The organism is Pseudomonas sp. NBRC 111119 (genome assembly GCF_001320125.1).
GTDB classification, from domain to species: Bacteria; Pseudomonadota; Gammaproteobacteria; order Pseudomonadales; family Pseudomonadaceae; genus Aquipseudomonas; species Aquipseudomonas parafulva.
In genome coordinates, this window is the sequence record NZ_BCAV01000053.1 from 1 (window position 1) to 54,323 (window position 54,323).

57 protein-coding genes are annotated in these 54,323 nt (G+C 63.9%); 28 read left to right on the top strand and 29 right to left on the bottom strand.

Features of this window, described 5'->3' with window-relative positions; all coding sequences use genetic code 11:
- Positions 1-244 (bottom strand): neutral zinc metallopeptidase (locus tag APH25_RS19140; protein ID WP_177331207.1); only part of this gene is annotated, 244 nt, incomplete at its 3' end.
- Positions 245-442: 198 nt separating this feature from the next.
- On the opposite strand from APH25_RS19140, the gene pcaH reads away from it, so the two are divergent.
- Entirely contained in the window at positions 443-1,162 is a 720-nt protein-coding gene (pcaH, locus tag APH25_RS19145; protein ID WP_024087742.1) for a protocatechuate 3,4-dioxygenase subunit beta, read from the top strand.
- Positions 1,163-1,172: 10 nt separating this feature from the next.
- On the top strand, positions 1,173-1,778 hold the full coding sequence (pcaG, locus tag APH25_RS19150) for a protocatechuate 3,4-dioxygenase subunit alpha (RefSeq protein ID WP_060483026.1): 606 nt from the start codon (positions 1,173-1,175) through the stop codon (positions 1,776-1,778).
- Positions 1,779-1,849: 71 nt separating this feature from the next.
- Here the strand turns inward: pcaG and APH25_RS19155 are convergent, their stop codons facing one another.
- From APH25_RS19155 to APH25_RS19175, 5 genes are all read right to left on the bottom strand, one after another.
- Positions 1,850-2,284: a cupin domain-containing protein gene (locus APH25_RS19155; protein ID WP_060483027.1), complete on the bottom strand. Its 435-nt coding sequence runs from the start codon at positions 2,282-2,284 to the stop codon at positions 1,850-1,852.
- A 102-nt stretch (positions 2,285-2,386) separates the two neighbouring features.
- Positions 2,387-3,292 (bottom strand): LysR family transcriptional regulator, encoded by a 906-nt coding sequence (locus APH25_RS19160; RefSeq protein ID WP_060483028.1) that lies wholly within the window; start codon positions 3,290-3,292, stop codon positions 2,387-2,389.
- Positions 3,293-3,347: 55 nt separating this feature from the next.
- Positions 3,348-4,433, bottom strand: a complete 1,086-nt coding sequence (gene trmA / locus APH25_RS19165; protein WP_060483029.1) for a tRNA (uridine(54)-C5)-methyltransferase TrmA — start codon at positions 4,431-4,433, stop codon at positions 3,348-3,350.
- Positions 4,430-5,725 (bottom strand): NCS2 family permease, encoded by a 1,296-nt coding sequence (locus APH25_RS19170; RefSeq protein ID WP_060483030.1) that lies wholly within the window; start codon positions 5,723-5,725, stop codon positions 4,430-4,432. Before APH25_RS19170 ends, trmA begins: the two co-directional genes overlap by 4 nt.
- 200 nt (positions 5,726-5,925) lie before the next feature.
- Positions 5,926-7,146 (bottom strand): MFS transporter, encoded by a 1,221-nt coding sequence (locus tag APH25_RS19175; RefSeq protein WP_060483031.1) that lies wholly within the window; start codon positions 7,144-7,146, stop codon positions 5,926-5,928.
- Positions 7,147-7,502: 356 nt separating this feature from the next.
- Here APH25_RS19175 and APH25_RS19180 point away from each other — a divergent pair, with 356 nt between their 5' ends.
- The 3 genes from APH25_RS19180 to APH25_RS19190 are packed head-to-tail and all read left to right on the top strand — an operon-like array spanning position 7,503 to position 10,114.
- Positions 7,503-8,939 carry a cytochrome ubiquinol oxidase subunit I gene (locus APH25_RS19180; protein ID WP_060483032.1) on the top strand — a complete coding sequence of 479 codons (1,437 nt, stop codon included), beginning with the start codon at positions 7,503-7,505 and terminating at the stop codon, positions 8,937-8,939.
- 3 nt (positions 8,940-8,942) lie between these two features.
- Entirely contained in the window at positions 8,943-9,950 is a 1,008-nt protein-coding gene (gene cydB / locus APH25_RS19185) for a cytochrome d ubiquinol oxidase subunit II (RefSeq protein WP_060483033.1), read from the top strand.
- Between the two features lie 11 nt (positions 9,951-9,961).
- Positions 9,962-10,114, top strand: coding sequence for a DUF2474 domain-containing protein (locus APH25_RS19190; RefSeq protein WP_033727993.1), 153 nt, complete (start codon positions 9,962-9,964; stop codon positions 10,112-10,114).
- Between the two features lie 34 nt (positions 10,115-10,148).
- Here the strand turns inward: APH25_RS19190 and APH25_RS19195 are convergent, their stop codons facing one another.
- Together APH25_RS19195 and APH25_RS19200 are read right to left on the bottom strand one after the other, a co-directional pair.
- Positions 10,149-11,273 (bottom strand): methyltransferase, encoded by a 1,125-nt coding sequence (locus APH25_RS19195; protein ID WP_060483034.1) that lies wholly within the window; start codon positions 11,271-11,273, stop codon positions 10,149-10,151.
- Positions 11,274-11,369: 96 nt separating this feature from the next.
- The gene (locus APH25_RS19200) at positions 11,370-12,077 is read right to left on the bottom strand and encodes an autoinducer binding domain-containing protein (protein ID WP_028633322.1); all 708 of its coding nucleotides are present in this window, start codon (positions 12,075-12,077) and stop codon (positions 11,370-11,372) included.
- Positions 12,078-12,289: 212 nt separating this feature from the next.
- Between APH25_RS19200 and APH25_RS19205 the strand changes: the two genes are divergently transcribed.
- Complete coding sequence (locus APH25_RS19205; protein ID WP_060483035.1) at positions 12,290-13,066, top strand: ferredoxin--NADP reductase; 777 nt, start codon at positions 12,290-12,292, stop codon at positions 13,064-13,066.
- Positions 13,067-13,108: 42 nt separating this feature from the next.
- Here APH25_RS19205 and mscL read toward each other — a convergent pair whose 3' ends face one another.
- Positions 13,109-13,513, bottom strand: coding sequence for a large-conductance mechanosensitive channel protein MscL (gene mscL / locus APH25_RS19210; RefSeq protein ID WP_060483036.1), 405 nt, complete (start codon positions 13,511-13,513; stop codon positions 13,109-13,111).
- A gap of 179 nt (positions 13,514-13,692) precedes the next feature.
- On the opposite strand from mscL, the gene radA reads away from it, so the two are divergent.
- On the top strand, positions 13,693-15,063 hold the full coding sequence (radA, locus tag APH25_RS19215) for a DNA repair protein RadA (protein WP_028633319.1): 1,371 nt from the start codon (positions 13,693-13,695) through the stop codon (positions 15,061-15,063).
- 21 nt (positions 15,064-15,084) lie between these two features.
- Here the strand turns inward: radA and APH25_RS19220 are convergent, their stop codons facing one another.
- On the bottom strand, positions 15,085-16,602 hold the full coding sequence (locus APH25_RS19220; RefSeq protein ID WP_060483037.1) for a nucleobase:cation symporter-2 family protein: 1,518 nt from the start codon (positions 16,600-16,602) through the stop codon (positions 15,085-15,087).
- 262 nt (positions 16,603-16,864) lie between these two features.
- The gene (locus APH25_RS19225; RefSeq protein ID WP_060483064.1) at positions 16,865-17,227 is read right to left on the bottom strand and encodes a PilZ domain-containing protein; all 363 of its coding nucleotides are present in this window, start codon (positions 17,225-17,227) and stop codon (positions 16,865-16,867) included.
- A 165-nt stretch (positions 17,228-17,392) separates the two neighbouring features.
- Here APH25_RS19225 and APH25_RS19230 point away from each other — a divergent pair, with 165 nt between their 5' ends.
- From APH25_RS19230 to yjiA, 3 genes are all read left to right on the top strand, one after another.
- Complete coding sequence (locus tag APH25_RS19230) at positions 17,393-19,459, top strand: carbon starvation CstA family protein (protein ID WP_028633316.1); 2,067 nt, start codon at positions 17,393-17,395, stop codon at positions 19,457-19,459.
- Between the two features lie 13 nt (positions 19,460-19,472).
- On the top strand, positions 19,473-19,670 hold the full coding sequence (locus APH25_RS19235) for a YbdD/YjiX family protein (RefSeq protein ID WP_003251633.1): 198 nt from the start codon (positions 19,473-19,475) through the stop codon (positions 19,668-19,670).
- A gap of 84 nt (positions 19,671-19,754) precedes the next feature.
- A complete protein-coding gene (gene yjiA / locus APH25_RS19240; RefSeq protein ID WP_028633315.1) occupies positions 19,755-20,732 on the top strand; it encodes a GTPase in 978 nt (325 codons plus the stop codon).
- Here the strand turns inward: yjiA and APH25_RS19245 are convergent.
- A complete protein-coding gene (locus APH25_RS19245) occupies positions 20,692-22,176 on the bottom strand; it encodes a methylenetetrahydrofolate reductase C-terminal domain-containing protein (protein ID WP_060483065.1) in 1,485 nt (494 codons plus the stop codon). The genes yjiA and APH25_RS19245 overlap by 41 nt on opposite strands.
- A gap of 247 nt (positions 22,177-22,423) precedes the next feature.
- Between APH25_RS19245 and APH25_RS19250 the strand changes: the two genes are divergently transcribed.
- Positions 22,424-23,257 (top strand): 5-methyltetrahydropteroyltriglutamate--homocysteine methyltransferase, encoded by an 834-nt coding sequence (locus tag APH25_RS19250; RefSeq protein WP_060483038.1) that lies wholly within the window; start codon positions 22,424-22,426, stop codon positions 23,255-23,257.
- 3 nt (positions 23,258-23,260) lie between these two features.
- Here the strand turns inward: APH25_RS19250 and APH25_RS19255 are convergent, their stop codons facing one another.
- A complete protein-coding gene (locus APH25_RS19255) occupies positions 23,261-24,442 on the bottom strand; it encodes an acetyl-CoA C-acetyltransferase (protein WP_060483039.1) in 1,182 nt (393 codons plus the stop codon).
- Positions 24,443-24,728: 286 nt separating this feature from the next.
- Here APH25_RS19255 and fabV point away from each other — a divergent pair, with 286 nt between their 5' ends.
- Complete coding sequence (fabV, locus tag APH25_RS19260; RefSeq protein WP_028633311.1) at positions 24,729-25,940, top strand: enoyl-ACP reductase FabV; 1,212 nt, start codon at positions 24,729-24,731, stop codon at positions 25,938-25,940.
- A 71-nt stretch (positions 25,941-26,011) separates the two neighbouring features.
- Here fabV and APH25_RS19265 read toward each other — a convergent pair whose 3' ends face one another.
- The 5 genes from APH25_RS19265 to APH25_RS19285 all read right to left on the bottom strand — a co-directional run bounded on the left by APH25_RS19265 (position 26,012) and on the right by APH25_RS19285 (position 28,783).
- Complete coding sequence (locus APH25_RS19265) at positions 26,012-26,353, bottom strand: HopJ type III effector protein (RefSeq protein ID WP_060483040.1); 342 nt, start codon at positions 26,351-26,353, stop codon at positions 26,012-26,014.
- Positions 26,346-26,642, bottom strand: a complete 297-nt coding sequence (locus APH25_RS19270) for a DUF1244 domain-containing protein (RefSeq protein WP_028633309.1) — start codon at positions 26,640-26,642, stop codon at positions 26,346-26,348. Before APH25_RS19270 ends, APH25_RS19265 begins: the two co-directional genes overlap by 8 nt.
- 10 nt (positions 26,643-26,652) lie before the next feature.
- Positions 26,653-27,390, bottom strand: a complete 738-nt coding sequence (gene folM, locus APH25_RS19275; RefSeq protein ID WP_060483041.1) for a dihydromonapterin reductase — start codon at positions 27,388-27,390, stop codon at positions 26,653-26,655.
- A 33-nt stretch (positions 27,391-27,423) separates the two neighbouring features.
- Positions 27,424-27,996 (bottom strand): antibiotic biosynthesis monooxygenase, encoded by a 573-nt coding sequence (locus tag APH25_RS19280; RefSeq protein ID WP_060483042.1) that lies wholly within the window; start codon positions 27,994-27,996, stop codon positions 27,424-27,426.
- Positions 27,997-28,165: 169 nt separating this feature from the next.
- Entirely contained in the window at positions 28,166-28,783 is a 618-nt protein-coding gene (locus tag APH25_RS19285; RefSeq protein WP_060483043.1) for a PilZ domain-containing protein, read from the bottom strand.
- 225 nt (positions 28,784-29,008) lie between these two features.
- On the opposite strand from APH25_RS19285, the gene APH25_RS19290 reads away from it, so the two are divergent.
- The gene (locus APH25_RS19290) at positions 29,009-29,464 is read left to right on the top strand and encodes a flavodoxin (RefSeq protein ID WP_060483044.1); all 456 of its coding nucleotides are present in this window, start codon (positions 29,009-29,011) and stop codon (positions 29,462-29,464) included.
- 16 nt (positions 29,465-29,480) lie between these two features.
- Here APH25_RS19290 and APH25_RS19295 read toward each other — a convergent pair whose 3' ends face one another.
- Entirely contained in the window at positions 29,481-30,380 is a 900-nt protein-coding gene (locus APH25_RS19295; protein WP_060483045.1) for a LysR family transcriptional regulator, read from the bottom strand.
- Positions 30,381-30,479: 99 nt separating this feature from the next.
- On the opposite strand from APH25_RS19295, the gene APH25_RS19300 reads away from it, so the two are divergent.
- The 3 genes from APH25_RS19300 to APH25_RS19310 all read left to right on the top strand — a co-directional run bounded on the left by APH25_RS19300 (position 30,480) and on the right by APH25_RS19310 (position 32,617).
- Complete coding sequence (locus APH25_RS19300) at positions 30,480-30,866, top strand: CidA/LrgA family protein (protein WP_060483046.1); 387 nt, start codon at positions 30,480-30,482, stop codon at positions 30,864-30,866.
- Entirely contained in the window at positions 30,856-31,542 is a 687-nt protein-coding gene (locus tag APH25_RS19305; RefSeq protein WP_060483047.1) for an LrgB family protein, read from the top strand. Before APH25_RS19300 ends, APH25_RS19305 begins: the two co-directional genes overlap by 11 nt.
- A gap of 169 nt (positions 31,543-31,711) precedes the next feature.
- A complete protein-coding gene (locus tag APH25_RS19310) occupies positions 31,712-32,617 on the top strand; it encodes an alpha/beta fold hydrolase (RefSeq protein WP_060483048.1) in 906 nt (301 codons plus the stop codon).
- 236 nt (positions 32,618-32,853) lie between these two features.
- Here the strand turns inward: APH25_RS19310 and APH25_RS19315 are convergent, their stop codons facing one another.
- Positions 32,854-33,636: an IclR family transcriptional regulator gene (locus APH25_RS19315; RefSeq protein ID WP_060483049.1), complete on the bottom strand. Its 783-nt coding sequence runs from the start codon at positions 33,634-33,636 to the stop codon at positions 32,854-32,856.
- A 172-nt stretch (positions 33,637-33,808) separates the two neighbouring features.
- On the opposite strand from APH25_RS19315, the gene hmgA reads away from it, so the two are divergent.
- The 3 genes from hmgA to maiA are packed head-to-tail and all read left to right on the top strand — an operon-like array spanning position 33,809 to position 37,046.
- On the top strand, positions 33,809-35,110 hold the full coding sequence (gene hmgA / locus APH25_RS19320; protein ID WP_060483050.1) for a homogentisate 1,2-dioxygenase: 1,302 nt from the start codon (positions 33,809-33,811) through the stop codon (positions 35,108-35,110).
- Positions 35,111-35,112: 2 nt separating this feature from the next.
- The gene (gene fahA, locus APH25_RS19325; RefSeq protein ID WP_060483051.1) at positions 35,113-36,405 is read left to right on the top strand and encodes a fumarylacetoacetase; all 1,293 of its coding nucleotides are present in this window, start codon (positions 35,113-35,115) and stop codon (positions 36,403-36,405) included.
- An 11-nt stretch (positions 36,406-36,416) separates the two neighbouring features.
- Positions 36,417-37,046, top strand: coding sequence for a maleylacetoacetate isomerase (gene maiA, locus APH25_RS19330; protein ID WP_028633297.1), 630 nt, complete (start codon positions 36,417-36,419; stop codon positions 37,044-37,046).
- Here the strand turns inward: maiA and APH25_RS19335 are convergent.
- The gene (locus tag APH25_RS19335; RefSeq protein WP_028633296.1) at positions 37,043-37,849 is read right to left on the bottom strand and encodes a transglutaminase family protein; all 807 of its coding nucleotides are present in this window, start codon (positions 37,847-37,849) and stop codon (positions 37,043-37,045) included. The genes maiA and APH25_RS19335 overlap by 4 nt on opposite strands.
- A 121-nt stretch (positions 37,850-37,970) precedes the next feature.
- Here APH25_RS19335 and APH25_RS19340 point away from each other — a divergent pair, with 121 nt between their 5' ends.
- A complete protein-coding gene (locus APH25_RS19340) occupies positions 37,971-38,990 on the top strand; it encodes a Glu/Leu/Phe/Val dehydrogenase dimerization domain-containing protein (RefSeq protein WP_060483052.1) in 1,020 nt (339 codons plus the stop codon).
- A gap of 42 nt (positions 38,991-39,032) precedes the next feature.
- Here APH25_RS19340 and APH25_RS19345 read toward each other — a convergent pair whose 3' ends face one another.
- Positions 39,033-39,296, bottom strand: a complete 264-nt coding sequence (locus APH25_RS19345) for a YebG family protein (protein WP_028633294.1) — start codon at positions 39,294-39,296, stop codon at positions 39,033-39,035.
- A gap of 212 nt (positions 39,297-39,508) precedes the next feature.
- Between APH25_RS19345 and APH25_RS19350 the strand changes: the two genes are divergently transcribed.
- The gene (locus APH25_RS19350) at positions 39,509-39,979 is read left to right on the top strand and encodes a phosphate-starvation-inducible protein PsiE (RefSeq protein ID WP_028633293.1); all 471 of its coding nucleotides are present in this window, start codon (positions 39,509-39,511) and stop codon (positions 39,977-39,979) included.
- A 3-nt stretch (positions 39,980-39,982) separates the two neighbouring features.
- Here APH25_RS19350 and APH25_RS19355 read toward each other — a convergent pair whose 3' ends face one another.
- The 5 genes from APH25_RS19355 to APH25_RS19375 all read right to left on the bottom strand — a co-directional run bounded on the left by APH25_RS19355 (position 39,983) and on the right by APH25_RS19375 (position 44,825).
- A complete protein-coding gene (locus APH25_RS19355) occupies positions 39,983-40,273 on the bottom strand; it encodes a DUF3509 domain-containing protein (protein ID WP_028633292.1) in 291 nt (96 codons plus the stop codon).
- 149 nt (positions 40,274-40,422) lie between these two features.
- Positions 40,423-40,770 (bottom strand): HPF/RaiA family ribosome-associated protein, encoded by a 348-nt coding sequence (locus APH25_RS19360; protein WP_028633291.1) that lies wholly within the window; start codon positions 40,768-40,770, stop codon positions 40,423-40,425.
- A gap of 189 nt (positions 40,771-40,959) precedes the next feature.
- Positions 40,960-43,284, bottom strand: a complete 2,325-nt coding sequence (fecA, locus tag APH25_RS19365) for a TonB-dependent Fe(3+) dicitrate receptor FecA (protein WP_060483053.1) — start codon at positions 43,282-43,284, stop codon at positions 40,960-40,962.
- A 117-nt stretch (positions 43,285-43,401) separates the two neighbouring features.
- A complete protein-coding gene (locus tag APH25_RS19370; RefSeq protein ID WP_060483054.1) occupies positions 43,402-44,328 on the bottom strand; it encodes a FecR domain-containing protein in 927 nt (308 codons plus the stop codon).
- Positions 44,325-44,825, bottom strand: coding sequence for a sigma-70 family RNA polymerase sigma factor (locus APH25_RS19375; RefSeq protein ID WP_028633288.1), 501 nt, complete (start codon positions 44,823-44,825; stop codon positions 44,325-44,327). The genes APH25_RS19370 and APH25_RS19375 overlap by 4 nt, the downstream gene beginning before the upstream one ends.
- A 174-nt stretch (positions 44,826-44,999) precedes the next feature.
- Here APH25_RS19375 and APH25_RS19380 point away from each other — a divergent pair, with 174 nt between their 5' ends.
- The 6 genes from APH25_RS19380 to APH25_RS19405 all read left to right on the top strand — a co-directional run bounded on the left by APH25_RS19380 (position 45,000) and on the right by APH25_RS19405 (position 51,272).
- Positions 45,000-45,305, top strand: a complete 306-nt coding sequence (locus APH25_RS19380) for a DUF3649 domain-containing protein (RefSeq protein ID WP_028633287.1) — start codon at positions 45,000-45,002, stop codon at positions 45,303-45,305.
- Positions 45,302-46,879 carry a PepSY domain-containing protein gene (locus APH25_RS19385; RefSeq protein WP_060483055.1) on the top strand — a complete coding sequence of 526 codons (1,578 nt, stop codon included), beginning with the start codon at positions 45,302-45,304 and terminating at the stop codon, positions 46,877-46,879. The genes APH25_RS19380 and APH25_RS19385 overlap by 4 nt, the downstream gene beginning before the upstream one ends.
- Entirely contained in the window at positions 46,879-47,205 is a 327-nt protein-coding gene (locus APH25_RS19390; RefSeq protein ID WP_028633285.1) for a DUF3325 domain-containing protein, read from the top strand. The genes APH25_RS19385 and APH25_RS19390 overlap by 1 nt, the downstream gene beginning before the upstream one ends.
- A 79-nt stretch (positions 47,206-47,284) precedes the next feature.
- Positions 47,285-47,785, top strand: a complete 501-nt coding sequence (locus tag APH25_RS19395; RefSeq protein WP_236404157.1) for a sigma-70 family RNA polymerase sigma factor — start codon at positions 47,285-47,287, stop codon at positions 47,783-47,785.
- On the top strand, positions 47,782-48,768 hold the full coding sequence (locus APH25_RS19400) for a FecR domain-containing protein (RefSeq protein ID WP_060483056.1): 987 nt from the start codon (positions 47,782-47,784) through the stop codon (positions 48,766-48,768). Before APH25_RS19395 ends, APH25_RS19400 begins: the two co-directional genes overlap by 4 nt.
- Positions 48,769-48,881: 113 nt before the next feature.
- Positions 48,882-51,272, top strand: a complete 2,391-nt coding sequence (locus tag APH25_RS19405) for a TonB-dependent siderophore receptor (RefSeq protein WP_060483057.1) — start codon at positions 48,882-48,884, stop codon at positions 51,270-51,272.
- 20 nt (positions 51,273-51,292) lie between these two features.
- Here APH25_RS19405 and APH25_RS19410 read toward each other — a convergent pair whose 3' ends face one another.
- Complete coding sequence (locus tag APH25_RS19410; RefSeq protein ID WP_028633281.1) at positions 51,293-52,168, bottom strand: helix-turn-helix domain-containing protein; 876 nt, start codon at positions 52,166-52,168, stop codon at positions 51,293-51,295.
- 195 nt (positions 52,169-52,363) lie between these two features.
- Here APH25_RS19410 and APH25_RS19415 point away from each other — a divergent pair, with 195 nt between their 5' ends.
- Complete coding sequence (locus APH25_RS19415) at positions 52,364-53,266, top strand: DMT family transporter (RefSeq protein WP_060483058.1); 903 nt, start codon at positions 52,364-52,366, stop codon at positions 53,264-53,266.
- 9 nt (positions 53,267-53,275) lie between these two features.
- Here APH25_RS19415 and APH25_RS19420 read toward each other — a convergent pair whose 3' ends face one another.
- Complete coding sequence (locus tag APH25_RS19420; RefSeq protein WP_060483059.1) at positions 53,276-54,250, bottom strand: D-glycerate dehydrogenase; 975 nt, start codon at positions 54,248-54,250, stop codon at positions 53,276-53,278.
- Positions 54,251-54,323 lie beyond the last annotated feature (73 nt).

Genomic DNA, 54,323 nt, shown 5'->3' on the forward strand with positions numbered 1-54,323 from the left:
CGGCCTGCTGATCGTTGGCAGGTGGCGCCTTGCCAGAAGTGGCGGTGGGTGCTTGCTGCTGCATCTGGCCGGTCAGTTGGCCCAGGATCTGCAACGGGTCCTGGCCGGTCAGCCAGCCGATGCCCACGATCAGCAGAATGGCGCCGAGCCCCAGCCCTTTGCCGCCACCAAACCGCATCCCGCCGCCACCTGAGCCCCGGGCGTCGACCACATTGTCGCTACGTCGGCCTTTTCGCCATTCCATGAATGCTCTCCAGAGCCTGAAACAAGAAGATAAAGATTAGTCCACTGCATCGACAGGTGTCAGGCGCTTCTGTCATGCATAACCATTTGGTTAAGCCTCTTCGGCATGAATTCAATATTCATTGCATCCATGCTGCCTGAAACTGTAAGTCCGCCTGCCCCACCCAGGCGTTCCATAATTCCAAGAGAGGAAACCGGCATGCCCGCTCAGGACAACAGCCGCTTCGTGATCCGTGATCGCAACTGGCACCCCAAGGCCCTGACGCCTGACTACAAGACCTCGATCGCGCGCTCGCCGCGCCAGGCCTTGGTCAGCATCCCACAGTCGATCAGTGAAACCACCGGCCCTGATTTCTCCCACCTGGGCTTTGGCGCCCATGACCACGACCTGCTGCTGAACTTCAACAACGGCGGCTTGCCGATTGGGGAGCGCATCATCGTTGCCGGTCGTATTGTCGACCAGTATGGCAAGCCTGTGCCAAACACCCTGGTCGAAATGTGGCAGGCCAACGCCGGCGGCCGCTACCGCCACAAGAATGACCGCTACCTGGCGCCGCTCGACCCCAACTTCGGGGGTGTAGGCCGCTGCCTCACCGACCGCGACGGTTACTACAGCTTCCGCACCATCAAACCCGGCCCGTACCCCTGGCGCAATGGCCCGAACGACTGGCGCCCGGCGCACATTCACTTCGCCATCAGCGGGCCTTCGATCGCGACCAAACTGATCACCCAGCTGTATTTCGAGGGCGACCCGCTGATCCCGATGTGCCCGATCGTGAAGTCCATCGCCAACCCGCAAGCCGTGCAACAGTTGATCGCCAAGCTCGACATGAGCAACGCCAACCCGATGGATTGCCTGGCGTACCGCTTCGACATCGTGCTGCGTGGCCAGCGCAAGACCCACTTCGAAAACTGCTGAGGACCCCGCCATGCCAATCGAACTGCTGCCGGAAACCCCCTCGCAAACGGCCGGCCCCTACGTGCACATCGGCCTGGCCCTGGAAGCGGCCGGTAACCCCACCCGTGACCAGGAAATCTGGAACCGCCTGGCCAAGCCTGAGGCTGCCGGCGAACACATCGTGCTGGTCGGCCACGTGTACGACGGCAACGGCCACCTGGTGCGCGATTCGTTCCTGGAGCTGTGGCAAGCCGATGCCAACGGCGACTACCAGGACGCCTACAACCTGGAAAACGCCTTCAACAGCTTCGGGCGCACCGCCACCACCTTCGACGCTGGCGAATGGACGGCGCACACGGTCAAACCGGGCGTGGTAAACAATGCCGCAGGTGTGCCGATGGCGCCGCACATCAACCTCAGCCTGTTTGCCCGCGGCATCAACATTCACCTGCACACCCGCCTGTATTTCGACGATGAGGCCGAGGCCAACGCCAAATGCCCGGTGCTCAACCTGATCGAGCAGCCCCAGCGGCGGGAAACCCTGATTGCCAAGCGCTGCGAAGTGGACGGGAAGACGGCCTATCGCTTCGATATCCGTATTCAGGGGGAAGGGGAGACGGTGTTCTTCGACTTCTAAGTGAAGGGGCGCTCGCTCCGTCCAGGCCAAGGCAATACCTTGACGGAGCGGCCCCTCAAGCAGCCTGGTAATCAGCTGTTTACAGGCTTCAGGTCGAACGCATCGGCCTGGTACTGGAAAAGCAGGCAATCGGCTGCCGCAGTGCACCCGCTTTCGTGTACCAGGTCCGCCGGTAGCTTGTAGTACGACCCCGCCGGGAATTCGCTGCGTTGGCCATCGATCACTGCGTAAAACGTGCCGTGCAGCACAACTGTCGGCAGCGCCTGGCTGTGCTGGTGCAGGCCATTGTCGGTCCCTTTTCTGAACCTGACATAGGCCGAATAAGGCCCGGTGCCAAAGATATCGCCCTCAACGTTCGCGTAACTGACGGCGCCCTGGGTATTGGGCACCGCTTGCCATGCAAGGGCGCTGCTGTCGGGTACTGACACGGTTTTTTCTGCCGCATTGATGCCTGTTGCCAGGGTTGCGAGCGCCATGCCCGCGACTATTTTCTGTAATGCCTTCATGTGAAATTCCTTCGCTGGATAACCCTGCAGCCAAGGCTAAAGCAACGCCATTCACACAGATACGGCCCTGCATGGCCAAGACCTGTGCTTATTTTGCACAGATCAAGCTTGCCACCGGGGTTGGGCGTAATAAGCCTGCACATACTCCAGCAGCGCCCGCACCTTGGGTGCCAGGTAGCGGCTTTGCGGGTAGACCGCGTAAAGGTTGCGCGCGGGCAACTTCCAGCCTTCAAGTACTGGCACCAGACGCCCGTCGAGCAGGGCATCGTGCACGATGAAGCGGTCGAAACTGGCAATGCCCAACCCGCCGATTGCAGCAGCGCGCAGGGCCATTGGTGAGTTGGCACTCAGGCGCCTGGGCATGACGATGCCGTGTTGCTCGCCATCCGCGCGGGTGAGCTGCAACCGCTGAGGGTGCGCAAGGTTGCTGTAGCCGAGCAGTGCATGGCTGCTCAGCGTGCCCGGTGAGCTGGGCGCGCCATGGCGTTTGAGGTAACTGGGGGCCGCGACCAGCATCACTTCGCTGGGCGCCAGCCGGCGAGCCACCAGGCTGGAGTCCGGCAACTGATCGGTGATCCGCAGGCACACATCGACTTCATCTTCGAGCATGTCGATAAAGCGATCGCTGCAATTGAGCTCCACCTGCAGGCATGGGTGGCGTTCCACAAAGTCAGCCAGCCAGCGCCCCAGTTCCAGCTCGCCGAAGGCGGTTGGCACACTCAGGCGCAGGGTGCCTGTGGGTTGCTGCTGATGCTCGGAGAGCTCAAGCGTCATCGCTTGGACCTGCTCAAGGATAGAGACGCAGTGGCGATAAAAAAGCGTGCCCGCTTCGGTCAGGTGCAGGCGGCGGGTGGAGCGGGCAAGCAGTTGTGTGCCCAGTTGGCGCTCCAGCTGCTTCACCTGGCGTGAGAGTACGGTGTGGGACTGGCCTGTACAGCTGGCCGCGGCGCTGAAGCTGCCGAGGTCGACGACCCGGCGAAAGGTGTGCATGGCGGCCAACTGGTCCATCTTCACGGGCTCCTGACAGGGCCGGTGGGCCGCAACGGCCCAACCGGCTGAGGGATCAGCGCCGAACCAGCAATACGCCGCTTTCCATGTGGTGGGTGTAGGGGAACTGGTCGAACAACGCACAGCGTTCGATCCGGTGCGTATCGTGCAACTGGGCGATGTTTTGCGCCAGGGTTTCCGGGTTGCAGGAGATGTACAGGATGCGCTCGAAGCGCCGGGTGAGCTCGCAAGTGTCCGGGTCCATGCCGGCACGCGGCGGGTCGACGAACACGGTGCCGAACCTGTAGCTGCCCAGGTCGATGCCTTCCAGCCGGCGGAACGGCCGCACGCCGTTCAATGCCTGGGTCAGTTCCTCTGCCGACAGCCGCACCAGGCGCACGTTGTCCACAGCGTTTTCGTCCAGGTTGCTCAGCGCGGCATTCACCGATGTCTTGCTGATTTCGGTCGCCAGCACCTGGCGGGCGCGGGTGGCCAGCGGCAGGGTAAAGTTGCCGTTGCCGCAATACAGCTCCAGCAGGTCGTCCTCACGTTCGCCCATGGCGTCGAACGCCCAGCCGAGCATCTTCTGGTTCACCGCGCCATTGGGTTGGGTGAAGGCCCCCTCGGGCTGGCGATAGCTGAACACCCGGCCCGCCACCTCCAGTTTCTCCACCGCGTAGTCGCGGCCGATGACCAGGCGCTTGCCCTTGGAGCGGCCGATGATGCTGACGGCCAACTCATCGGCAAGCTGCCGGGCGGCCGCTTCCCAGGCAGCATCCAGCGGGCGGTGGTAGCACAGCGTGATCATCGCGTCGCCGGCCAGCGTGGTCAGGAACTCGACCTGGAACAGGCGGTTGCCCAGTGCCTCGTTGCTCTGCCACGCAGCCTTCAGCCGAGGCATCAGGGCATTGATGGAGCGGCTGGCGATTGGGAAATCGTCGATTAGAATCGCCTTGTGCTTGTCCCCGGGCGCGAACATGGCGTAGTGGCGCTGGCCGTCCTCGCGCCACAGGCGGAACTCGGCGCGCAGGCGGTAGTGCTCGCGCGGTGAATCGAAAACGGCAGGCTCCGGCGCGCTGAAGGGCGCCAGCAGCTCGCGCAGCCGGGCTACCTTGGCGTCCAGCTGGCTGGCGTAGGAGGAGGGGTCGAAAGCGGCACTCATGCGTTGAACCAGCCCAGCTTGATGACGAACAGAATGGAAAGGATGACCAGCGCCGCATTCAGGTCGCGGTGGCGGCCACTGATCAGCTTGATGGCTGTCCAGGCGATGAAGCCGAAGGCGATCCCATTGGCAATCGAGTAGGTCAGCGGCATGGCCAGGGCGGTGACCACCACCGGCGCGGCTTCGGTAACGTCATCCCAGTTGATTTCTGCCAGGCCCGAGGCCATCAGCACGGCAACGAACAGCAGGGCCGGCGCCGTGGCGAAGGCCGGTACGCTGCCGGCCAGCGGGGCGAAGAACAGCGCCAGCAGGAACAGCACGGCGACCACGATGGCCGTCAGGCCGGTGCGGCCACCTGCACTCACGCCAGCTGCAGATTCGATGTAGCTGGTGGTGGTGGAAGTGCCCAGCAACGAACCGGCCATGGCGGCGGTGCTGTCGGCGATCAGGGCGCGGCCCATCTTCGGCATGTGCCCATCCTTGCCCATCAGCCCGGCGCGCTTGGCCACGCCGATCAGGGTGCCGGAATTATCGAACAGGTCGACGAACAGGAAGGCGAAGATCACGCTCACCAGCCCCACGTCCAGGGCGCCGGCGATGTCCAGCTGCAGGAAGGTAGGGGCCAGCGAAGGCGGCATGGAGACGATCCCGCCAAAGGGTGTGACGCCCAGTGCAATGGCTGCCACGGTAACCGCCAGGATGCCGATCAGCACCGCGCCGCGCACCTTCAGCGCTTCCAGCCCCACGATCAGGAAGAAACCGAGGGTGGCCAGAATCGGCGCGGGCTGGCGCAAGTCACCCAGGCCCACCAGCGTGGCTGGGTTATCCACCACAATCCCCGCGTTATGCAGGGCGATCAGTGCCAGGAACAGCCCGATGCCCGCAGCGATGGCTGAGCGCAGGGGCAGCGGAATGCTGTTGACGATCCACTCGCGGATGCGAAAGATCGACAACAGGAAGAACATCACCGCCGACAGGAACACCGCGCCCAGGGCTACCTGCCAGGTGTGGCCCATGTGCAGCACCACGGTGTAGGTGAAGAACGCGTTCAGGCCCATGCCCGGCGCCAGGGCGATCGGGTAGTTGGCGATCAGGCCCATGGTGGTGGAGCCGATGGCGGCCGCCAGGCAGGTGGCGACGAACAGCGCACCCTTGTCCATGCCGGTCTCGCCGAGGATGCTCGGGTTGACGAACAGGATGTAGGCCATGGCCAGGAAGGTGGTGACGCCCGCCAGTATCTCGGTGCGCACATTGGTGTTGTGTGCTTTTAGTTGAAACAGCCTTTCCAGCATGCCCGCTCCCCGAGGCGCCCCCGGCGCCATGAATGTATCGACCCCATCAGCAAAGCACAGACCGTACCGGTTGCCGTGGTTTTGCGTGGGGTGGAAAAAAGCCGCGCATCATACCAGCATGCCAGGCGGGGGCCTATGGCCGTTGGGGAAAGGGTTTCGCACGGCGTGTGCCCGCGATGGGGCCGGTACAGGCCAACCCTTCAGCCCTCGTGCAGCCGATCCCGCTTGGCCAGTGTCGGGAACAGTTTTATCCACACCCCCGTCACCACCAGGGTGCCCACACCCCCGAGCACCACGGCAGGCACTGTGCCAAACCAGTGCGCGGTGACCCCGGATTCGAACTCGCCGAGCTGATTCGAGGCACCGATGAACAGCCCATTGACTGCGCTGACACGTCCGCGCATCTCGTCCGGCGTCTCCAGCTGCACGAACGCCCCGCGGATCACCATGCTGATCATGTCGGCAGCCCCAAGCACCACCAGCACCGCCAGCGAGAACCAGAACGAGGTGGACAGGCCGAACGCGATGGTGGCCACGCCGAACACACCCACCGCCGTGAACATGGTCCGCCCCACCTTGCGCTCGAACGGGAACCGGGCCAGCCACACCGACATCAGCAAGGCGCCCACCGCTGGCGCTGAGCGCAGCAGCCCAAGGCCCATTGGCCCGGTCAGCAGGATGTCCTTGGCGAACACCGGCAGCAGTGCCGTCGCCCCGCCCAACAGCACGGCGAACAGGTCCAGTGAAATGGCGCCGAGGATGTCTGGCCGGCTGCGGATGAAGCGGATGCCTGCCAGCAACGACTCAAGGCTGGCGCGCCCGCGCTGGGCCACCTGGCCACGGGCCTGCAGGCTCAGGGTCAGCACGCAGGCGATGGCATACAGAGCGACCGTTGGCCCGTACACCCAAATGCTGCCAAAGGCATAGAGAAAACCGCCCACGGCAGGCGCCACGATGGTTGCCGACTGGGTTGCCGATGCCGAGGCTGCCACGGCCCGTGGGAACAACCCGGCCGGTACAACGTTGGGCAGCAAGGCCTGTGTGGCGGGCATCTCGAACGAGCGGGTGGCCCCCAGCAGGAAGGCCAGGGCAAAGATCAGTTCGCGGGTGACATGGTCGGTAGCGCTGCCCACCGCCAGGGCCAGGGCGATCAGCCCCTGCAGGCTCTGGCAAAGGGCCGCCACCTTGCGCCGGTCATAACGGTCGGCCACATGGCCGGTGTGCAACATGAACAGTACCCGGGGTGCGAACTCCACCAGGCCCACCAGCCCCAGGTCCAACACGTTGCCCGTTAACTGGTAGAGGTGCCAGCCAATGGCCACGGTGAGCATCTGGAAACCGCTGGCGGTAAACACCCTGGCCAGCCAGAAGGCCAGAAAAGGGCGGTGATGGCGCAACAACTGCGGCGCAGAATCAGACATCGGAACCCTTGGCCTCGGCGCGTGGGGAAGCCTGCAGCCTATCATCTGTTTGTAACAAATGGTTGCTGTTTGCACGCCCGGGCATTTTTACGCCGCATTGGGAACCGGGGTGGGGCAACCGGTCACGCGGCAAACCACCACACGGCCAGTTGGGCCTTTCGGGGCTATGCTTGCAGGCATATCGTTGATCTGGGTCAATCGTTGCAATCGTAACGATCCCGCAACGGTTCGGCCTTCTGGCCGTAATCCCTGCACATCGAACAGAACAATTCCAACGCGCCGTACTCGACTACGTGGGGGCAGTGGTGCGACGGTGCCACCGGCCCGATCGCCGGATTACCTGAAGAGGAAGCATTATGTTCGGTTTAGAGGCTCTGGATCTCGCCCGGGTCCAGTTCGCGTTTACCGTATCTTTTCACATCCTGTTCCCGGCCATCACCATTGGCCTGGCAAGCTACCTGGCCGTGCTCGAAGGCCTTTGGCTGAAGACCGACAAACAGGTCTACCGGGACCTCTATCACTTCTGGTCGAAGATCTTTGCTGTCAACTTCGGCATGGGGGTGGTGTCTGGCCTGGTCATGGCCTACCAGTTCGGCACCAACTGGAGCCGGTTCTCCGAGTTCGCAGGTTCGGTCACCGGGCCGTTGCTCACCTACGAAGTCCTCACCGCGTTCTTCCTTGAAGCAGGCTTTCTGGGCGTAATGCTGTTTGGCTGGAACCGGGTTGGGCGTGGCCTGCACTTTTTCGCCACCTGCATGGTGGCGCTCGGTACGCTGGTGTCCACATTCTGGATCCTGGCCTCCAACAGCTGGATGCAGACCCCCCAGGGCCACGAAATCATCGATGGCCGCGTCATACCGGTGGACTGGCTGGCGATCATCTTCAACCCTTCGTTCCCGTTCCGCCTGATGCACATGGCCACGGCAGCCTTTGTCGCCACCGCCTTCTTCGTCGGTGCCTCAGCGGCCTGGCACCTGCTGCGCGGGCGCGACAACCCCTCGGTGCGCAAGATGCTGTCGATGGCCATGTGGATGGCCCTGATCGTGGCGCCCGTGCAGGCGCTGATCGGCGACTTCCACGGCCTGAACACGCTCAAGCACCAGCCGGTAAAAATTGCCGCCATCGAAGGCCACTGGGAGAACAAGCCGGGCGAGGCAACGCCGTTGATCCTGTTCGGCATCCCCGATATGCAGGCTGAAACCACCCGCTTCAAGGTCGAGATACCCGTACTCGGCAGCCTTATCCTCACCCACAGCCTGGACCAGCAGGTACCGGCGATGAAGGAATTCCCGCCCGAGGACCGGCCCAACTCCACCATCATCTTCTGGTCGTTCCGCATCATGGTGGCGCTCGGCATGCTCATGATTGCGGCCGGCCTGTGGAGCCTATGGCTGCGCAAGGGTGGCAAGCTGTACACCTCGCGCCCGTTCCTGCATTTCGTCACCTGGATGGGGCCGTCTGGGTTACTGGCGATTCTGGCCGGCTGGTTCACCACGGAAATCGGTCGCCAGCCCTGGGTGGTGTATGGGGTCATGCGCACCGCCGACGGTGTGTCCAACCACAGCTACACCCAGCTGGGCTTCACCCTGGTGGCCTTCGTGGTGGTGTATTTCGCCCTGTTCGGCACCGGCTTTGCCTACATGATGCGCCTGGTGCGCAAAGGGCCGCATACCGGTGAAGGGGATCAGCCGCGCCCGGGTGGGCCAGGCCAGCAACGTACGCCAGCACGGCCGTTGTCCGCCGCCGACGACAGCAGCGATGCTGCCACTGCAGACCTGAGCAAGGGGAACTGAGCCATGGGTATCGATCTTCCACTGATCTGGGCTGTCATCATCATCTTCGGCGTGATGATGTACGTGGTGATGGACGGCTTCGACCTCGGCATCGGCATGCTCTTCCCTTTCGTCAAAGGTGAGCGTGACCGGGACGTGATGATGAACACCGTTGCCCCCGTGTGGGACGGTAATGAAACCTGGCTGGTACTGGGAGGTGCCGGGTTGTTCGGTGCCTTCCCGATGGCGTACGCCGTGGTCCTCGAAGCCCTGTACCTGCCGTTGATGCTGATGCTGATCGGCCTGATTTTCCGCGGCGTGGCGTTTGAGTTCCGCTTCAAGGCCAGCGCCCAGCGCCGCCATCTGTGGGATAAGGCTTTCATCGGCGGCTCGCTGGTGGCCACGTTTTTCCAGGGGGTAGCGCTGGGTGCCTTCATTGAAGGTTTCAAGGTGGTGGACCGCCACTTCGCCGGCGGTACGCTGGACTGGCTGACACCCTTCAGCCTGTTCTGTGGCCTGGGGCTGATCGTGGCGTACTCGCTGCTGGGCTGCACCTGGCTGATCATGAAGACCGAAGGGCCGCTGCAGGAGCAGATGCACAACCTTGGCCGCCCGTTGGCCCTGGTGCTGCTGGCGGTGATCGGCATCGTCAGCCTGTGGACACCGGTGGCTTATCCACAGATCGCCGAGCGCTGGTTCAGCATGCCTAACCTGATCTGGTTCATGCCGGTACCGGTGCTGGTGCTGGTGACCTTCTACGGGCTGTTCAAGGCAGTGGCGCGCAGCGCGAATTACGCGCCGTTCCTACTGACCCTGGTGTTGATCTTCCTTGGCTACAGCGGCCTGGGCATCAGCCTGTGGCCGAACATCATCCCGCCGTCCATCTCCATCTGGGAGGCCGCCGCGCCGTCGCAGAGCCAAGGCTTCATGCTGGTCGGCACCTTGTTCATCCTGCCTTTCATCCTGGGTTACACCTTCTGGAGCTACTACGTGTTCCGCGGCAAGGTGACTCACGATCAGGGCTATCACTAGGAGGCTGAAAAATGACCAGTAACCAGGGTGCGGAGCAGAAGAAACCCTTGTGGCAGCGCCTGGGCTGGCTGCTGCTCATCTGGGCGATGAGCGTGGCGGCACTGGGTGTGGCGGCCTGGGTGATGCGGCTGTTCATGAGCGCAGCCGGGTTGACCACCCACTGAGCGCTGCCGGGGCTGCCAGGCAGCCCCGGCACCTTTATTTGCGCGCCTTGAGCACGACGAACTTGGGCGTTGCCGCCACCTGTTCCACACCGCGGAACAGGCGGGCAAGCTTGCTGTGGTAGCCCAGGTGGCGGTTACCCACGATGTACAGCGCGCCACCCACTACCAGCGCTTCGCGGGCCTGCTGGAACATGCGCCAGGCCAGGAAATCACCCACCACCTGCTGCTGGTGAAACGGTGGGTTGCACAACACAACGTCCAGGGATTGCTTCTCGACCCCTGCCAGGCCATCGCCCGCCAGGAACGTGGCCGGGCGCTCTCCCAGGGCTGCCTGCCAGTTTTCTTGTGCGGACTGTACGGCCATGTAGGACTCATCGACCAAGATGTAGTGCGCGTCCGGGCTGGCCATGGCGCTGGCAATGGCCAGCACCCCATTGCCACACCCCAGGTCTGCTACCCGGGCGCTGCCCAGGTTCCCAGGCAGGTGAGGCAAGAATGCCCGGGTGCCGATATCCAGCCCCTCTCGGCAAAACACGTTGGCATGGTTGACCAGCTCCAGCGCCGGTGCCTCCAGGCGGTAACGGCTGGGGTACGGTGAGCAGGCGAGCGGTTGCTGCGCGGGGGTGGCCGTCAGCAGCCGGGCTTTTTTCTGCGCCAGTGAGGCCTGTACTGGGCCGATGTATTTTTCCATCAGGTCGCCGGCGGCACGCGGCAGGTGCTTGACCATGGCGCCGGCCATCACCTGCGCGCCAGGGGCGAGGTGGCCTTGCAGGCGAATCAGCTGCTCTTCAAGCAATGCCAGGGTCTTGGGGACACGAATCAACACGCGGTCGAATTCACCTTGCCAATGCTCGCTGGCCGGTATGAACGGCACGCTGTCGAATGACAAGCCACGACGCACCAGGTTCTTGCCCAAAGCAAGGTGCGCCAGGTGTGAATCGCCGCTGCTGACCACCTGCACATGGCCGGCCAGGCTGGCCGCCAGGGCGCCAAAACTGTCATTGAGCACCAGCACTCGCCAGCCAGCCTGGGGTACCTGCTGGTGCAACTGCTCAAGCAGGTATTCGTCGGCGGCGTCGAACGCCTGCAGCGGGTCGTTGGCCTGCTCGGGCTGGCGGATCAGGTCGAGGGCAGCAAAAGGGGTGGTCAACAGGGGCATGGCGTCTGGCTCGGGTACGAATCTGCCCGTTGCGGTTCGCCGCGGGCTTTGCCGGGCGATTCTACAGCGCTTTGCCGAAGGTCGCAGGCTCGAACGTCAGATCCAGCCGCGCAGGGCAGCAATGGCCACGGCGCCAGCCTTGTTGGCCGCATTGGTTTTGGTGATCACGCTGCGAATGTGAAAATTGACCGTGCTTTGCGACAGGGACAGGATGCAGGCCACGTCGGCAGCGGTTTTGCCGGCGGCGGACCACTTCAATACCTCAAGCTCCCGCTCGCTCATTTTCGGTTGAGGCGGGCAAAGTGCATCCAGATGATGTTCGGAGAGTACCGCATGCAGGGTGTGGCACATCCACTGGACGCTACCCGCCTTGTCGTACAGTTCGGCCGTTTCGATTCTGCCTGCAGGCCTGGCCACGCTCATTTGGCTTTCGTTGTGCTGCAAGTCGTGAAGTGACTGTGTCCAGCCGTGCCGAAGGCCATGCTGGCATGCCGCCTCGCGCACATGAGGGGCTTCTTTGTAGAGTTCGTCAGTCCACAGTACGGGTGTGGTGGAGGTGTGGCTGGCGATGCTGGCGCTGTCCTGCTTGTAGAAGTCTTCATCCTGGTAGCACAGGATCCAGTCGCTCGGGTAATTGCTATAGAGGTAAAAATGCGGGGTTTGCGTGGCGATCTGTATGCGCAGGTTCAAGCCGAGGTAGTCGAAGTCAAGATCCTGGGTAAGGTGCACAGCGATATCGAACAGTTTCCGCGGGTGGCGCTCGCTCACAAAGGCGTGAAGATGCTCTGGCTTCCAGTGAAACATCTGAAGTCTCCAGTGGGCATCGGAGCCCAATCCGTATGGGTGCCGGTTTGAGTGTAGGAAACGTTTCAGCCCATCGTTGGTACATTTGGCTATAGCAGGCGGGCTTTTCTGTGACGGAATGTGCCGCGAACAGCACTAGGCCCCACAAAGCAGTGGTTTTTATCCAGACTACTTTGCGCGACACTGTATGGACCCCGTATTTGGAGCCCGACATGACCGCCAGCGCTGAGAAATTCACTCGTCAGACCCTGCTCGATGTTCAGCCGTTGACGCCGAACCTGTTCAGCCTGCGAGTCACGCGCGATGCGGGCTTTCGCTTCCGCTCGGGTCAGTTTGCCCGCCTGGGGGTGAGCAAGGCCGATGGCAGTGTGGTGTGGCGAGCCTATTCGATGGTCAGCGCGCCGCACGACGAGTACCTCGACTTCTTCTCCATCGTAGTACCCGGTGGCGAATTCACAAGCGAGCTGAGCCGCCTGGGTGCAGGCGACACGCTGTTGATAGACCGCCAGGCATTCGGGTTCCTGACGCTTGACCGCTTCACCGGCGGGCGCGACCTGTGGCTGTTGGCAACCGGCACAGGCATTGCGCCGTTCATGTCGATCCTGCAGGACTTCGAAGCCTGGGGGCGTTTCGACAACATCAAGCTGGTGTATTCGGTACGCGAGGCCAAAGAGCTGGCATACGTCGACGAAATCAACGCCCTTGAGCAGCGTGATTACCTGGCGGAGTACGCCGGCAAACTGCAGTTCATTCCTGTAGTCACCCGCGAGCAGCACCCCGGCGCCCTGACCCAGCGCATCACCACCCTGATCGAGAACGGTGAGCTGGAGCGGGCAGCGGGGTTGGCGCTGTCCCCCGAGCACTCGCGCATCATGCTGTGCGGCAACCCTGAGATGATCGACGAGACGCGCAAGGTGCTCAAGGCGCGTGACCTGCAATTGAGCCTGAGCAAGCGCCCTGGCCAGGTTGCGGTGGAAACCTACTGGTAATTACTGCCTGCGAACGGCGGGCGCCGCTCGCAGGGTACTGCCTCAGGGGCGGTTTTTGAGCAGGTCGCGGATTTCGGTAAGCAGCGTTTGCTCAGGCGACGGAGCAGGCGGCACGCTTGGCGCCACCGCTTCTTCGCGCTTGAGGCGGTTGATGGCCTTCACGCCCATGAAGATGGCGAAGGCGATAATCACGAAGTCGATGACGGTCTGGATGAACTTGCCATAAGCCAGCACCACCGCCGGGATATCGCCCTGGGCAGCTTTCAGGGTGATGGCCAGGTCGCTGAAATCGACACCGCCGATCAACAGCCCCAGTGGCGGCATGACCACATCCCCAACGAAGGACGAGACGATCTTGCCGAAGGCCGCGCCGATGATGATACCGACCGCCATGTCGACGACGTTGCCTTTGACCGCGAAGGCCTTGAACTCACTGATCATGCCCATGTATCTATTCCTTTGTAACAAATGGTGAGGTAAACGCAGTGTAAGCCACTTAAACGCTTCATGCGCTGCATTCAGGGGTAGTGACTACTGTCGCAACGAATAGTTTTGTCGCATCCCAGGCCCGCCAGGGCACGTTCGCTACGTTATCATTCAGGCTTTTTTACCCGGAGACACTCCCCATGGCCAAGGCCAAGCGCATGTATGGTTGCACCGAGTGCGGCGCGACCTTCCCCAAATGGGCTGGGCAATGTGGCGAATGCGGGGCCTGGAACACCCTGGTCGAAACCATGATCGAAAGCGGTGGTGCGGCAGCGCCAAGCAGCGGGCGTGCAGGCTGGACCGGGCAGCAGGCGCAGATCAAGACCCTGGCCGAAGTCAGCGTCGAAGAGATCCCGCGCTTTACCACCAGCAGTACCGAACTGGACCGCGTGTTGGGTGGCGGGCTGGTGGACGGCTCGGTGGTGCTGATTGGCGGTGACCCGGGTATCGGCAAGTCGACCATCCTGTTGCAGACCTTGTGCAACATCGCGGTGGGCATGCCTGCGCTGTATGTCACCGGCGAAGAGTCCCAGCAGCAGGTGGCCATGCGCTCGCGGCGCCTGGGGCTGCCTCAGGACAAGCTCAAGGTCATGACCGAAACCTGCATCGAAACCATCATTGCCACGGCGCGCCAGGAAAAACCGCGGGTGATGGTAATCGACTCGATCCAGACCATCTTCACCGAGCAGTTGCAGTCGGCGCCGGGCGGTGTGGCCCAGGTGCGTGAAAGTACTGCATTGCTGGTGCGCTACGCCAAACAGAGCGGCACGGCCATTTTCCTGGTGGGCCATGTAACCAAGGAAGGCTCGCTGGCAGGCCCGCGGGTGCTGGAGCACATGGTCGACACGGTGCTGTATTTCGAGGGCGAGTCCGACGGCCGCCTGCGCCTGCTGCGGGCGGTGAAGAACCGCTTTGGCGCGGTCAACGAGCTTGGCGTTTTCGGCATGACCGACCGCGGCCTGAAGGAAGTGTCCAACCCATCGGCGATTTTCCTCAACCGCACCCAGGAAGAAGTACCCGGCAGTGTGGTGATGGCGACCTGGGAGGGCACGCGGCCGATGCTGGTGGAAGTGCAGGCGCTGGTGGATGACAGCCACCTGGCCAACCCGCGCCGGGTCACGTTGGGGTTGGACCAGAACCGCCTGGCCATGCTGCTGGCGGTGCTGCACCGGCATGGGGGTATTCCGACCCATGACCAGGACGTGTTCCTCAACGTGGTCGGCGGGGTCAAAGTGCTGGAAACCGCATCAGACCTGGCCTTGCTGGCGGCGGTAATGTCCAGCCTGCGCAACCGGCCGTTGGCCCATGGCCTGCTGGTATTCGGTGAAATCGGCCTGTCGGGCGAGGTGCGGCCGGTGCCCAGCGGGCAGGAGCGCCTGAAAGAGGCGGCCAAGCATGGCTTCAAGCGTGCGATCGTGCCCAAGGGCAATGCCCCCAAGGAGGCACCGGCCGGGCTGCAGGTCATTGCGGTCACCCGGCTGGAACAGGCGCTGGATGCGCTGTTTGAATAATGGCGCCCTCAGCGGCAGAGGTTAGTGCTCGGCCACCGCTGCTCGCTTTACCGCCTCGTTGCCGTGTTCGTCCACCACCCGCATCGGCACCTCATTGCCTTCGGCGTCGAACAGCTTGCCGTCTTTGAAGTAGTCGCCATCACGCAGCGCAGAAATGTCCGAATACTCGATGGTGCGCTCGTAAGCGGCGGCGAACACCGACTGTTGGTCCGAGTTGCCCGTGGTGAAGTGGTTGAAGATCAGGTTCAGCAAAATGGCCATGATCGCCGCCGAGCTGATGCCGGAGTGGAAAATGGTTTCGAACCAGTTGGGGAAGTGGTGATAGAACGTGGGTGCAGCGATCGGGATCATGCCGAAGCCCAGTGATGCAGCAACGATGATCAGGTTCACATTGTTCTTGTAGCTGACCTTCGACAGCGTACGGATGCCGCTGGCGGCCACGGTACCGAACAGCACGATACCCGCACCACCCAGTACTGGCGTGGGCACGGCGGCAATCACCCGCCCCATGATCGGCAGCAGGCCAAGCACCACCAGGATCACGCCGCCGGTGGCCACTACGTAGCGGCTGCGCACGCCTGTCACCGCCACCAGGCCAACGTTCTGGGCGAAGGCGCTCTGGGTGAATGAGCCAAAGATTGGCGCCAGGATGCTCGATGCCATGTCGGCACGCAGGCCGTTGCCCAGGCGCTTGGAGTCGACCTTGGTGTCGATGATTTCACCCACGGCCAGAATGTCCGCCGAGGTTTCCACCAGGGTCACCATGATCACGATGCACATCGACAGGATGGCGGCGACGTGGAATTCAGGCATGCCGAAGTGAAACGGGGTAGGGAAGGCGAACACCGGGCCTTCGGTAACCTTGCCGAAGTCAGCCATGCCCAGGGCCCAGGCGATCAACGTGCCCACTACCATCGCCAGCAAGATCGACAACCGCGAAATGGTCGCGCTGCCCAGCTTGCTCAGCAGCAGCACAATGGCGAAGGTCAGGGCGGCCAGGCCGATATTGGCCACGCTGCCGAACTCCGGGGAGGCGCTGTTGCCGCCCATCACCCAGCGCGCGGCCACCGGCATCAGGGTCAGGCCGATGGTGGTGATGACAATGCCCGTCACCAGTGGCGGGAAAAACTTGGTGATGCGCGAGAACACCGGGGTAATCAGAAAGCCGATCAGCGAGGCCGCCATCACCGCGCCCAGCACACCGGGCAGGCCACCGCCGCCCTCGCTGCTGAGAATGGCGCCCATGGTCGCCACACCGGCAAACGACACCCCCTGCACCAGCGGCAACTGGCAGCCGAAAAACGGCAGCCCAAGGGTTTGCAGCAGGGTCGCCAGGCCACCAGCAAACAGGGAGGCGGCGATCAGCATGCCGATCTCGGCAGGGTTGAGGCCTGCTGCCTGGCCAAGGATCAGCGGCACCGCGACGATGCCCCCGTACATGGTCAGCACATGCTGTAGCCCATAGGCCAGGTTCGCACCCAGGCCGAGGTTTTCGTCCTCCGGACGCGGGGTGGGAGACGTGCTAGGGGACGTGGTCATTGAGCAGGCTCTCTGTTTATTGTTGTGTAGCTACTGTAGACATTTCAATCCATAGATTGCCACACAAATTGTATACAATATTTAGATCCAAGCGCGCGGGCAGGTGCCTGCTAAGCGCCTGTAACCCAATGCAGGAGCCGTACCAGTACGCTGAATCCGGGCCTAGAGGGGTGTGTACAAATACAGCCCAACCGCAGCCAAAGCTGTCTAGACGGACAGGAAAGTCAGCCCGAGGGGGATGTTAGCTAGCTAAGAGATTTTATTATTCGATCAGTTGTCGCAGTTCGCGCATCATTTCGGTGCCGTCGGCCAGGTTCAATTCCACAAGACGGTGCAGGTGGCTCATCGAGTCGAGGTCGATGTACAGGCAGACAAAGCCCAGCCGATCTGGCTCTTCATGGCGCAGTTCCACTTGCATGTGCACCCGCTCCTCGGGGCCCAGGTGGATGATGGCGTCGAAATCCTGGGTGAGGTCGGCGCTCCAGTTGGCAGGGCGCTGTACCAGCAGGCCTTTGAGTGACAAGTCCAGCAGGGTGGCTGGCCAACGCTGCTGGCCCTGGCACAGTTCAGTGGGCGCATCGAAATCGATGCGCAGGAAGCGGCGGCGTTCAGGGGTGGTGCTCATGATGCAGGCCTCGCATGACATCCGGACGTCGAATGAATTCTGCCTGGTCGGCTTAGTGCGCAATCCTTTCGGAAAGGCTCTATTCCCAAGCAAGTGTGGCAATGCGCGATGACTCGCCCTAGACTCGATGGGCGGTCTTTCCAATCCACCAGCTGGAATCAAACCATGAACAACAATAATAGCCTGCTACGCCATCTACCGTGGCTGGCGCTGGCAGTCCTGGGAGCCTGCGCACTGGGCGTGGTCGCCCTGCGTCGCGGCGAGGCGATCAACGCCTTGTGGATCGTGGTCGCGGCAGTGGCCATCTACCTGGTTGCCTATCGCTACTACAGCCTGTTCATCGCCACCAAGGTGATGCAACTCGACCCGCGCCGTGCCACACCGGCGGTGCTCAACAACGATGGCCTGGACTACGTCCCCACCAACAAACACATCCTGTTCGGCCACCACTTTGCCGCCATCGCTGGCGCAGGCCCCCTGGTCGGCCCGGTACTGGCCGCGCAGATGGGCTACCTGCCCGGTACCCTGTGGCTGATTGCCGGCGTGGTGCTGGCCGGTGCCGTGCAGGACTTCATGGTCCTGTTCATGTCCACCCGCCGCAATGGCCGCTCGCTGGGCGACATGGTCCGCGAAGAAATGGGCCGTATCCCAGGCACCATCGCCCTGTTCGGCTGTTTCCTGATCATGATCATCATCCTGGCGGTGCTGGCGCTGATCGTGGTCAAGGCCCTGGCAGAAAGCCCCTGGGGCATGTTCACGGTCATGGCGACCATCCCGATCGCGATGTTCATGGGCATCTACATGCGCTACATCCGCCCGGGCCGCATTGGCGAGATCTCCATTATCGGCGTGGTGCTGCTGTTGCTGTCCATCTGGCTGGGCGGGCAGATCGCCGCCGACCCGGTATGGGGCCCGGCGTTCACCTTCACCGGCGTGCAGATCACCTGGATGCTGGTGGGCTACGGCTTCGTTGCAGCCGTGCTGCCGGTGTGGCTGGTACTGGCACCGCGTGACTACCTGTCCACCTTCCTCAAGATCGGCACCATCGTCGGGCTTGCCATCGGCATCCTGATCATTGCGCCCGAGCTGAAGATGCCGGCCCTGACCCAGTTCACCGACGGCACGGGCCCGGTGTGGAAGGGCACCCTGTTCCCGTTCCTGTTCATCACCATCGCCTGTGGTGCGGTGTCGGGCTTCCATGCGCTGATCTCTTCGGGCACCACGCCCAAGCTGCTGGATAACGAAACCAACGCGCGCTACATCGGCTACGGCGGCATGCTGATGGAGTCGTTCGTGGCGATCATGGCGATGGTCGCGGCCTCGGTGATCGAGCCGGGCGTGTATTTCGCCATGAACAGCCCGGCCGCCGTGGTCGGTGCCGACGCGGTTTCGGTGGCGCAGACAGTCAGCAGCTGGGGCTTCCTGATTACGCCGGAACACCTGGAAGCCGTCGCCCGTGACATTGGCGAACACACCATCCTGGCCCGTGCCGGCGGTGCGCCAACCCTGGCGGTGGGTATCGCGCAAATCCTGCACCAGGTGTTGCCGGGCGAGAACACCATGGCGTTCTGGTACCACTTCGCCATTTTGTTTGAGGCGCTGTTCATCCTTACCGCAGTGGATGCCGGTACCCGTGCCGGGCGCTTCATGCTGCAGGACCTGCTGGGCAGCTTCGTGCCGGCGCTCAAACGCACCGAATCGTGGGGCGCCAACCTGTTGGCTACCGCAGGTTGCGTGGCGATGTGGGGCTACCTGCTGTACCAGGGCGTGATCGACCCACTGGGCGGTATCAACACGCTGTGGCCGCTGTTCGGTATCTCCAACCAGATGCTGGCCGGTATTGCCCTGATGCTCGGGACCGTGGTGCTGATCAAGATGAAGCGCCAGCGCTACATCTGGGTCACCCTGTTGCCGGCTGCGTGGCTGCTGATCTGCACCACCGCTGCGGGCCTGATCAAGCTGTTCGACCCGAACCCGGCCGTGGGCTTCCTGGCCCTGGCCAAGAAGTACAGCACCGCGCTGGACGCCGGCCAGGTACTGGCCCCGGCCAAGGATATCGGGCAAATGCAGCACGTGATCTACAACGCCTACACCAACGCCGGGCTGACCATCCTGTTCCTGGTGGTGGTGTTCAGCATTCTGTTCTTCGCGATCAAGGTGGGTTATGCCGCCTGGGGCCGCAAGGAACGGACCGACAAGGAAACCCCGTTCCAGGCTTTGCCTGACGCTTGAGAGGACTGCTGCGATGTTCAACGACCTGGGTCGACTGGGGAAATACCTGGGGCAGGCAGCCCGCCTGATGGTCGGCATGCCCGACTACGACAACTATGTCGAACACATGCAGAAGACGCACCCCGACAAGCCGGTGATGAGCTACGAGGCGTTCTTCCGTGAACGCCAGGAAGCCCGTTACGGAGGCAAGTCCGGGCCCAAATGCTGTTGAACCCCAGGCGTTGACCTGTACTGGCCTCATCGCCGGCTTGCCGGCGATGAGGCCCTTTGTTTTTCCGCTCAGGAGATTTTCTGCGTGCAGACGCCCATTCCCGTCACCGTCCTCACCGGCTTCCTTGGCGCTGGCAAGACGACCTTGCTCAAGCACATGCTCAAGGCCGAACACGGCCTGAAGCTTGCGGTCATCGAAAACGAATTCAGCGAGGCCGGCATTGACAGCCAGCTGCTCGGTGACCAGCCGGTACAGGTGATGACCCTGGCCAATGGCTGCGTCTGCTGCAGCATTCATGGCGACCTCACCCGTGCCCTGTACCTGTTGCTGGAGCGGCTGGATGCCGGCGAGATCGCGTTCGACCGCCTGGTGATCGAGTGCACCGGCCTTGCCGACCCGGCACCGGTTGCGCAAACCTTTTTCGTCGACGAGGAATTGCGTGAGCGTTACATCCTCGACGGCATCATCACCCTGGTGGACGCGGCCCATGCCGAATTGCACCTTACCCAGGCCATCGCCCAGGCCCAGGTCGGCTTTGCGGATCGTCTGCTGCTGAGCAAAACCGACCTGGTCGAGCCGGACGCCGTGCTGGCGCTGCGCGAGCGGCTTGGCCGCATCAACGGGCGGGCGGCCATTCATGTGGTGGAGCACGGCCGCATTTCCCTGGCCGAGCTGCTGGATGTACGTGGCTTCAACCTCAACCCGGACCTGGGCGCCAACCTCAAGCCTGCCCTGCGCCCGGTGCTCAAGCCGGCCACGCCGGACCGTATCGCCACCCTGGTGCTGCGCACCGATACGGCGCTGGACATCGACCGCCTCAGCGACTTCATGAACGGCCTGCTGGAAACCCATGGCAAGCAGTTGCTGCGCTACAAAGGGGTGCTCAACATCGCCGGGGAGCCACGCAAGCTGGTGTTCCAGGGCGTGCTCAAGCTCTACGGCTTCGACTGGGATGCCGAGTGGGCCGAGGGCGAGGCCCGCGAGAGCGTGATGGTGTTCATTGCCGACGACCTGCCCGAGGCTACGATCCGGGCTGGCTTCGAGGCGCTGACTGCGGCGTAGCACGCGTGGCCGGGGCCCCGAACCACTGGGGCCATGAACTGCGGTGACGGGTGTGCTCCTCGATGCAGGGGATCAGGCGTTCGGCCAGCACCGCGGTCTGCTGCACGGCCTTGGCTGTGCGGTATTTCACGCTGTGGATGCACTCGCGGTCGCCGAATTCGCAGCGGTTCAGTGCCGTGCCGCCGCAGGGGCCATTGGCCAGGCCCTTGGGGCAGGTTTCCGGGCAGATATACAGCGTGTCCTCAAGGCGGCAGCGGCCACAGGTGTCGCAGCCCAGCAGCGGTCGCTTCACCGCGCGTTCTGCCGTGTGCAACACCTGAGCGCCCAGGCGGGTGGACCACACCGGCTGGCGCACCGCCCAGCCGAAAGCCTGGCTCAGGCCATTGCGGCGGCTGAACAGCAGTGAGTGCATGCCGTGCATCAGGTGGTAGCGCGCCTGCTGCGTGAGGGTGGCGGTCACCCGCGACTCCCCCTGGCGCCACGCGGCCTGTGGCGGGTGGAACGTGACGGCAGGCAGGCCTGGCATCTGCCAACTGGCCTGCCAGGCGGGTGCCCACTGCGCCATGTCGGTTATCTGTGCCTGCCAGTGCTCCAGTCGCGCTTCCAGCGCCAGCAACTGGCTGATCTCGTGAATGCCCGACAGGTGCACCCCGGCATAGCCCATCAGCTTCACGCCAATCACCTGCAAAGCCAGCCGGTCGACGCTGCGGGCCTGGGCAAAGGCCTTGGATTGCGCCGCCTCGGCTTCGAGCATGTGCCGCATGGACGGTGTGACGGTAACCCCGGCGACGTGATCGAGCATGTTCGCCCGGCCTTGGGTCAGGCTCATCAGGCAGGCCAGTATCGGTTTGGGCGCAGGCTGGCGGCGCACCCAGTGCATGGCCTCCTGGTGCTTGGCCGCATCGAAGCCCAGTTGCAGCGTGAAGAAGTCGGCCCCTGCCGCGAGCTTTTTCTCGGCCTTGAAGTACTGCGCGGCGCCTTCTTCCTCACAGTACTTGAACGGGTTGAGCGCGGCGCCCAGTAACCAGTGTGGGTACGCCTGACGCGCCATTTGCAGCGCCGCGACCGACTCCAGGTAGCGCACCGGGCGCTCGCCTGGCTGATGCCCAGGCAGGCGGTCGCCCGTGAGTACCAGCAACTGATGCAGGCCGGCCGCGTCCATGCGCTGCAACTGGGCGAGCAGGTGGTGCCGCTCCCGGTCCTTGCCAGAAAAGTGCGGCAGTGCCGGTACCGGATTGCTGAACGAGGCCAGGGCGTCGAGCGGGGACATGTCCAGAGGGCTGCCGACCCGGTCACCGATAGCGACGGTCATCGGCCAGCCGCACAGGTGCCCGCGGGCCAGGATCGCGTCCATGGCCGCGAAACGTTCAGCCGAAGGCTTGGGGACGAATTCCATCACGCAGACGAAGCGCTGTTCGCGCAATGCGGTTTTCAGCACGTTCATGGGGCCGGGCACCTGAGGAAACAGGCTGACATTGTGCGGCAGATGCACCTCGCGGTCATGTCCGGTTGCGTACGGCGGTGATCTGTTTGAGACACCGGTTTTGCCTGCCCCGGTCATGACGGTGACATCTGTATTGCGCGGGCCATCATGAGCATTTTTTGGATTCATCTCAAATTAAATGAGTTTGTCTCAAGCATCCCTTGCCCGGACAATTCCCTCATTCATTTGATACCTCGAGGGGCAAGACATGGCACTGGCGCACAACCTGGGCTTCCCACGCATCAGCGACGATCGCGAACTGCGTGCCCGCCATTGGCAGGCGCAGAAAGAAGCCGGTATCGAGCTGCTGCCCGTCGGGGATACCGCCTGGTACTACCAGCACCCTGGCGTCGTCGATGCCCAGGCCTCCGTGCTCGCTGGGCATCTGGAACCGCTTTTTCAGGAGGTGGCAGAAGCCATCGCGCTGGGCCATGCGGTCAAGCCGGTGCTGGTAGGCCCTTTGACGCTGCTGTGGCAGGGCGAAGAAAACGGCCTCGACACACTGGAACGGCTCGACCGCCTGCTGCCTGAATATGACCAAGCCCTCAACCAGCTTGCCGTATTGGGGGTGGAATGGGTGCAGATCGATGAGCCCATTCTTGCCCTTGAACTGCCCCAAGCCTGGAAAAACGCCTACGAGCGTGTCTACAACATCCTCCAGCGGGCGCCCTTGAAAAAACTGATCGCCACCTGCTCCGGTGCCTTGGGCGGCAACCTGGGCCTGGCGGCGAACCTGCCGGTCGATGGGCTTCACATCGACCTGGTCCAGGCGCCTGAACAGTACCTGAGCGTGCTCGACCGCCTGCCCGCCTACAAGGTGCTGTCGCTGGGGTTGGTTGATGGCCGCCAGGCATCACCTGGCGACCTGGCGCAGCTTCAAGATGTGCTGCGCGATGCTCATGACAGGCTAGGCGAGCGGCTCTGGCTGGCACCCTCGTGCTCGCTGCTGGACAACCCGCTGGAGCAGGCTGTGCACAAATGCCGGCAGGTGGGGGCGTTGGTGCATGCGGTGAACACGTCCCACACCCCTACACCTCGCTAGTGCCTACCGGCGTTCAAGGGCCAGGGCTACCCCTTGGCCGCCGCCGATGCACAGCGTCGCCAGCCCTTTGCGGGCATCGCGTTTGATCATCTCGTGCAGCAAGGTCACCAGTACCCGGCACCCGGATGCGCCAATCGGGTGGCCAAGGGCAATGGCGCCACCATTCACATTCACCCGCGCCGCATCCCATTCAAGCGCCTTGCCTACCGCCAGCGCCTGGGCCGCGAAGGCCTCATTGGCTTCGATCAGGTCCAGGTCGGCCAGTTGCCAGCCAGCCTTTTCCAGGCAACGCTGGGTGGCCGACACTGGGCCGATACCCATGATCGCCGGGTCTACGCCCGCGCTGGCGTAGGCCGCCACCCTGGCCAGTACCGGCAGGCCCAGCGCCTCGGCTTTGGTTGCGCTCATCAGCAACACCGCTGCGGCACCATCATTCAGGCTGGACGCATTGCCTGCCGTGACGCTGCCATCCTTCTTGAAGGCCGGGCGCAGTTTGCCCAGCGACTCGGCCGTGGTACCCGCGCGAGGCTGTTCGTCACGGGCGAATACCGTAGGGTCGCCCTTTTTATGCGGCAGCACGATCGGGGTGATTTCATCATCGAAGCGGCCCGCCTCGATGGCGGCCACGGCCTTGCGCTGGGATTCTGCGGCAAAGGCGTCCTGCTGTTCGCGGTTCAGGCCATAATGTTCCACCAGGTTCTCAGCCGTGATGCCCATGTGGTAGTCGTTGAAGGCGTCCCACAAACCATCGGTGATCATGCTGTCGAGCAGTTGGCCATGCCCCATGCGCTGGCCTGTGCGGGCCGAGGGCATCACATAGGGCGCCAGGCTCATGTTTTCCTGGCCACCGGCAACCACCACGTCGGCGTCACCGCAACGGATGGCCTGGGCGGCAAGGTGCAAGGCCTTCAGGCCCGACCCGCATACCTTGTTCAAGGTCAGTGCCGGCACGCTGTAGGGCAGGCCAGCCTTGACCGCCGCCTGGCGCGCCGGGTTCTGCCCTGCGCCCGCGGTGAGTACCTGGCCCAGGATCACCTCGTCGACCTGCGCAGGGTCCAGCCCGGTCTGCTCCAGCAGGCGCTTGATCACGGCGGCGCCCAGGTCCACGGCAGGGACGGCCGCCAGTGCGCCCTGGAAACTGCCGATGGCGGTGCGGGTTGCGGCAACGATGACCACGTCGTTCATGTTGTTGTTCTCCGTGCGGGTGCGTTAAACACCCAGCATCGTCTGCCTGGGCTCATTTGTTAAGTTTGATTTTCTTGTGGATTGATAGCCAAACCCAATCAATCCGCAGGGCCCCCGGCGCTTGCGTCCCGCCTGGTTTCGCGCCAGCAGTGCGCCTCGGGTTTTGAATCGCCCCGTTCACCCCTTAATATGTGCCGCATCATCTGCGGGGGGAGTCTCACCCTCTGTTAAACGAGAGCGCCAAGGTGTGGCGCTTTCCCGGCATCAACCTGACGAGGTACAGACATTGGCCATCATTCATCCCAAGGTCCGCGGTTTCATCTGCACCACGACTCACCCGAAGGGCTGCGAGCTCAACGTTCGTGATCAGATCGAAGCCACCCGTAAGCTGGGCGTGCGCGAGGATGGTCCGAAGAAGGTCCTGGTAATCGGTGCGTCCAGTGGCTACGGCCTGGCGGCGCGCATTACCGCAGCCTTTGGCTTCAAGGCCGACACACTCGGTGTGTTCTTCGAAAAGCCAGGCACCGAAACCAAGCCAGGCACCGCCGGCTGGTACAACGCCGCTGCCTTCGACAAGTTTGCCAAGGCCGACGGCCTGTACAGCAAGTCGATCAACGGTGACGCCTTCTCTGATGAAGCGCGGGCCAAGGTCATCGAGCTGATCAAGAACGACATGGGTGGCAAGGTTGACCTGGTCATCTATTCGCTGGCCTCGCCTGTGCGCAAACTGCCACAGACCGGCGAGCTGGTGCGTTCTGCGCTCAAGCCGATCGGCCAGCCGTACAAGTCGACCGCCATCGACACCAACAAGGACACCATCATCGAGGCCAGCATCGAGCCGGCCACCGAGCAGGAAATCGCTGATACCGTCACCGTCATGGGTGGCCAGGACTGGCAGCTGTGGATCGATGCCCTGGCCGGTGCCGACGTGTTGGCCGAAGGCGCCCGCACCGTGGCGTTCAGCTACATCGGCACCGAGATCACCTGGCCGATCTACTGGCACGGTGCGCTGGGCCAGGCCAAGCAGGACCTGGACGCAACCGCCCTGCGCCTGGACCAGAAGCTGGCCGGTGAAATCAAGGGTGGCGCCAACGTGGCCGTGCTCAAGTCGGTAGTGACCCAGGCAAGCTCGGCCATCCCGGTCATGCCGCTGTACCTGTCGATGGTGTTCAAGATCATGCAGGAGAAGGGTGTGCACGAAGGCACCCAGGACCAGCTGGACCGCATGTTCCGCGACCGCCTGTACCGCACCGACGGTGCGCCGGCAGCGGTGGACGAAAAGGCGCGCCTGCGCCTGGACGACTGGGAACTGCGTGACGATGTGCAGGATGCCTGCAAGGCCATGTGGCCACAGGTGACCACCGAGAACCTGTTCGAGCTGACCGATTATGCCGGTTACAAGAAGCAGTTCCTCAACCTGTTCGGCTTCGAGCGCGCTGACGTCAACTACGACGAAGACGTGGCAACCGATGTGAAGTTCGACTGCATCGAGCTGTAACCCGCTTCGGCCCGCCTTGGCGCCCTCGCAGTGCAGTCACTGCGAAGGCAACAAGGCGGGGCCGGCCTGCTTCACGCTTTGCGCGTGAGGGGCTGCGCCGCAAAGGTGACGCCCGCCAGGCCATGCTTGATCAGTGCCCGGATGTTGCCGTGGTCGCTGCCTTCCGGGGTGGCTACTACGTCGCGGTAATGCTCGCCAAATGCCAGCAACGCTTCCTGATCGCTCAACCCTTCCAGCAGTGCCAGGCCCAGCGTCTTGCAGGAGCCTTCGTTCTGCCCGGCTGCGCTGTGCAGGCCGCCGTTGTCGAATGCCTGGGGCTGGTAGTCATAGTGTTCGGCAACAAACGCCAGGGTGTCGGCGAAAGCGTGTTGGCCGCTGGCCAGGCGGGTGCGCAGGGTGTTCAGGTCAGTCACGGGGTTTTCCTTGTTCGAACGCGGCCTGTTGTTCGGCGCTGGCTTCTTTCTGGTAGTGGGCTTTCCATTCGGCGTAGGGCATGCCGTACACCACCTCGCGGGCATCATCCAGGCTCAGGTCAACCTGGCGCTCATCGGCTGCGGCCTTGTACCACTTGGACAGGCAGTTGCGGCAGAAACCGGACAGGTTCATCAGGTCGATGTTCTGCACGTCGGTGCGTGCGCGCAGGTGTTCGACCAGGCGCCGGAAGGCGGCGGCTTCAAGTTCGAGCTGTTGCTGTGGGGTCATGGGGCTTCTCTCAGATCATGCGGTTCTTCAGGTGGCGGCCACCGTTGATGACCACCTGGCTGCCGGTGCTGTACTGGCTGGCCAGCAGGTACTTGACCGTTTCGATCAAGGGGCCGGCACCGGGTTCGAATTCCAGCAGGGCTTTTTTCAGGGTTTGCCGGCGGTAGTCGTCGTCGCCGCCTTCCTTGAGCATCAGCAGCCCGGGCAGGATACCGTTCACGCGCACCGTGGGGGCGTACTTTTCAGCAAACGACAGCACCATGTTCTGCAGGGCGGCCTTGGTGGCGGCATAGCCGATGTGGCTCTTGCTGCCACGCGAGGAGGTTTCGTCGCAGACGTGAATGATGTCCGCCTTGTCCACCTTGGCCAGCAAATCGCCCAACGCCAGGTTGAGGTGGTAGGGCGCCTCCACGTGCAGGCGGAACATGGTTTCGAGGTGGTCCAGCCCGTCGTCAAGCCACAGCGATGCATTGTGAATGATGGCGCGCAGGCCATCGTATTCGCTGCGCAGGTGCTGGATGAGCGCCTCGCGGTCGGCAGCCTGGCACAGGTCGGCCTGGAACTGCACGATGTTGGGGTGGGCCGCCTGGGGCAGAAGGCTGCGGCTGGCACTGACCACCAGGTGGCCGGCCTGCGCCAGTTCCACGGCCAGGGCCAGCCCGACACGCTGGCTGGCTCCGGTAATGAGGATGGGGCTATTCATGTTCGGGGCGGTCAACTTTATCTGTCGTTGGTTGCCGCCCAGCATACCCGAACTGCCTGCCGTATGCGTGGCCTGGCCTCAGCGGCTGCGCGAGGCCTGGGGCGCGGGCCGGGCCGAGGTGGGGGAAGCGTGCAACCAGCCCGCCAGCAGGTGCGTCGACAAGGGGATGAACAGGTAGACCATCAACGGCGTCAGGGCCAGGGTGCTGAGGAAGATGCGCGGCACGATGCCCAGGCTGGCCAGCCAGTGGCCGAACACCAGGTTGAACGCCAGCGACACCGGGAAGAACGCCAGCCAGATGGCCACGGCCTGTTTCCAGCGCGGCGGTTTGCGCACCAGGCTGGTGCCGAACCAGTCGTCCAGGCCGCTGACGCGCGTCTCTCTGGGGCGCTCGAACAAACCGTTGCCGCGCTGCAGCCAGGCGCGTCGCGACGCGGAATGCTCCCAGGCATTGAGGGTGGGCTCGTCGCTGAAGCGGAAGATGATCTGGAATTCGTCGCCATCGCTGGGCGGTGCGAGGATGCCGGAGCCCAGGTAGCCGGGGAAGTCGGTGGCCAGCTGTTCGCCTTCGTGCAGCCAGGCCAGCAGCGCCTGGTAGCGGCCGTGAGCGGCGCGGCGCGACACCATCAGGGTAACGGGTGGGGTAGACATCGTGTATCTCCAGACAACGGGGCTGGCGGGTAGCTGGCCCCTGGCTATGTCGACCGGGGTGGTGGGCGACACAGGCATGCATGCAAGAATTGGGCGCGGATTATCGCTGATGTGGTGGCGCTGGCAAGCATCGGCCGCCAGGCGGCTGGCATCACGGGTTGCGCAGGGGTCAGGCGGCTGGCTGCGTATGCAGCTCCGGGTGCACGCGACTGTGGGCCTGGAGGATGTAGTCGCGCAGGCGCTCGATGTCCTCAGCGGCACTGCGGCCAAGGTGGTAAGCGGCTTTGGTGCCGTTTATCTGCCGCCGCTGCGTGCCTTTCAACTCGATGGGCTCGATGTCGCCGGGGGCGAATTGAAGTTCAAACTGGTCGGGGGCTTCCGGCAGGCCGCGCAATTCCACCAGCACGCCCTTGAAGGAGATGTCGCACACCCACAGCCCGCTCGGTTGCCCATCGGCATTCAGCAGGGCGATGGGGTGGTCCAGGGGAAGGCGCCACGGGCGCAGCCTGGGGCCATCTTCGTAGATTTCCGGTGCCCCCAGTTGCAGGTGCAGGGTATGAAACTCGTCTTCGATCACCTGCAGCGGAAAGCTGATCTGCTGATTGTTGAAATGTGCTTGCAGGGTCACCTGCTCGTCGGCCACCAGGCGCGTGAGCAAGTTCTGGACACGGCTGTCACCATTGACCAGCAGGCTGGGCAAGGCATCGGCCACATCGAACTGCGGCGACTGCTGGACGTCCTGAATATAATCCAGTTCATCCTGAGTCAAGAGCACGTCTTCTTGCATGATGAAACTCGAAGGTGAGGGTTCTTCAAACCGATTGACTGCCCGTACACGCCTTGGTTCAGCTGCAGTGCCCAGGTTTCGGACGAACGCGCTGTGCAGCCACCGCACGGCGCATCGCGTGTGAAGGTGCTACGTGTGGGGGAGCATCCGGAAGAGAGGCGGCCTTTTGCCAGCGCCGGGTGCTAGTATCCTACGTTTTCACTCAGTTTCGGAATCCTCTCCCCGATGAAAGTCGCCATTATTTCCGGGTCGGTGTACGGCACCGCCGAAGAAGTCGCCCGTCACGCCGAGTCACTGTTGAAGGCTGCTGGCCTGCAGGCCTGGTACGCGGCGCGCAGCACCTTGCAGGATATCCAGGCGTTCGCCCCGGACGCTCTGCTGGCCGTGACCTCCACCACCGGCATGGGTGAGCTGCCGGACAACCTCATGCCCTTGTACAGCAGCATCCGCGACACCCTGCCAGCCGCGTGGCGCGGGCTGCCGGGCGCGGTGATAGCGCTGGGCGATTCCAGTTATGGCGACACCTACTGCGGCGGCGGCGAGCAGATGCGCGAACTGTTTGCCGAGCTTGGCGTGCAGGAGGTGCAACCGATGTTGCGCCTGGATGCCAGCGAGACCGTAACGCCCGAAACCGATGCCGAGCCTTGGCTGGCCGACCTCGCTGACGCGTTGAAGGCCTGATCGGCCCTTGTGCGTATCAGCCCTTGCCCGATACCAGGGCGGGGCATTCGCGCAACAAGGCCAGCCAGGCCTGTGCCGCCCGCGACAGGTGCGCCCCACGTCGCCAGATGAAGGCAATGTCCCAACGCAGGTCTGAGGGTGAACACAGTGGCACCCGTACCACGCCAGGGCGCTCCAGCGCCCTGGCCACCACGCGGGGAAGCAGCACCACACCCTGGCCTGCCGCCACCAGGGCGGCGAGAAAGTCCGCCTGGCCGCTGCGCCCACCCTCCCTGGGCGTGAAGCCTTGTTGCTGGCAGGCCTTCAGCAGCCGGTCGTTGAGCACGAAGCTGCGCTGGTACAGCAGAAACGGTGTGTCGGACAGTTGCCGCAACGTCACACTTTCCAGGCTGGCCAGCTCGTGGCTGGCCGGTAGCAGGGCGTCCAGTGGCTCGTTGCAGAAGGGTTGATACTCGAACCCCTGGTCGCTGGGGGTAAGGCTGCCGCCCAGCTCCAGTTCGCCCTCACGCACGGCCTGCTCGACGCTAAGGCTGCCGCCCTCGAGCAACTGAATGGCGATGTTCGGATAGCGCCGCCGGTATTCGGCGAACAAGCCCGCGAACAGGGCGTCGCTGCCCAACATCGGCAAGCCCAGGCGCAACTCGCCACGCCCCATCTGGTTGAGCGCGTCCAGTTCGTCCAGCAGTGCCTGGCGCTGGCGCAGCAAGGCTTCGCCACGCTCCAGTACCACGCGCCCGGCGCTGGTCAGGTGCAGTTGCGAGGCCTGGCGTTCCAGCAATGGCTGGCCCACATCTTGCTCCAACTGTGCAACCTGCTTGCTGACCGCAGACTGGCTGATATGCAACGCCTGGGCGGCATGGGTAAATCCGCCGCAGCGCACCACTTCGATAAAGCTTCGCAGCTGTTTGAATTCCATCTTTCTCGATTCCATTATGGAATGGCGTCAAGTCTAACAATTCGCTTTTGGCCTAGGGAGGCAGTTTTTACAATGGCAGGCCTGTCGAGGACTAACAGCATGAATACCGCTCTACTGAAAAAGACGTTGCGCCTGCTGGCGGAAATGGCCGTGATTGGCGCCCTGTTCCTGCTAGGTGGCAAGCTGGCTGCGTGGCTAGGCTGGCCTATACCCGGTGGCGTCATGGGCCTGGCGCTGCTGTTGCTGCTGTTCGCCTGCGGCGTGCTCAAGCCCGTTATGCTGCAACTGGGCGCTGGCTGGCTGATGGCCGAGATGCTGCTGTTTTTCATCCCCGCCTTGATGAGCCTGCTGGATTATGGCGCCTTGGTGCGCGACGAGGGCTGGCGCATCCTGCTGGTGATCGCACTGAGTACCTTGGTGGTCATGGTGGTGACCGCCCTGACCGTTGAATGGGTCTGCCGCTGGAGCCTGCACCGTGAGCCTTGAACCGATGCCGCTGTTCTGGCTGCTGCTCACTTTGCTGGCGTACCTGGGCAGCCGCTGGCTGTATCGGCGCAGCGGGCGCTACCTGTTGTCGCCATTGATACTGGTGCCCGTGCTGCTTCTGGCGGTGGCCATCCCCTTGCACACGGCCTATGCCGAATATGCCCGCAATACCCATTGGCTGATGGGTGTGCTGGGCCCTGTGACCGTGGCGTTCGCCGTACCGATCTGGCAACAGCGTGCCCTGCTGGCGCGGCACTGGCCTGCACTGTTGATCGGCATGGTGGTGGGCAGCAGTGCTTCCATTGCCAGTTCCTGGGGGCTGGCTCATCTGCTGGCACTGGACACTGCCACCAGCCTGTCGCTGGTTCCGCGGTCGATTACTACGCCGTTCGCCATGCCCCTGGCGCAGGACCTGGGCGGTGTGCCAGAGCTGACCGCAGTGTTCGTGATGTTCACCGGCGTGCTCGGTGCCCTGTTCGGGGGTGTGCTGCTGCGCTGGTTGCCCCTGCGCACGCCGCTGGCCCGCGGTGCCCTGTTCGGCGTGGGGGCCCATGGTGCAGGGGTGAGCAGGGCGCAGGAAGTGGGCAGCGAAGAGGGTTCGGTGGCCGGCCTGGTGATGGTGCTGACCGGGCTGTTGAACCTGTGCGCCGCGCCCTTGCTGGCGCTGTTGCTCTGACCGTTCGTGCCACTGACTCGCTCAGTCATCAAGCTGGCTGGCAACGCAAGTTCCAGGCGCAGGGCGGCTGGCTAGACTCAGCCTCGATCAGAGAGCACATGTAAGTGCCGAGGTGACATGCAATGACCGCAGCCTTGCCCTATCACGTTGACTAACCGGGTTCCTTCCGATGCCTATGGCCGAAATTCCATTGTGCGTCTGGCGTACCCGGGGACAGAGTTTCACTTTCCGGGGCCAGAGCATCCGCTACTGGACCGCAGGGCAAGGAGCGCCCCTGCTTTTGTTACACGGTTTTCCCACGGCCAGTTGGGACTGGCACTACCTGTGGGGGCCATTGTCGCAGCGCTTTCGGGTGATTGCCTGCGACATGCTGGGTTTCGGCGACTCGGCCAAACCCGTTGACCACGCCTACACCCTGATGCACCAGGCTGACCTGCAACAGGCACTGCTCGACCATCTGCACGTGGCGCAGCCTGTGCACCTGCTGGCTCACGACTACGGCGGCAGTGTCGCCCAGGAACTGCTGGCCCGGCACCGCGAGCAGCGTGCCAACATTGCCAGCTGCGTCTTCCTCAACAGCGGGCTGTTCCCGGAGCATGCGCGGCTGTTGCTGTTGCAGAAACTGCTGCTGAGCCGGGTGGGCTGGCTGGTGGCGCGCTCATTCGGGCGTGATGACCTGGTGCGCAACATGACGCGGGTATACGGCCCCTGCACCCACCCGAGCGAGAGTGCCCTGGATGATCTGTGGAGCCTGGTGGCGGCCAACCGGGGTACGCGCATTCTGCACAAGCTGGCGAATTATGTACCAGAGGCCAGGGCGTACCGTGATCGCTGGGTGCATGCGCTGCAGGGTGTCAACGTACCGCTGCGCCTCATCAATGGTGCGGCAGACCCGCTGTGTGGCGCCCATATGGCTGAACGCTACCGGCAGCTGGTGCCGGATGCCGACGTGGTGCTGCTCCAAGGTATAGGCCATTACCCTCATAACGAGGCGCCGGTGCAGGTGCTGCGTCATTACCTTGCATTTCGAGAGCAGATAGACCGCTGCACCCTTCAGCAGGTGGCATGGTCCTAGGGCGATGCGTGGTCGGCAGCCTGTGAACAGGCAAAAAAAACCGCTGCAAGCCGCAGCGGTCAATCGAGACGTCAGATCAAGGAGCTTCAAAATCAACGTCGTTCCGGCATGCCTGAAAAGCGGGGGGAAAGCCCATCAGGCCGGCCAGTGGTTCAAGAATAAGCACTTGATCCGCCGAGAAAAATAGCCACTTGCGACATTCACCTTTACATCAGGGGCAACAGTGCAGCCGGCCCTCAGGCTTCAGTGGCATGCCCCATGCGCCAGCTCACCTCGCGTGCGGCCGCCAGCAACTGCCGGGCGGCTGGCCCGTGCTCGTCGGCATGGAACATCGAGGTAGGCCCCACCACCGTCATCACCGCTGCAATCTGCCCCATGGCGTTGAATACCGGGGCAGACAAGGCATCCACCCCTGGCATCAGCAAACCATGCACGTGGTGCAGGCCCCGCTCACGGATCCCGGCCAGCAACCCGTGGTAGTGCTCGGCGCCCTGCTGCAGGGTTGCAAGCTCTCGTTCAAGCAATTCGGCCGTTTCGCGCTGGGGAAGGTGGGCAGCGAATACCAGCCCGGTGGACGAAGTAAGCAACGGCAGCACCGAGCCGATCTGCGTGACCACGGTAACCGCCCGCACCGCCGGTTCGATGCTGATCACGGTGGCGCCCTGGTTGCCCCATACCGCAATGAAGCAGCTCTCGTTCAGCGCGTCGCGCAGCTGCGACAGCGGCAGGGCGGCGATCTTCAGCACGTCGATGCTGCCCAACGCCGCCAGGCCCACCCGCAGGGCTTCACGGCCCAGGCCGTAGTGGTTGGTGGCGGCATCCTGCTCGGCGAAGCCACTGGCAATCAAGGCCTGCAGGTACCGGTGCACCTTGCTCGCAGGCATCTGCACATGTTCGGCGAGGCGTGACAACGACGTGGAGGGGGACAGCTGCGCCAGGGCTTTGAGGATGTCGGTACCCACCTCCGCCGAGCGGACTTTCTGCTTGCCATTGTCGGTGGAGGTGCTGGCACGGGCCATGGGGTGTCGTCTTCTGCAGTCTTCAGTCGGGCCTTTATAGCTTGACGCCAGGCACGGGGCAAATTACGTTATCCGTAATCTGATTACGATAATAACAATGCAGACCTGCTGGCGGCCCCACGACCCTGCCGGCAACTGCCCGAACAGGCTCTGCCAGAGCCCGGAGGCACCGATGGACCGCGAGCTGTCACCCGACCTTCACTACCTGAGTGGCTTTGGCAACGAGTTCGCCAGCGAAGCGCTGCCGGGTGCCCTGCCAGTGGGGCAGAACTCCCCGCAAAAGGCCCCCTATGGGCTGTATGCCGAGCTGCTGTCGGGTACCGCCTTCACCATGGCCCGCAGCGAGCTGCGCCGTACCTGGCTGTACCGCATTCGCCCTTCGGCGCTGCACCCTCGCTTCGAGCGCCTGGCCCGCCAGCCGCTGGCCACGCCACTGGGGGCTGTCACCCCCAACCGCCTGCGCTGGAACCCGCAGCCTATCCCCGCAGAGCCGACTGACTTCATCGAAGGCTGGCTGCCGATGGTGGCCAATGGGCCTGCCGATAAACCGGCGGGTGTGAGCGTGCACGTCTACCGTGCCAACCGTTCGATGCAGCGCGTGTTCTTCAATGCGGACGGCGAGCTGTTGCTGGTGCCCGAGCAGGGCCGCCTGCGCATCGCCACCGAGCTGGGTGTGATGGAGGTAGAGCCGCTGGAGATTGCAGTGATCCCCCGGGGCATGAAGTTTCGGGTGGAACTGCTGGACGGCCAGGCCCGGGGCTACCTTGCCGAAAACCATGGGGCGCCCCTGCGCCTGCCCGACCTTGGGCCAATTGGCAGCAATGGCCTGGCCAACCCCCGGGACTTCCTCACCCCGGTGGCACATTACGAAGCGCTGGAGGGGCCGGTGCAACTGGTGCAGAAGTTTCTGGGCGAGCACTGGGCTTGCGAGCTTCAGCATTCCCCGCTGGACGTGGTGGCCTGGCATGGCAGCAACGTCCCTTACAAATATGACCTGCGCCGTTTCAACACCCTGGGCACGGTCAGCTTCGACCACCCCGACCCGTCCATCTTCACTGTGCTCACCTCGCCGAGCAGCGTGGACGGCTTGGCCAACATGGACTTCGTTATCTTCCCGCCGCGCTGGATGGTGGCCGAAAACACCTTCCGGCCACCGTGGTTCCACCGCAACCTGATGAACGAATTCATGGGCCTGATCGCCGGTGCCTACGATGCCAAGGCCGAGGGTTTCCTGCCCGGGGGTGCTTCGCTGCATGGGGTGATGAGCGCCCATGGCCCGGATGCCGACACGTGCAGCAAGGCCATCGCTGCCGACCTGGCGCCGCACAAGATCGACAGCACCATGGCCTTCATGTTCGAGACCAGCCAGGTGCTGCGCCCAAGTCAGCAGGCCTTGGCATCCCCACACTTGCAGGCCGACTACGACAGCTGCTGGGCCACCTTGCCCAGCACGTTCAACCCGAACCGGAGATAAGCATGAACCACACCGTCATGGCCCGCAGCTGGGTCGAACATGCCAACGGGCACGCAGACTTCCCGTTGCAGAACCTGCCGCTGGGTATTTTCAGCCGGCCGGGTGAGGCGAGGCGCTGCGGCGTAGCCATCGGCGATGCCATCCTGGACCTGCAAGCGGTACTTGCCGCGGGCCTTTTCCATGGCCAGGCCAAGGCTGCCGCCGAGGCGACGGCGGGTGGCGCCCTGAATGCCTTCTTTGCACTGGGCCGCAACGCACGGGTGGCCTTGCGCGGTCGACTGTTGGAACTGCTGGGCGAGCACAGCGAGCACCAGGCAGCGTTGAAGCCGGCGCTTTATCCTGCCAATGATTGCCAGCTGCACGTGCCAGCGCAGATCGGCGATTACACCGACTTCTACGTGGGCATCGAACATGCCACCAATGTGGGCAAGCTGTTCCGCCCCGACAGCCCGCTGCTGCCCAACTACAAGTACGTGCCCATCGGTTACCACGGCCGCGCCTCCACCATTCGCCCGTCTGGCACCGACGTGCGCCGGCCCAAGGGCCAGACGCTGCCTGCCGGGCACAGCGAACCCCGTTTCGGCCCCTGCGCACGGCTGGATTACGAACTGGAGCTGGGCATCTGGATTGGCCAGGGCAATGACATCGGCCAGGCTATTCCCATCGGCGAGGCGGGGGAACACATCGCCGGCCTGTGCCTGCTCAACGACTGGTCGGCACGGGATATCCAGGCCTGGGAGTACCAGCCGCTGGGGCCGTTCCTGTCCAAGAGCTTTGTCACCAGCATTTCGCCCTGGGTGGTAACGGCCGAAGCGCTGGAGCCGTTCCGCTGCGCACAGCCCGCCCGCCCGCAAGGTGACCCGCAACCGCTGCCGTATCTGCTCGGCGCCCAGGACCAGGCTGCCGGTGCATTCGACATCGAGCTGGAAGTGCTGCTGCTCACCGAGCGCATGCGCAACGAAGGCCAGGCCCCCCATCGCCTGACCCTGAGCAATACCCGCAGCATGTACTGGACAGCCGCGCAGCTGGTGGCCCATCACAGCGTGAACGGTTGCCAGTTGCAGCCGGGCGACCTGTTTGGTTCGGGCACGCTGTCGGGGCCGACGGCAGGTTCGTACGGCAGCCTTCTGGAAATCACCGAAGGTGGCAAACAGGCGGTGGAGCTGGCCAACGGTGAGGTCCGCACGTTCCTTGAGGACGGTGACGAGATCATCCTGCGTGCGCGCTGCCGGCGCGAGGGTTCGGCCAGTATCGGTTTCGGCGAATGCCGCGGCACGGTCGTCGCAGCCAACTGAGGGGCAGAGGCATGGAGCTGTATACCTACTACCGTTCCACCTCGTCCTACCGGGTACGCATCGCGCTGGGGCTCAAGGGGCTGGGCTGGCAGGCGGTGCCGGTCAACCTGTTGCAGGGCCAGCAGCGGGGGGCCGGGTACCTTGCGCTCAATCCGCAGGGGCGGGTGCCGGCGCTGCGCACCGATCAGGGTGAACTGCTGGTGCAGTCGCCTGCAATCATCGAATACCTGGAGGAAGCCTACCCCGATCCCGCGTTGCTCCCGGCTGATGCTGCAGCGCGCGCCAGGGTGCGTGGGGTGGCCGCAATCATCGGCTGCGATGTTCATCCGCTGCACAACGTTGCTGTGCTCAACCGGCTGCGCGAGGCCGGGCACGGGGAGGTACAGGTCAACCAGTGGGTTGGGCATTGGGTCACTCAGGGCCTGGCTGCCGTCGAGCAACTGATCAGTGACCACGGCTACTGCTTCGGGACCGCACCGGGTATGGCGGATGTGTACCTGATTCCGCAGCTTTATGCGGCCGAACGCTTTGCCGTTGACCTGTCGCGGTATCCGCGTATCCGTCGGGTGGCTGCGCTGGCCGGGCAGCATCCGGCATTTCAGCAGGCACACCCGTCGCGCCAGCCTGATGCCCCTGTCTAGTGGATGGAGCGCTTGCCGCTGGGTAACTGAGCCAGGCGTTTGCTGAGCGTCAATTGCTGAACAGGGTCCTCGGTCAGCAGCATGGCCCGTTCAAGATCGAAGCGTTCGGCTTGCGGGCAATCGAGTACCTGATACAAATTGGCCCGGGCAAGGTAATCACCCACCTGCACCGGCCCCATTTGCATCACCCGCTCGGCATCGATCAACGCCGCCAGCGGAGCATCGTTGCTGGCGTGCAGTTGTCGCAGGTTGCGTGACAGGCGTTGCAGCATCTGCATCGGGCTGGCCACCAACAGGTGCTCACCCGACAGCGTCACCCCGGGGCCGTATTGGCGTATCAACAGCTCACGGCAGTCGTTGGGGTACAGGCGTCTGCCGCCGCAAGGGTCGAGCAGGTGGTCGGCGCCAGGCACCCGCAGCAGAAAATGGCCAGGGAAGCTCACCCCTTCCAGCGGAATGGACAAGCGCTGCGCAAGCTCCAGGGCAAGCAGGGCCAAAGTAAGGGGTTGGCCCCTGCGGCGCTGCAGCACCTGGTTCATCAGGGCGGCATGGGGGCGCAGCGGTAGGTACTCATCCTGCTGGAAGCCAAGGGCAGCGAGCTGACGCAACAAGGGCTGGGCCAGTTCGTTGACGGGCAGCATCGGCAAATGGCTGCTGATTTCAAATTGCAGGCCCTGCACTGTGGCCAGGCCAGCGCCCGGCTCGACGCCGGGGTCATGCTCGGCGGCAATCCACAGGGCGGCTTCCAGCAGGGCGACCGGTTGGCGGTCGAGGCAGGCCAGGCAGGCTTGACGTGGCTTCATGGGCTTCTCCACACACGCTTGAGTATTGGCCGCACGGAGGGTTTAGTCCAGTGGTCCGGTGAGCCGCCGGGTGCGCTGCAGGTGCCTATACTGACTGCAGCACTTCATGGGGGCCAGGCCGATGTTCGCGCTGATGCAAAGCACCCGTACCCAGTCACTGCACCTGTTCAACGACCCACAGACAGGCCTGAAAGCCGTGGTCGCCATCCACAACGAGCGGCTGGGCCCTGCCATGGGTGGTTGCCGCTACCTGCCCTATGCCGATGATGAAAGTGCCATGACCGACGCCATCGCCCTGGCCCAGGGCATGAGCTACAAGGCCGCGCTGGCAGGGCTCGCCCTGGGTGGCGGCAAGGCGGTGGTCATGCGCAACCCCCACGTGGAAAACCGCGCCGCCTTGTTCCAGGCGCTTGGCCGCTTCATCGATACCTTGCAGGGGCGCTTCGTGGTTGCCGTGGACAGTGGCACATCCACCCTCGACATGGACTGCATCGCCCAAGGCACCCCCCACGTCACCAGCACCACCGCCTGTGGCGACCCGTCGCCCCACGCAGCGCTCGGCGTATTTGCCGGGCTCCGGGCCACCTCCTATGCACGGCTGGGCAGCTACAACCTCGAAGGGCTGCGCGTGGCGGTACAGGGGTTGGGCAATGTGGGCTATGCCCTGGCGGAACAGCTACACGCTGCAGGTGCCGAACTGCTGGTGAGCGACCTGGACCCGGGCCGGGTGCGCCTGGCGGTGGAGCAGCTGGATGCGCACCCTGTGGCCCATGATGCATTGGCCAGCACCCCGTGCGACATCTTCGCCCCCTGTGCGGTGGGGCCGGTGCTGAACGGGCACAGCGTGATGCAACTGCGGTGCGCGGCGGTGGCGGGGGCGGCAAACAATCAGCTGACCAACCTGCAGGTGGCTGACCAGCTTGAAGCCCGCGGTATTCTGTATGCGCCAGATTATGTCATCAATGCCGGGGGGCTGATCCATGTGGCCCTCACCCATGCAGGCGAGAACAGTGCGGCTATTGCTGCGCATATTGCGCGCATACCTGCACGCCTCACCGAAGTATTCGGCCATGCTCAGGCCGAAAAGCGCTCGCCGGCACGGGTTGCGCAAACGCTGGCGGAGCGTTTGCTGTATACCTGACGGCGTGTTGGCCTGCCCCTGCAATGCAGGGCGCAGCCTGGCTTATTCGGCGGCGCTGCCTTCGAGCAGTTCTGCCAGTGCATCAGGCTGGCTCTTGAAAGCACGGGCGAATACGTCACGGTTTTTCGCCATGTAGATGCCGGCTTCTTCCACCTGCTGTTCAGTCAACGACGGCACGGCCTTGTGCAGCACCTCGGCCAGGCGCTCCGCCAGTTCGAGCATCTTGTCGTGACGGTCTGCTTCGGCCTTATCCATGAACAAGCGCTCCGGGTCGCGGCTGCTGCGGTACACCACTTCGACGGCCATTCATCACCTCTATGCCTTTATGCTGGTTTACTGTATCTATATACAGTAATGGCATTGGTTGCATCGCGCAAGCCCGTTCTTCACAGGCGCCCAGGCGTGCCCTGCGGCAATCAGCCGCCTTCCAAGGCAAGGGCCTGGCCCTTTAACTGCATGGCACAAGCGTCACACCGGTGACGCATCATCCTTCAAGACGTATCGGGGAATGGAACATCGTGAACATCAAATGGGCAGAGAAACTGCGCAAGGGCCTGCATGGTTCGGCCGACTCGCTGGGCAACCTGTGCGTGGAGGCGTTCCATTACCTGGCCCTGTTCGGCATTGGTGCGATCACGGCCTATGCTGCCGTGGTGACCTTTCTGGACATGCTGGGCAAGGGCGGCATCAGCGTCGATGACATCCTGCTGCTGTTCATCTACCTGGAGCTTGGGGCGATGGTGGGGATCTATTTCAAGACCAACCACATGCCCATTCGCTTTCTGCTCTACGTGGCCATCACCGCGCTCACTCGCTTGCTGATCGGGGACGTGTCGCACCACAAGGCGCCGGATGTGGGGCTGCTGTACCTGTGCGGGGGCATTTTGCTGCTGGCGTTTTCCATCCTGGTGGTGCGCTACGCGTCGTACCGCTACCCGTCCACCAAGGTGCTGGATGCCAACGGCCGCAATGTGGAGGAGGGCAAGTAACCCTCAGTTGGCAACTACGTGGCGCTGTTGGGCAGCCCCGTCGCGGGTCAGTGCGGCCAACACCTGCATCGGGTTCTGGCTGCGGTCGATGGCCAGGCCCAGGCGAATGCTGTCGATGACGCGCTGCAGGCGCACCGGGTCATTGCGCTGTGCCTTGCTGATCAGCCGCTTGGCCGCCACGCCCGAGTCGTCGGACAGGGTCAGCATGATGCTGCCATCAAGCGCCTCGATGCTCAGGTTGACCCGGAACTGCGGGCTGAATGCGTCGTTGATGCTGGCAAATGGGTTGGTCATGGGCGTGCTTCTGCAACGGGACAATGCAGAAATTGACTGGCGGGGGAGGGGGCGGGTTCAGGACCGTTTATCGGTACCTGTAAAAAAATAATGCGATGTCATCAGGTTGTAAGGGGGCCATTGGGCGGGGCCCCCTTACATTCACACCATCAGGCTTCCGGGTCGACTAGCTCCAGCGTGCCGCGCTTGCTGCGCAGCTTGCCGTAGAAATGTTCCAGGGCGTGGCTGAGCTTGGTGGCTGCGCCGTCGACTGCCTGGTCGACCGAAGTGGCAGTGTGGGTCACGGAAATCGGCTGGTGGCCTTTGGGGCGAGCCTCCATCTGGCAGCGTTTGTCATGCGGTCCGGGCTTGGCGCCGTTCTCGTCGCGCAGGTGGACCTCGATGCGGGTGAGGTCTTCTTCGTAACGTTCCAGCGAGGTTTGCAGTGTGCTGCGTACCCACTGGTCGAGCCGGGCGTTGCTTTCGAAATGGTTGCTGCTGTTGACCTGGATTTGCATGATTCAATCCTTATTCAGCTTGCTCGCATGGAGGCGCGCCTAGGTCCTTGAGACCCCTGGAATTTCTGCGCCTCTTGACTCTAAGGTCAGGCAACTGGATGACGAATTCAAGCCCTTTGGCAAAATAAATTTCTTGTTGCAAAGTACGCTGCTGCCATCTACCTGGTCTCACCGTTCGCCCGTCTGGCTTCAGAACTCAACCGACGTCTGTACATACAAGGTGCGGGGTTCGCCCACGTACTTGCCCTTGTTGTTGTCGTCATAGGAGCGCGTGTAGTACTCGCGGTTGAACAGGTTTTTCACCCCCACGGCGACCTTGAGGTTGGCCAGCTGCGCGCCAAAATCGTAGCCGGCGCGGGTGCTCACCACCCCGTACCCCGGGATGCGGCCGGTGCTGCCGTCGGCGCTTTCAGGGCCGGTGTTGGCGTTGTCGGCGTACTGCGCGCTCTGGAAGCTGCCGTCCAGGTTCAGTTGCCAGGGCCCCTGGGTGTAGCCCACGCCCAGGTTGCCTTTGTGCCGGGACGAGAACGGCACCTGGTTGCCCTTGTTCGGCCCGTCCTCGCGGATGGTGGCGTCGACGAAAGCGTAGCTGGCATGCACGTCGAAGCCGGTCAGCGCCGGGCTCAGGCCGTCGAGGGCATAGCGGACGCTGGTTTCGATGCCCTGGTGACGGGTTTCACCACGGGCGATCACCGAATCATTGGTCTGGTTGCTTTCGTACTGGTTGTCGAAATTGATCAGGAACGCGCCGATCTCAGCCTGCAGGTCGCCGCTGTCGTAGCGGGTACCCACCTCCCAGGTGCGGGCTTTCTCTGGCTTGACCTCGCCACTGTTGACCCGGTTCGGCATCTGGCTGTACTGCACGCTGCCGAACGAGCCTTCGGTGTTGGCGTACAGGTTCCAGGCGTCGGTCAGGTGGTACATCACGTTCAGCGCTGGCAAGGCGGTGTTGTAGCTGCCCTGGTAGCGTTGGCCGCTGAGGTTGTTGTTCTGGGCCGAATCGATCATTTCGTAGCGAATGCCCGGGGTGATGGTCCAGCGGCCGATGTCGATGCGGTCGTCCAGGTACAGGGCGTGGGCTTCGGTGCTGCCGCGGGTGTCGCGGTCGTTGCGGCTGGCGGTGCTGGGCAGCCTGCCGTTTACCGGTTCACGGTAGCGCAGCTCGTGGCCGGCCTCGTTCACGTAGCGGTAGCCGATGCCCACCTCATGCCAGCTGTCGCCCAGGGCCAGGCCCTGGGAAAAACGCGTTTCGATACCGCGCACCCAGTACTCGCGAGGCGACAGCGAAACGAAATTGCCTTGGTCCAGGTAGCCGCTGCGCAGGGTGTTGGTAAAGAAGCTGTTGATGCTGAACTGGCGGTCGTCCTGCTTGTAGTCATACCCTGCGTTGACCAGGGTGCGACGCCCCCAGAAGCGGTCTTTCAGGCGCGTCGACTGGTAAGGGTCGGCGTCGAAGGCTGCCTTGCTCAGGCCGCCCGGCATGTCGGCCTCGCCCTCGTAGTACTGCGCCATTGCATGCAGGCTGTTGGCTTCATCCAGTTGCAGTTTGCCTTTGACGATCAGGTCGTCAATCTGCGTGTCGCTGTGTTCACGCCAGTCGCCACCCCGGGTGCCGGAGTACAGCAGGGCACCGCCCAGGCCGTTGTCGTTGGTGCCACCGACCAGCAGGTTGGCCGTGTTCTTGAAGCCGTCGTGGCTGGACGAGGGGCTGATCTGGTTCTGCATGGCCGCCTTGAACGTGGCCTGCTCTGGGATCGCGCGGGTAACGAAGTTGACGATGCCCCCGACGTTCTGCGGGCCATAGCGTACGGCCCCGCCACCGCGTACCACGTCCACGGCGTCCATGTTGCCCATGCTCAACGGCGCGAGCGACAGTTGCGGCTGGCCATAGGGCGCGAAGGGCACCGGGATGCCGTCCATCAGCACGGTCGAGCGCGAAGCCAGGCGTGGGTTCAAGCCGCGGATGCCGAAGTTCAGTGCCAGGTCGTGGCTGCCAGTACCGTTGTTGTCCGGTGCGTTCACGCCGGGCATACGGTTGAGCACCTCACGGGCCGTGGTGGCGCCGCTGCGTTCGAAGTCCTCGCGGCGTACCACATCCCGGGCGCCTGGGTGTTCGAACACATTGTCCTGACGGGCATCGGCCAGCCAGTCACCCACCACCGTCGAAGCGCCCAGCTCCAGGGGTGCGTTGGCGGTGGTGGTGGCGACCGGTTGCAGGCTGAAGGCGTTGTCGGCCTCCTGGTGGGCCTGCAGGCCGCTGCCGCGCAGCAGCGCGTCGAGCCCCTGGCGCATGTCGTACTCACCTTGCAGGCCTTGCGTGCGCAGGCCAGCGGTCACGTGCGAGCCAAACGAAATCAGCGCGCCACTCTCGCGGCCGAACTGGTTGAGGGCGTCTTCGAGTGCACCGGGGGCGATGTGGTAGCTACGGTTTTCAGCCTGGGCGGCGGGCACGGCCAGGCCAAGGGTGGTGGCCAGCAGCATAGCGTGAACAAGTGGGCGAGGGCGCAGCAGCATGGGGCGGGTCCTGAAAAGAGTGGAGTTGCCATGTCTGTCACGCGAGGTTGGGAAAATGGCTCACTGCATGGGGGATTTTTTTGCGGCTGCTGTGCAGCCAACAGGGCACGACCGGCTTCAGCCGAGGGCAGGCTCCACTTTGACCCAGTAGCGGGTAAACCGGCGCACCCGCACAGGCAGCGCCACCTCGAGCATGTCGAGGATGCGCTCGCTGTCATTCAACGGATAACTGCCCGACAGGCGCAGGTCTGCAACCCGGTCACTACAGCCCAGTTGGCCATGGCGATAGCGCCCCAGCTCAGCCAGGAAGTCTGCCAGGCGCATCTGCGAGGCAACCAGCATGCCTTCCACCCATGCCCCGACATTGCGGTCGAGCGGGGCCTGCCCGTGCCAGGCGCCACTGAAGCGCGCCTGCTGCCCGGCCACCAGCAAATGACCGTCGGCATCCGCCACGCCATCGAACACAGCCACCTGGCTGTAGCCTTGGAACTGGCGCACGTTGTAGCGCCCGCTATCCAGGCGGAGGTCGCCTTCGGCGGTACGCAACAGCAGCGGCCGCGCCTGCCTGGCCACCTGCAGCGCCAGCTCGCCCTCCAGCAGCCGCACCCGTCGCTGCTGCAGGTCGATCTGCACATCGGCAGCGCTGCCGGTATTGAGCTGCAAAACACTGCCATCGGCCAGCGGCAGGCGGCGGCGCTGGCCCACCGGGCTGCGGTAGTCCGCCATCAGGCCGGGCAACGGGTTGTGCTGCTGAAGGCCCAGGCCAGTAGCGCTGGCCAGCGCCGCCAGCAGCAGGGCTTTCATGGCCCGGCGCCGGGCGGGCGAGGGCGGCGCCTGCAGGGTGGCGTGCAGCACCGGGGCCGCAACGCTACGCATGCGCTGGTTGACCCGCTGGATATGTGCCCAGGCCCGCTGATGTTCCACGTCTGCCAGCAACCAGCACTCCAGTGCCCGCTGCTGCGACTGGTCGAACGCGTCGCCTTGGGATTCCACCAACCAGTGCACGGCCTGCTCAGCCACCCGCCGGGAAAATGTCGGGTTCACAGGGCAAAGTAGCAGCGCATCGCCGCCTTGCTCAGGTAGCGTTTGACCGTGGCCAGGGAAATGCCCAGCTTGCGGGCAATCTCGCCCTGGCCCAGGCCATCGACCTGCGCCAGCAGGAAGGCCTGCCTGACCAGCGGCGCCAGGCCGTCCAGCAGGCGGTCGAGTTCAAGCAGGGTGTCGAAAATGATCGCCTTGTGCTCTTCGCTTGGCGCTACCGCTTCAGGTACCTGCGCCAGTGCCTGCAGGTAGGCACGTTCAAGTTCCTGGCGGCGGTAGTGGTTGCACAGTACCCGCTTGGCCACGGTAGTGAGGAATGCCCGTGGCTCGGCCAGTTGCGGTGCTTCACGCGCCTGCAGCAGCCGCACATAGGTGTCCTGCGCCAGGTCGGCGGCGCTGTGCGGGCAGCCCAGGCGGCGGCGCAACCAGGCGGTGAGCCAGCTGTGATGGGCGTTGTACAGGCCTTCGACGGTGGATGTGAGCGCGCTTGGCACCGGCATACCTCGGCGCCGACGGCGCGACTGGTAGTAATAATTGTTCGCATTATATTTGTGCTGCGATAGCGGTGCAATCCGTTGCCGTGCACAGCGGCCGGCGAGGGCCGACAAACGAGCTTTGCTTATGAGAATTCAAATCATTATTATTGCTCACTCGCTAACACCCGGACCCTCGCCATGACGCGCAAAACCGCCGGCATCACGCTCAGCTACCGCCTGGCCGTGGCTTCCCGCAGCCTGGCTGCGCTGCTCGGGGGTTATGCGTTGGCATCCGTGGCCAGCGTTTGTATCGCCTTGCTGGCACCCCTCGCCGCGGTCGATGCCACGCTGGTCGGGCTGATGGTGTCGTTTGTGTTCTACGTGCTGGCCTTCATCTGGTGCTTCGCCTGCCGCACGGCCTGGCAAGCCTGGCTGGGGGTGCTGGCGCCGGGTGTATTGATGGGTGTGCTGAGCGCCCTTGCCTACGGGATGAAAACCCCATGAAAGAAGGTTTCCGCCAGGCCATGGCCTGGTTGCACACCTGGACAGGCCTGCTGTTCGGCTGGCTGCTGTTTGCCATCTTCCTCACCGGCACCCTCACGTATTTCAAAGACGAAATCACACACTGGACCCAGCCAGAAATCCGCAGCCATGCCGTGGAACCCGCCCGGGCCCTGGACATGGCCCAGCGTTACCTGCAGGCAAATGCCGCACAGTCGAGCACCTGGTTCATCCGCATGCCCAGCGACCGCGAAGCGGCCCTAAGTGTGGGCTACCGCGACCCCAACGGCGGGCGGCGCGGCTTCGTCAGCAAGACCCTCGATACCCAGACCGGCCAGCCCGTCGAGGCCCGCGACAGCCGGGGTGGCGAGTTCTTCTACCGCTTCCATTTCCAGTTGCAGATGCCGCACCCGTTTGGCCGCTGGCTGTCGACCTTCTGCGCCTTGATCATGCTGCTGGGCCTGGTCACCGGCATCATTACCCACAAGAAGATCTTCAAGGAGTTCTTCACCTTCCGCCCAGGCAAAGGCCAGCGCTCGTGGTTGGACGGGCACAACGCCATTGGCGTGCTGGTGCTGCCGTTCCACCTGATGATCAGCTACAGCAGCCTGGTGCTGTTCATGTACCTGGTGATGCCAGCGGGCATCACGGCCCACTACGGCAACGACACCGAAAAGTACTTCAATGACCTGTTCGGTGGCGATGAAACACCGGCCGCCGCCCAGGTTGCCGCGCCGCTCACCCCGCTGCCTGCCCTGTACGCCAAGGTGCAGGCGCTGCAGCCGGGCACCCGGGTGGGCAACATTCGCGTGGAAAACCCGGGCGACAGCAATGCGCGGGTCACCTTGTCCCAATCGGCAGCTGACCATGTCGCCTACCGGCGCAGCGCCAACTGGACCTTCGACGGCGCCAGTGGCGCGCTGTTGGGCCAAGGCAAGCCTGAGAGCGGGGCGATGATGACTGCGTTCAGCTTTGCCGGGCTGCACATGGGCAACTTCGCCGGCCCGTGGCTGCGCTGGCTGTACTTCTTCTTCGGCCTGGCCGGCACGGCAGTGATCGGCACCGGGTTGGTGATGTGGCTGGGCAAGCGCCAGCTCAAGCACGCCAAAAGCCCGCACTTACCCATGGAATTACGGCTGGTGGAAGTGCTCAACATCGCCAGCATGAGTGGCCTGCTGCTGGCTGTGGCCAGTTTCTTCTGGGCCAACCGCTTGCTGCCAGCCACGCTCGAAGGCCGGGGGGATTGGGAGGTCAACGTGTTCTTCATCAGCTGGGGCCTGTCGCTGGTGCATGCCGTGCTGCGCAGCGGCCGACGGGCCTGGGCCGAGCAACTGGCGCTGGGGGCATTGGCCTTCGCTTTGCTGCCCCTGCTCAACGCCCTTACCACCGACCGTGGGCTGGGTAACTCGCTGCAGACCGGTGACTGGACCATGGCCGGGTTTGACCTCACGGCACTGGCCAGCGGTGTGTTCCTGGCCTGGCTGGCCAGCAAGATGCTGCGCACCCCCAAGGTGGCCGCCAAGCGCACCCCGCGCGCTGCCCGCAATGCGGCCACCGAACCTGCGGAGGCAAGCTGATGCTGGGCAATGCACTGATCGCCTTCGCCGGCTTCGCAGCCCTGTGCCTGGCCATGGAAAAACACTTCAGCGACCTGCTGGGGCGCAAGCCGCGCCCCGGGCAACTGAAGGCCCTGCAGGTGGCGGGCTGGTTGCTGCTGGTGCTGTCGCTGGTGCTCAGCGTGCACCTGCGTGGCTGGGCCTACGGCTTGGTGGAGTGGGCGGCGGTGATCATGGCGGGGGTGACCTTGTGGGTGTTTGTCTTGCCGTACCAGCCCCGCCTGCTGCTGAAGCTGGCCGCTGTCAGTGTGCTGATGGGGCCGTTATTGGCCCTGTTCGCCGTTTGATGCCGTGGCCCAGCCTGAAGATGAGGTACAACCCGTTGCCGACACCCTCGGCAGCCGGGTGCGCTTCACCCAGGTTTTCATGGCCCAGCGGGCGCGCATGGAGGCCTTGGTCAGCCGCCGGGTGGGCTGCCGGGCCACGGCGTCAGACCTGGTCCAGGAGTTGTTCCTGCGCTTCTGGGGGCGGCCCGAAGTCAAGGTAGAAGCGCTCGATACCTACTTGCTGCGCTGCGCCGGCAACCTGGCCATCGACCACCTGCGCAGTGAAGGCAGCCGCGAGCGTGCAGCGGAAGGCGCGTTGCCTGCCGATGAGCACAGCCCAGGCCAAACCCCCGAACAGGCCCTGGAAGTGGCCCACGACCTGCAACGCATCGAGGCCGCCCTGCGGGCGCTGCCCGAACGCACCCGGCAGATCTTCCTGCTCAACCGCGTGCATGGTTGCAAGTACGGCGAGATCGCCAGCGCTATGCAACTGTCCCAGAGCGCTGTGGAAAAGCATATGATGCGCGCCCTGCAAGCGTGCAAGGCCAGTGTTGCCGAGCCCGCGTCCACTCCACGCCGGCCAGGGAGCGCCCACCGATGAGCCGTCTACCGCCAATCACCGACGCGCAGTTCCAGGCCGCCTCGCAGTGGCTGGGCCGCATCAACGAGCAGCCGGCGCAGGCCCACGGCGCCGCGTTCAGGCGCTGGCTGCTGGCCGACCCACAGCACCCTGCGGCCTATGCCCAGGCCCAGTCGGCCTGGCACAACAGTGGGCCTGTTGCCGCCGCCCTGGCCGCTGAAGACCAGCACGCCCTGCAAGGCTACCTCGATGCCATGGCCCGGCCTGTGCCCCGGCGGCCCTGGGGGCGTCGGGTGGCCGGGCTGGCCGCTGCGGCGTGCCTGGTGCTGGCGTTGGGCATGGCCGGGGGCTGGCAGCCGGGCTACTGGATTCAGGATTTGCAGGCCGACTACAGCAGCGCCGGGCAGGTGCGGCACGTCACCTTGCCCGACCAGTCCCAGGTGACCCTGGATGCCCACAGTGCGATCGCTGTGCAGTTTGCCCAGGGTCAGCGCCGGGTGCGGTTGCTGCATGGCGCTGCGTTCTTCCAGGTGACGCACACCGGCGAGCCGTTTTTGGTCGACGCCGCAGGGGGGCAGGTGCGCGTGCTGGGTACCCAATTCGAGGTGCGCGACCAGGGTGCCGGGGCGCAGGTGACGGTACGCAGTGGCCGGGTGGCGGTAAGCCCGGCCCAAGGCGCCGCGGGCCGTGAGCTCACGGCCAACCAGCAGGTGATGTACGCCTCTGGCCAGGTCGGCAATACCGTCATGGTCAACAGCGACAACCGCCTGGCCTGGCGCGAGGGCTGGCTGAACTACTCCCAGGCGCCGCTGGCGCAGGTGCTGGACGACCTTGGGCGCTACTACCCTGGGCGAATCCTGCTGCTCGACGATGCCCTGGGGCAACGGCTGGTCAGTGGCAGCTTCCCGGTTGCCGAGCCGCTGATGGCGCTGGAGTCCCTCGGCAAGGTGGTCGGCTTCGAGCGGCAGACGGTGCTAGGGCGCCTGACCCTGATCCGCCCGTAGCCGGCTGCGCAAAAAAACTGTTGTGTGGGGGTGAGGTAATCGCTCGCCGCATCCGTGTAATGAGTGGAAGTGCGATTCATTCGCAGTGATTACCCTCTCACAGGTCAGCGTTCATGAAGTTCACCTCGCGTTGCGTTCCCCTCTGGCTTGGCCTTGCCGTGCTGCCGCCGCTCACTGTCGCCCCCTTGGCCAGCGCCGCTGAGCAGTCGCAGGCCTATACCTTTGCCCAACCAGCGCAGCCGCTGGCCCAGGCCCTCAACGCGTTCAGCCGCACCACCGGCCAAAGCGTGCTCTACACCTTGGCGTTGCCGGCGGTACAGGCACCGGCCTTGCAAGGCCGGTTCAGTGCCGAGCAGGCGCTGCAGCAGTTGCTCGGTAGCGCCGGCCTGGCATGGCGCCGCGTGGACGCACGCACGCTCACCGTGGAAGCGCCGGACACATCCGGTGCCCTCAGCCTCCAGGCCACCACCGTCACTTCGCAACTGGACAGCACCAGCTACCAGCCACCGGCCACCGCATCGATCATGCGCGGGCAGGGGCCCAACCAGGACATCCCCCAGGCCATCAACGTGGTGCCGGCGCAGGTCATCCGCGACCAGGCGCCGCGCAACCTGGACGATGCCCTGGCCAATGTCAGCGGCATCACCCAGGGCAACAACTTCGGTGGCACGGCAGACACCGTGATGAAGCGCGGCTTTGGCGACAACCGCGACGGCTCGATCATGCGCGACGGCATGCCGGTGGTGCAGGGCCGCGCCCTCAATGCCAGCACCGAGCGGGTGGAAGTGCTCAAAGGCCCGGCCTCGCTGCTGTATGGCATCCAGGACCCGGGTGGGGTGATCAACGTGGTCAGTAAACGGCCGCAACTGGAGCAGTACAACGCCCTGACCGTGCGCGGCTCCAGCTATGGCAGCGGCAAGAATGGCAGTGGCGGTGGCTTCGACAGCACCGGTGCACTGGGTGACAGCAACTTCGCCTACCGCCTGATCGCCGATCATGAAGACGAAGACTACTGGCGCAACTACGGCGTGCACCGTGAAACCTTGATAGCGCCTTCGCTGGCCTGGTTGGGCGAGGACACCCAGGTAGTGCTGGCCTACGAACACCGGGAGTTTCTCTCGCCGTTCGACCGCGGCACGGCCTTCGGCAATGATGGGCACCCGCTGAACATTCCGGCCACACGGCGCCTGGATGAGCCATTCAATGACATGCAGGGGCGCTCGGACCTGTACCGGCTGGAGGTGGGCCACCAGCTCGCCGACGACTGGAAGCTGCACCTGGGCTACAGCTTCAACCGCGAAACCTACGACGCCAGCCAGGTGCGCGTCACCGGCATCAACACGCGCAACGGCACGCTCACCCGCAGCATCGACGGTACCCAGGGCGCCATGAGCCGTGACCAGTTCGTGACCCTGAGCCTGGCCGGCAATGTGCAACTGGCCGGCATGCAGCATGACCTGCTGTTTGGCGTGGACCACGAAGACCGCAAGATCTACCGCGCCGACCTGATCCGCCAGACCCCCAAGTCGGTGTTCAGCTACCTGAACCCGGTGTATGGGCGTGAAGTGGAGGGCACCACTGTGCGCGCCAGCGACAGCGACCAGACCGACAAGCTGCGCACCGACGCGGTATTCCTGCAGGACGCGCTGCACCTGGACGACCACTGGATCCTGGTGGCGGGTGGGCGCTTCCAGCAGTACGACCAGTACGCCGGTCGCGGCCGCCCGTTCAAGGCCAACACCGATATCAGCGGCCAGACCTGGGTGCCCCACGCCGGTATCGTCTTCAAGGTGGACGAACAGCTGTCGTTCTATGGCAGCTACAGCGAGTCGTTCAAGCCCAATTCCACCATCGCGCCGCTGGCCGGCAATGTGGTGCTGGACTCAGCAATCGCGCCGGAAGAGGGCAAGTCCTGGGAGCTGGGCGCCAAGCTCGATGTGCCTGGCCGCATCACCGGCACCCTGGCGCTGTTCGATATCACCAAGCGCAACGTGCTGGTGTCCAACTTTGACTCAACCACCCGCGAAACGGTGTACAGCAATGCTGGTGAAGTCAGTTCGCGTGGCGTCGAGCTCGACCTCACCGGCCAGTTGAGCGAGCGGTGGAGCCTGATCGGCAGCTACGCCTTCACCGACGCCAAGGTGACAAAAGACCCGGCCCTGGAAGGTAACCGCTTGCAGAACGTGGCCCGGCATGGGGCTTCGCTGTCGGCGGTGTATGACTTCGGCAACCTGTTCGGTGGCGACAACCTGCGGGTGGGTGCGGGGGCGCGGTATGTTGGCGAGCGCCCGGGCAACGCCACCAACACCTTCGACCTGCCGTCCTACACCGTGGCCGATGCCTTTGCCAGCTACGAAACCAAACTGGACGAGCACAAGGTGCGCCTGCAACTGAACGTGAAGAACCTGTTCGACAAGGTGTATTACAGCTCGGCGGTCAACCAGTACTTCGTCGCCCTCGGCGATGCCCGGCAGGTCAGCGTGTCCAGCACGCTGGAGTTCTAAGGCGCGCTTGCCGCCTCGGTTCAGCGGCTGAACGCCCGCCGGTATTCGCCAGGTGTCGCCCCCAGCGCCTGGCGGAAGCGGTTGGTGAAGTGGCTGGCGCTGGCAAAGCCGCAGGCCATGGCCACGTCGCCCAGTGGCGTGCCGCCCAGGCGCAGCAGTTGGCAAGCCCGCTGCAGCCGGCGGGCTAGCAGGTACTGGTGCGGGGGGAGCCCGAAACTGGTGCGGAACATGCGCGCGAAATGGTATTCGGACAGGTTGCAGCGCACGGCCAGCTCGCCCAGGGTGAGTGGCTGGGCCAGGTGCGCCTCGATGTAGTCGATCAGTTGGCGCCGCAGGTTCGGCGCCAACCCCCCTTTGAGCCGCAACCCATCACGCACACCCACCTGGCTGAGCAGGGCGTGGTCGACCACTTCGTGTGCAAGGCTGCTGGCCAGCAGGCGTTCTGCGGGTTCGTCCCAACCCAGCTGTATGAGCTGGCGAAACCGCCGGGCCTGCTGCGGGTCATCCGTGAAGGTGGCCTCCTGCAACTGCAGCTCGCGGGGTTCACGGTCGAGCAGGCGCACACAGCCCAGGGCGTACTGCGCCTCGCTCACATACAGGTGGGCGACACGAATGGTGCCATTGATCACCCAGTTGGACTCGTGCCCGGCCGGGAGTATGCACAGCTTGTCCGGTGCGCCTTTGTCTGCCGGGCGCTGGCGGCGGAAGGTGCCGGTGCCATCGTCGATGTAGCACGACAAGGTGTGATGGCTGGGCGCCTGGTAGTCGCGCGCGTCGTCGCGGTTGTGCCACAGCGCAGCCGCCAGGCCGTCACCCAGGTGCGCGCTGAGTTCCAGCCGGGCATTGGGCGAGGCATGCATGGCATTGAACACGTGCAACTGGTCGAGTGGGGTCATGGGCAATTCCTCTTGCCAGCCATCCTACTGAGCCTGGGGCAGGCTTACAGCTACCTGCGAAACAAATGCGCAAGTTTATGCAAGCCGCAGTGGGCTATCCGGATGAAACTCGGATCCTGGACGCCTGCAGGAGCCGGCTTGCCGGTGATAGGCCGCATCGCGCCCTTTGTCTAACCCCACCGCCTGAGGCCCCCGATGAACCTGTCACTCTACCTGCTCACCGTCCTGATCTGGGGCACCACCTGGATCGCGCTGAAACTTCAACTGGGCGTGGTCGCCATCCCGGTATCCATCGTCTACCGCTTTGCCCTCGCCGGGCTGATCCTGTTCGCCGTGCTGTTGCTCACCCGCAAGCTGCAAGCCATGAACCGCCGTGGTCACTGGCTGTGCCTGGCCCAGGGCGTGTGCTTGTTCTGCGTCAACTTCATCTGTTTTCTCAGTGCCAGCCAATGGATCGCCAGCGGCCTCATCGCGGTGGTGTTTTCCACTGCCACGCTGTGGAACGCGCTCAACGCCCGCTTGTTCTTCGGCCAGAAGATCGCTGCCAATGTGCTCGGCGGTGGGGCGTTGGGGCTAGCCGGCCTGGGGCTGTTGTTCTGGCCGGAGCTCTCGCACCATGCCGCCAGCCGTGAAACCCTGTACGGCCTGGGCCTGGCGCTGCTGGGCACCCTGTGCTTCTCGGCAGGCAACCTGTTGTCGAGCATGCAGCAGAAGGCCGGGCTCAAGCCGATGACCACCAATGCCTGGGGCATGATGTACGGGGCCGGTATGCTGGCGGTGTTCTGCGTGCTGGCCGGCGTGCCGTTCACCCTGGACTGGAGCATGCGGTACATCGGTTCGTTGCTGTACCTGGTGGTGCCGGGTTCGGTGATCGCCTTTACGGCCTACCTGACGCTGGTCGGGCGCATGGGGCCGGAACGTGCGGCCTATTGCACGGTGCTGTTCCCACTGGTGGCGCTGAACGTGTCGGCAGCGGTGGAGGGGTATCAGTGGACGCCGGCGGCGCTGCTGGGGCTGGTGGCGGTGATGGCAGGCAATGTGCTGGTGTTTCGCAAGCCCAAGGCCAGGGCGGCCCCGGGCGTGCCAAGGTCGGTATAGAACGGCCGATCAGCCTTTCCATACTTGCGGGTTCACCAGGTCCTGGGGGCGCTCGCCCAGCAGGGCTGCCCGCAGGTTGTCGATGGCGCGGTTGGCCATGGCTTCGCGGGTTTCTGCCGTGGCCGAGCCAATGTGCGGCAAGGTCAGGGCATTGGGCAGTTTGAACAGCGGCGAGTCGGCCAGCGGCTCCTTCTCGTACACATCCAGCCCGGCGCCGCGAAGGGTGCCGTTTTGCAGTGCATTGATCAGTGCCGCCTCGTCCACCACCGGCCCGCGGGCGATGTTGATCAGGAACGCGCTGGGCTTCATCAACTGCAGTTCCCGTGCGCCGATCAGCTTGCGGGTGGCATCGGACAACGGCACCACGATGCAGACAAAATCGGCTTCGGCCAGCAACTGGTCCAGGCTGCGGAACTGCGCGCCCAGTTCCTGTTCCAGTGCGCTCTTGCGGCTGTTGCCTGCGTAGATTACCTGCATGTTGAAACCGAACCGGCCGCGGCGGGCAATGGCGGCACCGATGTTGCCCAGGCCGACGATACCCAGGGTCTTGCCGTGCACGTCGCTGCCGAACTGCGCCGGCCCCACGGTCGCCTGCCAGTTGCCGGCCTTGGTCCAGGCATCCAGTTCAGCGGTACGCCGGGCACAGCCCATGACCAGCGAAAACCCCAGGTCGGCGGTGCTCTCGGTCAATACATCCGGGGTGTTGGTCAGGGCAATGCCGCGCTCGTTGAAATAGTCCAGGTCGTAGTTGTCGTAGCCCACCGACACACTGGACACCACCTCCAGCTTGCCTGCGCCCTCCAGCTGCGCCCGCCCCAGCTTGCGGCCCACACCGATCAGGCCATGGGCTTCAGGCAGCGCTTCGTTGAACTGGGCACTGATGTCGCCGAGCTTGGGGTTGGGCACGATCACGTTGAAGTCATGCTGCAGGCGCTCGGCCATTGCTGGCGTGATGCGGCTGAAGGCCAGGACAGTCTTTTTCATCGAAACACCCTTCGGACGGAAAGCTACAAGCTACAAGCTGCAAGCTGAAAGCTGCAAGTTGGAAGCGGCAAGA

Excerpts from the sequence above, each read along its gene's own strand:
- pcaH (WP_024087742.1), top strand. The coding sequence starts at position 443 with ATGCCCGCTCAGGACAACAGCCGCTTCGTGATCCGTGATCGCAACTGG.
- pcaG (WP_060483026.1), top strand. The coding sequence starts at position 1,173 with ATGCCAATCGAACTGCTGCCGGAAACCCCCTCGCAAACGGCCGGCCCC.
- APH25_RS19155 (WP_060483027.1), bottom strand. The coding sequence starts at position 2,284 with ATGAAGGCATTACAGAAAATAGTCGCGGGCATGGCGCTCGCAACCCTG.
- APH25_RS19160 (WP_060483028.1), bottom strand. The coding sequence starts at position 3,292 with ATGGACCAGTTGGCCGCCATGCACACCTTTCGCCGGGTCGTCGACCTC.
- trmA (WP_060483029.1), bottom strand. The coding sequence starts at position 4,433 with ATGAGTGCCGCTTTCGACCCCTCCTCCTACGCCAGCCAGCTGGACGCC.
- APH25_RS19170 (WP_060483030.1), bottom strand. The coding sequence starts at position 5,725 with ATGCTGGAAAGGCTGTTTCAACTAAAAGCACACAACACCAATGTGCGC.
- APH25_RS19175 (WP_060483031.1), bottom strand. The coding sequence starts at position 7,146 with ATGTCTGATTCTGCGCCGCAGTTGTTGCGCCATCACCGCCCTTTTCTG.
- APH25_RS19180 (WP_060483032.1), top strand. The coding sequence starts at position 7,503 with ATGTTCGGTTTAGAGGCTCTGGATCTCGCCCGGGTCCAGTTCGCGTTT.
- cydB (WP_060483033.1), top strand. The coding sequence starts at position 8,943 with ATGGGTATCGATCTTCCACTGATCTGGGCTGTCATCATCATCTTCGGC.
- APH25_RS19190 (WP_033727993.1), top strand. The coding sequence starts at position 9,962 with ATGACCAGTAACCAGGGTGCGGAGCAGAAGAAACCCTTGTGGCAGCGC.
- APH25_RS19195 (WP_060483034.1), bottom strand. The coding sequence starts at position 11,273 with ATGCCCCTGTTGACCACCCCTTTTGCTGCCCTCGACCTGATCCGCCAG.
- APH25_RS19200 (WP_028633322.1), bottom strand. The coding sequence starts at position 12,077 with ATGTTTCACTGGAAGCCAGAGCATCTTCACGCCTTTGTGAGCGAGCGC.
- APH25_RS19205 (WP_060483035.1), top strand. The coding sequence starts at position 12,290 with ATGACCGCCAGCGCTGAGAAATTCACTCGTCAGACCCTGCTCGATGTT.
- mscL (WP_060483036.1), bottom strand. The coding sequence starts at position 13,513 with ATGGGCATGATCAGTGAGTTCAAGGCCTTCGCGGTCAAAGGCAACGTC.
- radA (WP_028633319.1), top strand. The coding sequence starts at position 13,693 with ATGGCCAAGGCCAAGCGCATGTATGGTTGCACCGAGTGCGGCGCGACC.
- APH25_RS19220 (WP_060483037.1), bottom strand. The coding sequence starts at position 16,602 with ATGACCACGTCCCCTAGCACGTCTCCCACCCCGCGTCCGGAGGACGAA.
- APH25_RS19225 (WP_060483064.1), bottom strand. The coding sequence starts at position 17,227 with ATGAGCACCACCCCTGAACGCCGCCGCTTCCTGCGCATCGATTTCGAT.
- APH25_RS19230 (WP_028633316.1), top strand. The coding sequence starts at position 17,393 with ATGAACAACAATAATAGCCTGCTACGCCATCTACCGTGGCTGGCGCTG.
- APH25_RS19235 (WP_003251633.1), top strand. The coding sequence starts at position 19,473 with ATGTTCAACGACCTGGGTCGACTGGGGAAATACCTGGGGCAGGCAGCC.
- APH25_RS19245 (WP_060483065.1), bottom strand. The coding sequence starts at position 22,176 with ATGAACGTGCTGAAAACCGCATTGCGCGAACAGCGCTTCGTCTGCGTG.
- APH25_RS19250 (WP_060483038.1), top strand. The coding sequence starts at position 22,424 with ATGGCACTGGCGCACAACCTGGGCTTCCCACGCATCAGCGACGATCGC.
- APH25_RS19255 (WP_060483039.1), bottom strand. The coding sequence starts at position 24,442 with ATGAACGACGTGGTCATCGTTGCCGCAACCCGCACCGCCATCGGCAGT.
- APH25_RS19270 (WP_028633309.1), bottom strand. The coding sequence starts at position 26,642 with ATGACCCCACAGCAACAGCTCGAACTTGAAGCCGCCGCCTTCCGGCGC.
- folM (WP_060483041.1), bottom strand. The coding sequence starts at position 27,390 with ATGCTGGGCGGCAACCAACGACAGATAAAGTTGACCGCCCCGAACATG.
- APH25_RS19280 (WP_060483042.1), bottom strand. The coding sequence starts at position 27,996 with ATGTCTACCCCACCCGTTACCCTGATGGTGTCGCGCCGCGCCGCTCAC.
- APH25_RS19285 (WP_060483043.1), bottom strand. The coding sequence starts at position 28,783 with ATGCAAGAAGACGTGCTCTTGACTCAGGATGAACTGGATTATATTCAG.
- APH25_RS19290 (WP_060483044.1), top strand. The coding sequence starts at position 29,009 with ATGAAAGTCGCCATTATTTCCGGGTCGGTGTACGGCACCGCCGAAGAA.
- APH25_RS19295 (WP_060483045.1), bottom strand. The coding sequence starts at position 30,380 with ATGGAATTCAAACAGCTGCGAAGCTTTATCGAAGTGGTGCGCTGCGGC.
- APH25_RS19300 (WP_060483046.1), top strand. The coding sequence starts at position 30,480 with ATGAATACCGCTCTACTGAAAAAGACGTTGCGCCTGCTGGCGGAAATG.
- APH25_RS19310 (WP_060483048.1), top strand. The coding sequence starts at position 31,712 with ATGCCTATGGCCGAAATTCCATTGTGCGTCTGGCGTACCCGGGGACAG.
- APH25_RS19315 (WP_060483049.1), bottom strand. The coding sequence starts at position 33,636 with ATGGCCCGTGCCAGCACCTCCACCGACAATGGCAAGCAGAAAGTCCGC.
- hmgA (WP_060483050.1), top strand. The coding sequence starts at position 33,809 with ATGGACCGCGAGCTGTCACCCGACCTTCACTACCTGAGTGGCTTTGGC.
- fahA (WP_060483051.1), top strand. The coding sequence starts at position 35,113 with ATGAACCACACCGTCATGGCCCGCAGCTGGGTCGAACATGCCAACGGG.
- maiA (WP_028633297.1), top strand. The coding sequence starts at position 36,417 with ATGGAGCTGTATACCTACTACCGTTCCACCTCGTCCTACCGGGTACGC.
- APH25_RS19335 (WP_028633296.1), bottom strand. The coding sequence starts at position 37,849 with ATGAAGCCACGTCAAGCCTGCCTGGCCTGCCTCGACCGCCAACCGGTC.
- APH25_RS19340 (WP_060483052.1), top strand. The coding sequence starts at position 37,971 with ATGTTCGCGCTGATGCAAAGCACCCGTACCCAGTCACTGCACCTGTTC.
- APH25_RS19345 (WP_028633294.1), bottom strand. The coding sequence starts at position 39,296 with ATGGCCGTCGAAGTGGTGTACCGCAGCAGCCGCGACCCGGAGCGCTTG.
- APH25_RS19355 (WP_028633292.1), bottom strand. The coding sequence starts at position 40,273 with ATGACCAACCCATTTGCCAGCATCAACGACGCATTCAGCCCGCAGTTC.
- APH25_RS19360 (WP_028633291.1), bottom strand. The coding sequence starts at position 40,770 with ATGCAAATCCAGGTCAACAGCAGCAACCATTTCGAAAGCAACGCCCGG.
- fecA (WP_060483053.1), bottom strand. The coding sequence starts at position 43,284 with ATGCTGCTGCGCCCTCGCCCACTTGTTCACGCTATGCTGCTGGCCACC.
- APH25_RS19375 (WP_028633288.1), bottom strand. The coding sequence starts at position 44,825 with ATGCCGGTGCCAAGCGCGCTCACATCCACCGTCGAAGGCCTGTACAAC.
- APH25_RS19380 (WP_028633287.1), top strand. The coding sequence starts at position 45,000 with ATGACGCGCAAAACCGCCGGCATCACGCTCAGCTACCGCCTGGCCGTG.
- APH25_RS19385 (WP_060483055.1), top strand. The coding sequence starts at position 45,302 with ATGAAAGAAGGTTTCCGCCAGGCCATGGCCTGGTTGCACACCTGGACA.
- APH25_RS19390 (WP_028633285.1), top strand. The coding sequence starts at position 46,879 with ATGCTGGGCAATGCACTGATCGCCTTCGCCGGCTTCGCAGCCCTGTGC.
- APH25_RS19395 (WP_236404157.1), top strand. The coding sequence starts at position 47,285 with ATGGCCCAGCGGGCGCGCATGGAGGCCTTGGTCAGCCGCCGGGTGGGC.
- APH25_RS19400 (WP_060483056.1), top strand. The coding sequence starts at position 47,782 with ATGAGCCGTCTACCGCCAATCACCGACGCGCAGTTCCAGGCCGCCTCG.
- APH25_RS19405 (WP_060483057.1), top strand. The coding sequence starts at position 48,882 with ATGAAGTTCACCTCGCGTTGCGTTCCCCTCTGGCTTGGCCTTGCCGTG.
- APH25_RS19410 (WP_028633281.1), bottom strand. The coding sequence starts at position 52,168 with ATGACCCCACTCGACCAGTTGCACGTGTTCAATGCCATGCATGCCTCG.
- APH25_RS19415 (WP_060483058.1), top strand. The coding sequence starts at position 52,364 with ATGAACCTGTCACTCTACCTGCTCACCGTCCTGATCTGGGGCACCACC.
- APH25_RS19420 (WP_060483059.1), bottom strand. The coding sequence starts at position 54,250 with ATGAAAAAGACTGTCCTGGCCTTCAGCCGCATCACGCCAGCAATGGCC.